The sequence below is a fragment of the Streptomyces sp. NPDC021012 genome (genome assembly GCF_044333355.1).
Taxonomy (GTDB): domain Bacteria; phylum Actinomycetota; class Actinomycetes; order Streptomycetales; family Streptomycetaceae; genus Streptomyces.
Genome location: NZ_JBIRQU010000020.1, coordinates 57,479 through 112,767, shown reverse-complemented (window position 1 = coordinate 112,767; position 55,289 = coordinate 57,479). Strand labels below are relative to the sequence as shown.

Sequence of the window (55,289 nt, the reverse complement as noted above, 5' to 3'; positions counted from 1 at the left end):
CCCGCGGAGCGGGATAGGACCCGGCAAGCCGGGTCCTAGAGAACGCAGCGCGCAAGCGCGCTGCGTATTCCCGCGCAAGCGCGGGAATAGAATTCCGCAAGCGGAATTCTTGAAGTTGGTTAATTCGCGCAAGCGCGAATTGTGAACACCCGCGCAAGCGCGGGTGTCGAGGCTGGCGGTAGGGGAGGGTGTCCGGGTGCGGGCTTGTGCGGGTGTGGGGAAACTGCCCGGTATCTTGATGAATCGTCAGCCTGACGGGGTGTCGGCACTATCGCAGTGAAGGGCTCCGCTGCGCTCCGCCCGAACCCCCTACCCCACCCTTGAAGTCACGCTGAAACCTTGAGAGGCACCCCACCAAGGGCGTGGGTGACTCAACGATACGGGACGCTATATGACGGCGCATCACCTCAAGGGCAGAAGCCGTATCGAGAATGATGCATCACAACTACAAGCTGTGTAGCAACTGGATCCTCACCCCACCACCCCCGATCCTCCTGAAAAGACACCTGCACATCCACAACCAGCCCACCCGAAAAACCCTCAGCCACAGAACAGAAACCCCCGACAACAGAACGCCAAAACCCCACAGGCGGAGACACAGGAGCTGTACGGCCCCCAGGGCCGCACAGCGAAACCACCCCCTGGCATCAACCACGCCTCCCTGCTTGTAACTGTCACGGCCTGCACCACCCGAGACTCAGCAACGCTCATGCTGTCCACCACCCGCACCACTCCCACCCAGCCGCACGCGAAGCAAGCCCAGCCACACCCCCGACACCCAGACACCACAGAAAGCCACCCACAAACCCCACACAGCCGCAGACCTGTTGGGGCCCCGAAACACCCGGGGAAGGCCCTGAGGGGCCGACAGGGGCCCCTACGCGGACGCAGCGAGCGACACGCACCAAGTGGCGGCAACAAACCGAGACAACCGGACTGCCGGCGCGCCCTCAGCCGTCCATGGTTGATGCCGTCACTAGCAAAGAGAAGTACCCCAAGCCCGAACCCGGGGGCACCCTCGCGCGCGTGCGTCTTAAGGAAAAGAGGGCCCTCACGAAAAACATGCCCTGACCTGGGGTTTTACGGAACGCGATGTGTCAGCGCTGACACATCGACCTGCGGAAATGTGTCCGTGGTGCCACAGCGACACCCGTATTTGCCAACTCTGCTTGTACAAACGCGAAACGCTGCTGCTGAGGGATGGATCCAAGGAGCGCCAGGAGGACGCCCGCCGCTGCACCGGCCTGCTGGCAGCTGAGAGCAGATCCCACGGCGTGGCGGTGCTTGAGAACGGAGCGGAGAGCCGGTATCACGCGCGCGCGCTCTAGAAAGAAGAGTCGCATGTTTCCGCAGGTCAGAGCTTTGTGGGCCGAAAGATATGTCAGCCCTGGACTGACATATCTCGGTCGGGGTGTCAGCCGGTCCTGACTCAACCACATCGTTTCGTGGCACTACTGCCACGAAACTCGGGGCGGTGTGTCAGTCGGCACTCGGCATCGACTCGGAGGGCGAAGGTCAGTCCAGGGCTGACGTACGGGTGACTTTCGTGTCGGTGCTGCCGCGTTTTGGTGGCAGTACTGCCACGGTTCTCCGCTATGGTTCTGGCATCACGATGATCAAGGAGGCGGCGACCCCATGAGCTCAGGGCCCCTGGACGGCAGTGCAGCACCGAAGCTGCCCGGCGCCCCGTCCCGTCGTCGGCGGCGTCCGAAGCCGCCGCCCACTGCCTACAACCGGTCTTCCGGCTCCACCATTGAGCTGCCCGTCGGTCATGCGGCCCAGGTGTTCCCGGTTGGCTCCAGCACGGGGTTCATCGGGGAGGCGTTCTCCATGGACAGTCTGGAGTTCATGCGCTGGGCTGCTGTCCGGTACGACAGCGACCGGTTCGTGCTCGTGGTGCTGTTCCACCTGATGGGCTCGCAGAAGCCCGGCGGGCTGATCGAGGCCAAACACGAGGATGTCGCCGAGGCCCTCGGTTACAGCCGGTCTCACATCAGCCGCGTGTTCAACGTTCTGGAGACCGACGGCGCGCTGCGCCGGGTGCAGCGTGGCCTCTACCAGCTCAACCCGGCCGCGTCGCTCAGGGGCGGGCTCAGAGAGCCGCAGAAGGGCGAGAAGAAGCGGTCCAGGGCGGGTACGGGCGACAGGGTGGAGCAGCTGGACCTGTTGCGCGAGATCATGGAGGACCCGGACGCACCTGAAGCGTTCCGGGCGATGGCCGCTCCTGGCGCGAAACTGGAAGTCGGCAAGAAGTCGGATGGGGAAGGGAAGGCGTCATGACGTCCGCTGCCGAGGAATGGGTTCCGCGCCGCAACGTGCTGTGGGGCAGCTTCAACGGTCTCGCGTACGTGCCGCGGCTGCCTCCCACCGCGTACACCCTGCTGCTGCACATGATGACCGAGCAGGAGCCGGGCGGCCTGGTCGTCGCCACGCACGACGAACTCGCGGCCGGCCTCGCCATGGAGCGCGGAATGATCAGCCGCGCCATGCCGCACCTGGTCGCCGCCCGGCTCGTCACAGTGGTCCGCCGCGGGCGCTTCCAGCTGCACCCGATGATCGCCGCCTTCAACGACCCCCGCGAGCAGCAGCGAGCCGTCAAAGCCCTGCCCCAGGAGATGCGCCTGGACTCCGGTGACTTCGAGGACGAGTACGAGCGCCGGTTCCAGCTGCACCTGGACGAGAAGGCTCGCAAGGCCGAAGCCAAGGCCAAGAGCAACGTCACCCCCATCGCCAGGACGGCTCGCCTCAAGCGCGTCCGCTGACCGCGACTGGCTTCACCGGTACGGCGCCGCACCCCCCCTTGGTGCGGCGCCGTACGTGTGCCTCGACTTCGGGGTTCGGCCGGGTCGGGGCGGGGCGGGTTTTTCTGGGGTGTTTTTGGGTTTTTAGAATTCGACGTCGATGTAGTCGATGTCGTTGATTTCTACTTCTGAGAGGTCTGTGGCGCGGGTTCCGGCGTTTTGGAAATAGGTTTCTTTGAGGCCTTCGGCGATGATTTGGCGCATCTGCTGGTCGGTGGCGCCTTGGTTGTCGGCGTCGAAGAGGCGGCGGGCGTAGGGAGGGGGGAGGTGGACGGTGAGGCGGCGGAAGCGGCCGTCGTCGGTGGTGCCGATGGCGGCGGTGTAGCCGAAGCGGGCGCGGGTTTCGACGGTGATGCCGGTGGTGGTGGCGGCTTGGTTGCGTCGGCGTTTGCGGACTTGGGGCTGCCAGCGGGCTCGTACGGCTGCGTCGATGCGGGCGGCGATGTCCTTGGGGGGGTGTTTTCTCGTTCCGCGCCGGTAGCGGTTCACGGAGTCGGCGGTGACGCCGATCTCCTGGGCCACCGCCTTTGCGGTGCCCAGGTGTTTGATCAGGAAGTTCACCCGGGCCTGGAGGCTCTTGGGCGGTTGCTTGGTGAAGTGCTCCTGGTCGGCGCGTTGCAGGGCGTCGTCGATGTCTCCCACGGTGTGTCAGCTGCTTTCTTCGAGGGGCGGGTGGGGGGTGGCCATGGGCTACTCGCCGTCGTCGAAGACGGCGTCGTGGCCGTCGCCCTTGATGTGGCGGGCGGGGTTGTAGCCCTGTTCCATCAGGTCGACCGCCCACAGCAGGGGCTGGACGCCTTCGAGTTTGGCGAGGCCGGGAGTGGGGCCGAGGCGGAAGCCGCCGGGGATCGGCTTGCCGGATGCGGCGTAGGGCAGGAAGTCCAGCGGGCTCGCGCTCGGTGAGGGGTAGACGACGCAGTCGGAGAGCACGGCGAGGGGGTACATGCCTGTCATGCGGGACATGTTGAGGAGCTTGCGGTGCATGTTGACGCGTGCCTTGCTGATCACGGCGTTGCGGATCCAGGGGGACCACGTCGGGCGTTGCATGGCCGGCCAGGGCTCGCCGTCCTTGTAGCCCTTGCCCTGGGGGCCTTCGAAGAGCTTGCCGATGCCGCCCTTGACCGTGCCCTTGATCGCCGCGAGTACGGCGGCCATGGCCGGGTCGGCTTGCTTGTGCCGTTCCATCGCGGCCAGGAACTCGGCGTCGGTGAGGTCCTTGGTGACGCCCAGGTCGGCGAGGGTGTCGACGTAGGCGTTCTTGAGGCGGTCGTGCCACGGGTCCAGGTACGCGCCGGTCTCGCGGCGCAGGTACGCCTCCAGGATCTCGACGTTGTGGCCGAGTTCCTGGGCGTAGGCGACGGTGTGGGTCTGGTACCAGGCCGGTCCGGTCGGGCGCTCGCCGGTGGGGGTGAACGGGCTGGGCAGGCGGGGGTCCAGCTCGATGTGGCTGAGGTCGACCAGCCAGCAGCCGGGGACCTTCGGGTAGAAGTGGGGGGCCACGAAGTGCTCGGGTTCCGACAGGCCGACCATCAGGCGGGCGGAGGCCGCGAGGAAGGCGGTGTTGAGGTCCAGGCCGACGGCGTAGGGCAGTGCGGCTTCCTCGCCGGTGAGGAGGTCGACGTCGCGGGTCCACTGGTAGGCCTCCTCGTTGAGGAAGCCGCCCTTCCAGCCGGTGGCTGCCACCACGGGGTGTTCGGGGCGGGCTTCCGGGGGTGCCGGAGCCAGTGGTTCGGTGCCGAGGCTGCCCGGGTTGTGGCTGGAGACCCAGTTGCCGGTTTGTTCGTCTCGTACCGGGCGGGTCGGCGGGCGCAGGGCGGTCATCAGTTCCAGGCCGGTGACCGCCGTGCTGCCGCGTGGGGTGGTGACGCGCTGGGCGTATGTGCCCAGGACGCGGGCGATGTCGGCAGGTTCCATGTGGGTGACGCCGGGCCAGGAGCGGGTGTCGAGGGCGTCCCAGGGCAGGATGGCGAGCTGTACGCACTGGCGCTGGGCGCCTTGGGCCTTGCGGTAGACGCGGGCCCAGGGGCCGAAGCCGCGTTGGGTGAGCTGCCACTTCGCCTTGGTGATCTGCTTGACGACCGGATGGTCCTCCGCGAGGCGCAGGCCCCGGCGGTCTTCCAGGTGTTCGGGCAGTCCGAACTTCACGGCCGCGGAGGCGGTGAGGACGATCAGCGGGTCGGAGTCCTTGCCGTTGCGGTGCAGCTTCGGCGCGCCGAGCCCGGACTCGGCCAGGGTCCATTCCACCAGTTCCACGATCGTGGTCGCCGGGCAGTCCAGCACGATGCCGTCGACACCGTATGCGGAGCCGTCGCCGTCCAGGACGGCCAGCGGGCCGTGCGGGAAGCGCGGGTCGAGGACGGGCGCGGTGGTCTTCCTCGCCGCTGGGCGCCGCGACGGTGTCTCCGGGCGAGCGGCGGGCGCGGCGGCGGGTGCGGGTGCGGCGGTGGGTGCTTGTGCCTGCGGGGTGGGCGCGGCCGGTGTCTGCGGCTCCGGCGTGGGTTCGGGGGCGGGGGAGGACGTGGCGGGTGGGGCGGCGGGGCCGTGGGCGGGGAACTTTGCCGCCCAGCCGTTCAGGAGCCGCTGGTAGGCCGAGAGGCGTGGCTCCTTCGGCTCGCTCCTGCCGTTCTCCCAGTTCTTGATGCTCTGCGTCGAGGTCTTCAGTGCGACCGCGAGGCGGGCCTGGGTGATGCCGGCGGCCTCGCGCAGCCGGGCGCGTTCGGCCGGGGGCGGGAGCTGTGGCTCCTCTTCCAGGAGTGCGTCCACGGACGCGAACAGCTCTTCTTCGGATGCCATGTCACTACCTCCAGCCTGGACGATAGCAGACTTTATCCCTTGATTTTACTCGAATATTTAACCCGCACAGAGGTCTTCGGTGTGGGCGTCGCGCTCGGCGGGTTATCACGGCGTGATAGGTCCGCCGCGTGATGGGTCCTCGGCGTCCGGAGGCGGGTCTGGACGGGTGAGGGGTTATCACGGCGTGATAACCCGGGGAGAGTTCGTAAGTTTGCTAACGCGTCAATGGCGGAAATTGATCTAGTTCGTTAGTAGAGTGACGTCCATGACGTCACCTGACACGGGCGGCGACCGGGAGAAGGTCGTCACCAAACTCACCAGCACCCTTCGGCAGGACCTCAAGGTTCGTGCCGCGCTCCACGGCCTCGACATGCAGGACGCCGTCGAAGCGGGCATCACCGCCTGGCGGGCCCTGGGTTCGAACCCTGCGGCCGTCGACACCGGCGGCGCGGAGACCTACTCCACCTTCCTTCCCGCGGGTCTGTGGGACGGCTTCCGCGACGACTGCAAGAACCGCGGGGTCTCGCTCACCCAGGGCATCGCCCAGGCCGTCAGCATCTGGCTCGACACCAACCCTGTTCCCGAGGTCAAGCGTCCCGCGATGGTCCGGCGCATCGTCGTCTGCAACCAGAAGGGCGGGGTCGGCAAGACCGCCATCACGGCCGGCCTCGGCGAAGCACTCGCCGAGGACCCTGCCGCGCTCGTGCCGGTGCGTGTCTCCAAGCACTTCGCCGCGCTGCTCGAAGAAGAGGACCGGCCGGAGGACCCGCTCGCTCTGGAGGACCTCCCCGGTCTCGGTCAGCGGGTCCTCCTCGTCGACTTCGACCCGCAGGGCCACCTCACCCGGCAGCTCGGGCACGAGCTGCTTCCGATGGGGGGCGACTCGCTCACCAACCACATGGCCGGTGACGGCAAGGGGAAGCTGAGCGACCTCGTCGTCACCGTCGACGAAGACCGTTTCGGCGACAGGCTCCACCTCCTGCCCGCCTGCACCGACGCCTTCCTCCTCGACGTCCGCATCGCCTCCGTCCGTGCCAGGGAAGCCGCGCTCGAGCGCGCCCTGCGCTCCGTCGAAGCCGATTACGACGTCGTACTCATCGACTGCCCGCCGAGCCTCGGCATCAGCATGGACGCCGCCCTGTACTTCGGGCGGCGCAGGGACAACGAGGACACCGGGAACTCCGGTGCGCTCATCGTCGTCCAGGCCGAGGACAGCAGTGCCGACGCCTACGGTCTGCTCACCTCCCAGATCGAGGACATGCGGAGCGACCTCGCCCTGGACATGGACTACCTCGGCCTCGTGGTGAACCACTACGACGCCCGCCGCGGTTACATCGCCACCTCGTCGCTCCAGGCGTGGATGGACATCAAGGACCCCCGGGTCGTCGGCGTCGTCGGCGACCTGAAGGAGCAGAAGGAAGCCGTCCGGGCCAAGCGCCCCCTGCTCGCCTACGCCCCCCGGTGCGAGCAGTCCATCGCCATCCGCGCTCTCGCCCGGGAGATCAGCAAGTGAGCAAGGCCAAGAACCTCGGCGTCGGCGCCTCTTTCGCGCAGGCCCGTCCGATCAGTGCCCGCCGCGCCGCGATCGGTGCCGCCACGACCGCACCCACCGCGGGAGTGCCCGACCCCACCGAGCTCCCGCTCGACCTCATCAGCCAGAACCCCGACAACCCGCGCGAGGAACTCCGCGACCTCGAGGGCCTGGCCGACAGCATTCGCGAGATCGGCCTCGTCAACTCCATCACCGTCGCCACCGTCGACGCCTACCTGGCCGAGCGGCCCGAAAGGGTGGCGGAACTCGACGAGGGCACCCGCTACATCGTCGTCGACGGCCATCGCCGCCTCGAAGCCGCCCGCATCGCCGGCGCGAGCACGATCCGTGTCAGCGTCAACAACAAGCTCGTCGCCACCGACGAAGCCCTCCTGGAAGCCGCGTTCGTCGCCAACATCCAGCGCGACGACATGAACCCCATCGAGCAGGCACACGCCCTCAAGAGCCTCGTCCAGTTCTACGGTTCCCAGAACAAGGCCGCCAAGAGGCTCGGCATCGGGCAGTCCACCATCTCCTCCAAGCTGTCCATCCTCGACCTCGCCCCGGCCCTCCAGGCCGACCTCGTCGAAGGACGCCGGACGATCGAGCACGTCCGCAACCTGTCCAAGCTGTCCCCCGAGGAGCAGCGGGCCAAGGCCGACGCGCGGGCCGAGGCCGCCAGCAGGAAGGGCACGGCCACGCGCGACCTATCACGCCGTGATAACCCCGGCGCCGGGACTTCCCGGGTAGACGGAACAGGGACCGACCTATCACGCCGTGATAACCCCAGCGCCGGGACTTCCCGGGCGGACGGAACAGGGACCGACCTATCACGCCGTGATAACCCCAGCGCCGGGACTTCCCGGGCGGACGGAACGGGAGCCGACCTATCACGCCGTGATAACCCCGGCGCCCGGGATGACGTTCCGGGGCAGAGGGACGGCTCGGATCCTCTGGGGGTCGCCGCCTCCGATGCCGGCCAGGGCCTTCAGGTTCCGTGGCACGACGGAGCGGCTCTGATGGACACCGCCTTCGACCGGTTGGACGCGGACCAGCGAAGCGAGTTCATCCTGCGGTACTTCCGGCGCAGTCAGGGAGTCGAGGCCGTCATCGCGGACATGAGGGGGAACCTCCCTCCGCAGGCACGCTCCTCGCTCGCGGCCATCCTCCAGCGGGTCTCCGCCGGTCTTCTGGACGACGCGTAGCAGCCTGGCAAGAAGGCCCCTGCTCTCCGCTTTCACGGCGGTGGGCAGGGGCCTTCGTGCTGTCGTGTCGCCGGGCTGCGAAATCCGCACATATGAAGGTGCCTGACCGGGCCCGGGGTCCATAGCGTGGTGAAAGCGTCACGCAGGAGTCACCGACTGGAACCCGGACAAGGAGCCCCACCCATGTACCTCGCGCACGGAGCGCATGGAGCACAAGGAGCGGCTGGCATGGCTGGTATGGCCGGCATGCCCGGCGCGCATGCGGGCCACAACATGGGAGGGGCGGCCGTCTCGACCCTCGACACGGTGGGTGCCGTCCTGTTCATCGGATGGACCGTGGCGATGTGGCTGGCCGTCGTCGTGCTGGCCTACGCGAACCGAGGGCCGGTCCGGCCGTGGCTCTACAAGACCGCGGTCGGCCTCATCGGTCTCGGCGTGGTCGGGCAGCTCGGCCACTTCCAGGAGCACGTGTCGCAGGCCGGCTACTGGGTGGCGAACCCGTACTCTCCCGCGTGGATGACCCCCTGGGCGATGAGCCTCGCGCGGGGCATGGGGCAGATCGACCCGACCAAGCCCTCGCTGGGCATGGAGATCCTGCACCTCACCGGCAACTTCATCTTCCTCGCGGGCCTCGTCGGCATCGTCCTGATCACCAAGCGGGCGACCGGGCACCTCAAGTCCCGCAAGTGGGCCAAGATGGGCGTCTGGATGCAGGGCATCCACGGCATCGAGCACATCGTGCTGACCGTGTCCGTCGCGCTGGGCGCCAGCCGGGCGATCGGTCTGTCCACGTGGTTCGGCCTGATCGACCCGGGGCCGGCGCTGGTGACGTACCGGGTGTGGTGGCACTTCGTCGCCAACCTGATCGGCACGGGCATCCTCGCCATCTCTCTCTACCACCTGCGCAAGGAGAAGCGCGCGGTCAAGGACGGTTACGCCCCCGAGGCGCAGTCGGAGAAGCCCGCCGACGTCCTGTCCTGCGATCTGCTCCCGGTCTCCGAGGAAGACGGCGTGCGGTCGCCCGCGCTGGCGGGCCGCTCGTAGCGAGCCGCTGAACCGCGATGTGTGGGGGCCGTGTGGTGCACGGCCCCCACGTCCGTCTTCGTCATGAGCGGGCCTCGCTCGTCCCGGACGTCGCGAACGCGGGGACCGGGGCGGCGATCCTGCCGGCCCGGGCGAGGCGCCGCAGGGCGGACAGGAGGCTGTCACCGAGTACGGTGCCGACGACCAGGCTCTCGGCCCGGTTCCGGTCCCCGTCGCAGGAGCGCAGGACCTCCTCGTCGACTGCCGCGATCCTCTCGGCGGCCTCCGCGTAGTCGCCGAGCCGATCGGCGAACCGCTCCTGGCCCAGCTCGCACAGGACGTCCAGCAACTCCACGACCGCGGCGAACTCCGGGCCGTCCACCGGTGCGCTCCACCCCTGGCGCTCGGTGAGGGAGCGGACCGTCGCGACGGTCCGCGGGTCCGCCACGAGCGGGGCGAGCGGTCCGGCGAAGGGACCGCCGGCCGTCATCGTCTCCGGGGCGAAGACCCCGTCGGGATCGTCCAGGGAGGTCACGATGGAGCGGATCCTGGAGACGGTCAGGCCGCCGATGTCCATGAGGGCGCGGATCAGGCGGAGCCTGTGGACGTGGTCCTCGGTGTAGCGGGCCTGGTTGCTGCTGGTGAGCAGGCCGGAGGGAAGCAGTCCCTCGCGGATGTAGTACTTGATCGTGGCGGTGGACACGCCACTGGCACGGCTGAGTTCCGCGATGCGCATGCTGCGTGCTCCTAGAGGTGCGGGGCCGGTCGTGCGCCGGTGGGGGCGGGCTCGGGTCGGGCCTGCTGGGCCTCCGATTCGACGCGGCACCGCCAGCACAGGCCTCGCGGTGCGGGGCGGCCGCACGTTCCGCCGCGGCCCTGGCAGCCGATGCCGATCACAGGGGCGGACTCGGGGTCCGGTACGGCTGCCGGACGCGGACGGAGGCCCGTGTCTCCGGGGAGGTGGGGCCCGTCGCAGTCCGGGCAGCACTCCACGATCCGCACGACGGTCGCCTCGGGACGATCCTCGGGACCAGCCTCTGGATGAGCCTCGGGGGCGCCCTGCAGGCCGGCTTCAGAGGCCGGAGCGGTCGCCGGGGCGGTCTCCGGGGCCGTCTCCGGGGCGGCGGTCTCCCTCCGGGCTTCCGCCCGCTCCCTGCGCGCTTCACGGCACGCCCGGCACTCCTCGCCGGTCGACCAGAGCGTTCCCGATTCGCAGTCGGGGTTGGCGCAGCCCCAGCGGGGGAGTGCGACCCCCAGCAGCCAGCGGCCGGGGTCCCGGATGTCGTCGACGAGGGTCTGGGCGAGGCGGCAGGTGAGGCGGTTCTTCAGGCGCTGGACCTCGGTGCCGTCTTCGAGCTGGCGGCTGATCTCCTGGCCGATGCGCCGCTGCATGTAGGTGTTGATCTCGGGCAGCAGGAACCGGACCGGTGCCAGGACGGTGTGGAGTCGTGCGCTGAAGGTCAGTTCGGGTCCCCGGTAGGCGTTCGCCCCGGTGCCGGGAGGCGTGGAGGAGAAGGTGGGGTTCTCGTTGCCCGCGCGCAGCGCGTGATCACCCGGTGTCTCGACGGGGGGCGGTGTCGAGTCGAGGTTTTCCACAGCTTCATCTACCTGTAGTTCGCCTACGGCGGGTGAGAAAGACTTGTTGTTCTCCTCATGTCGGTCAATCCTCACGTCTTCCTCATACGCGAGCGAACGATCATCAGGTCGGGGACCCGATCGGTCATTGACGCCGGAAGACGGGATGACCTGCTGATCGTGGACGAGGAAGAGGTGGCGTCCCTGGGATCCGGCCCGGCGCTGGACGCTGATCCAGCCGGATTCCGCCAGTTCGTCGACGATGCGGCCCGCCGCGTCGACGGTGAGGGTCTGGCCGGCGCGTCGACCGGAGTGATGGCGCAGGAAGTTGGCGAGAACGCCTTCGCTGAGGGGGATGCCGCGCACGACGGCGTAGGCGATCACGGCGTACGCGCGGAGCAGCCGGGGCCGCAGGTGTTCGCTCGCCGCGACGGGCAGCCAGATGAACGTCTCGGTGGGGCGCAGGGGGCGGACCCGGCGGCGTGCGGTGGTTCCCCAGCCGCCCGGGAGGGAGCGGCGCCTGCTGTCGGGGAGTTCGACCACCCCGTCGGGAGCATGGGAGCGTAGCTGGGCGAGGCCGCGCTGCACGGTCGAGACGGACAGGCCGAGGTACGACGCGAGGGTGGCCAGGCCCGCCGTGCAGCCCTCCGGGCGCAGTCCGAGCGCCTTGACCTTCATGTAAACGCTCAGAGCCGCGTCGCTGTAGTACGGGGATTCGACGAGCCGCATCGGCACCTTCACCCGTCCGCGGCGGATGGGCGTGGGCGCGGAACAGTCAGTCACGGCCTGAGGTTGGCTTGATTCTTTCGGTGACGAAGCGTCATCAACGTGACTTTTCATCTCAGAAAGGTGCTCAGGGGGCTGGAGAATCGCAGAACTTTGGTTCATCATGAGGTGGTCTCCGTTCAGGACGGGTTGTTCTCCGTGCGGGATGGGACGGACTGGTCTTCGTGCGAGGGCGGGTTGTTCTTCGTGTGAGGCGGGTTCATGGGTTCACCTGAGGTGAACCCGGAGCAGGGCCGAGGTGAATCTGGGGTGATCTGAAGTCGCCTGAGGTGATCCGAGGTGATCTCCGTTCTGAATGAAGTGAGCTTCATTCGGGGCTTTTTGGCCTCCGTGCGGGAGGCCTGGTGAAGCCGCTAGGCGGCTTCTGGTTCTGGCGAACCTGATGTTGCGCGTCTCTGGTGTGGCAACCGGAGACGAGCCTTCGCCCGTCGAGTTGGCGCTCGACGGGCGCTGTGAATGACCTTTCTCAGTGGTGGCTCACTGAGTATCGGTCTGCGGGTCCCCGCCTCGGGCGGGAGAGGGCCCCAGAAGGCCGTGCTGTGACTTACATCACGGCCCCCTTCATTCGTTGGTGTGATGGGGCGCGTTCAGAGCGATGACGCATCCGTCAGTTCGGCGCTCGCGCTGAGCGCGAAGGTGCCCCCCTGAAGGGCGTTGACGCGGATGGCCCGGCGGTTGTTGTCCGACGCGGCGGTCTCCACCGGCTCGGCCTCGATCCAGCAGGGCTCGGCGAACTCCACGTAGCGGTTGAACGAGACGTCCATCGAAGTGGGCAGCAGGGCGCCGGCCTTCGAGGGCTGCATGGCGAGTCCCGCCTGCCGCACCGACTCCAGCAGGAGCATGCCCGGGACGTGGTCGAGCGCGTGGTCGAAGAGCACCGGGTGGCTCGTGTCCACGCGGAGCTGCCAGCGCAGGCGGTCCAGGGTCGGAGCGAGCACGATGTCCTGCTTGCGCAGCCGGCCGACCGTGGCCCGCGAGACGGGCTCCGGGGGCTGGGGGGCGCCGGCGAAGACCTCGGCGATCTCGCCGACGCTGCCGCGCAGCCGCCGGTAGAGGGCGGGGGAGTGGCAGCCGAAGCGGGTGCTGACCATGGCCAGCAGGGCGCCGTCGCGGACGACTTCGAGGTGCATGGTCATCATCGCGGGCAGCTGCTTGTGGTAGCGGATGTCCGAGAAGACCGCGTGGATCTCGATGTCCGCCGGCCTGGCCTCGATGCGCATGGCCTGGAGGTTCACCGCGTACTGCAGACGGGACCAGCTGAGCTGGTAGCCGAAGGGGATGCCGTACGCCACGTGCGTCAGCAGGGGGAACGTCTGCCGCACCGTCTCGCAGAGCAGCAGCGGGTCGTACACACCGTGCTCGGACGGGTAGAAGCTGTGGCTGCGCGGCCACTGGGCGCTGACCGTGAACGTGTCGCGCCCCGCTCTTTCCCACCCTGTGAGGAAGACCTCCGACAAAGCCGCTCGATGCACGTACTCCTTGGCGACCGTCGTGGTCAGAGCCTGTCGTGGGACAGCCGGACGGTCCGTGGTGATGAGCATGCCTCTCCCCAATGGCGCGCGGATGGAGACCCTGACCGAGGTAGGGCTATCGGTCGTTCGGGTCGGCTAGTAAAATAAGGGCGTTCGTTTTTTTTGTCGAGAGAGGCAGGTCCGACCCGATGGATGAGCCGAAGCAGGAACGGGCGGTGCAGACACGCGCCGCGATCCTCAGGGCGGCTGCCGAGGTCTTTGATGAGTTCGGCTACACCGGCGCCAGCATCAGCAAGATCATGGAGCGCGCCCAGGTCACGCAGGGAGGCATGTACTTCCACTTCAAGTCCAAGCTGGGACTGGCCCACGCGGTGCTGGCGCACCAGCAGGACTTCGTGCACTTCCCCCCGCAGGGCGCACCGGGACTCCAGCTCCTGATCGACCTGAACTTCTTCCTGGCGCGGGAGCTGCAGACCAACGTGCTCTTCCGGGCCAGCGTCCGGCTCGCCGTCGAGCAGGGCGACTTCGGGCTGCGGGACGACACCGCGTACCAGGAGTGGGTCGACCAGTTCTACGACCTGCTGTGCGCCGCGCGGGAGCGCGGGGAGCTGCTTCCGTACGTGGACGAGCGGGAGTTCGCCAACGTGCTGGTGGGTGCCTACAGCGGTATCCAGGTGTTCTCGAGCATCGCCTCGGGACGGGACGATCTGCAGGAGCGCCTCGCCTCCATGTGGCGCTATCTGCTGCCCGGCCTCGCCACCCCGCAGGCGATCGCGGAACTCCGGATCCCCCGAGACCTCCAGGAGGTCGCCGCATGAGTGCGTTACGCGTGGTGCTGACCGGGTCCACCGGCTTCATCGGATCGACCGTGCTGCGTGAACTGGCCCTGCCCGACGACGGGCAGGGCCACCGCGTTGTCGTGCGGGCGGTGGGCCGCCGGGCGCCGGACGGCGACGTCGCGGCCGACGAGTGGGCCTGCGCCGATCTCGCGGAACCCCGCAGCCTCGCGGGGGTCTGCGAGGGGGCGGACGTGCTGCTGCACCTGGCCGCGCTCGTCGACGCGGACGAGTCCCGGTGCGACGCCGTCAACGTCCGTGGCACCGAGGCCCTGATGGACGAGGCGCGGCGCGCCGGGGTGCGCCGGGTGGTGCACCTGTCGACGGCGGCGGTCTACGGCCTGGGCCCGCACCGGGGGATCGCCGTGGACGGGATCGCGCCCGCCCCGGTGTCCGCCGCGAGCCGGACCCGCCTGGCCGGCGAGGCTCACGCCCTGGCGGCCGGGGCGACCGTGCTGCGGCCCGGTCTCGTGCTCGGCCCCGGCGACCGCTGGGTCGTGCCCGCCCTCGCCGAACTCCTCGGCGCCGTACCGGCGTTGTGGGACGGTGGGCGGGCGATGCTCTCGCTCGTGGACGTACGGGACCTGGCCCGGCTCATCGTGCGGCTCGCGCTGGACGACGCGCCGGCCGGCGGGAGCGTCTGGCATGCCAGCCATCCCGAACCGGTGCGCGCCGCCGATCTGCTCCGGGCCCTGGCGCGCCACGGGATCGTGCCGTCCTCTCCGTGGCCGGAGCTGCCCCTGGAAGCATGCCTGGAGCGGTTGAGGGCGTCGGGGACCCGGCTGAGGGAGCGCCAGTTCCGGCTGTTCGCCGAGGACTTCTGGCAGGACAGCCGGGAGGTCTGGCGCGCCGCCGACTGCCCGCCGGGGCCGGGTCCGCTGGACCGGCTGGCCGAGGCGGCGGACTGGTACCGGTCGGCCCTGGTGGACCGGGTCGCCCGATGAGGGCCCGCCCGGTCCACCGGCGCGCTCAGTCCTGCTCCGCCGGCTCCTCCGCGGTCTTCTCCGCGGTCTTGTCCGCCTCTGTCGCCTGGCGAGGCACCCCGGTGGTCTCCGCGGAGACGCCCACGAGGGCGAGGTGCCAGACGCGTTTGAGCTGGGCGACGGCGCTTTCGAGCGCGGGGTCGGAGCCCATGCGGCGGCGCAGGTACGCCTCGGCCCCGCCGGTGAGGTGCTCCACCAGGATCGTGACGTCCGCGGGCTGCGCGTCGCCCCGAAGTTGGCCATTTTCATACGCTCGCTCGAGCAGGCCCCGTACCGTCGGAAGCCAGGCGTCCGACCATGCCTCGGAGCCCGGCCGTTCGCGGCCGAGACGGATGCCGGCCCGCACCGCGGGCTCCTGCTCCATCAACCGGGTCAGTTCGAGGGTCAGGTCGATCACCATGCGCAGCGGCGACACCGGCTCCTCGGCGAGGCGTTCCAGCGCCGCCACGGTGACCTCGCGGCCCTCCTGCTGCACGGCGTCGGCCAGGTGCACCTTCGACGGGAAGTGGAAGGTCACGGCGCCGATCGACATGCCGGCGACCGAGCTGATCCGCGACAGCGACGTGCCGTCGTACCCGTAGCGGTCGAACTCCTGCGCCGCCGCCTTGACCAGGGCCTGACGCGTACGTACGGCCCTCTCCTGTTTCACCACACCATCTCCCGAAGAGGGCTGTCCCGCAGGCAACTCGCGACCCCTTTCCCTTCCAAGGCTGACGCTCCCTCACTGTGGTGGGCAAGGCGGAGTTGCCCAAGACGTTTCGAGTTTCCGCAGGTCACAGGGGTGCGGCAGGTCCTGCCGCGCTGTGGTGCGGAATCCGACTTGGCAAAGTGCATACGGCGACTCTCCTGAGTCGCAAAAAAAAGAGGACGTTCGCTATTATTTTAGTGTGGTCGGCAGCCGCAGACCGACACAGGGGAGGGAACTAGCCATGGCCGCATACGCTTCGACGACGCACCGTACCTCGGTGCCGGTGTTCGCGAAGAGACTCTTCGAGTGCCTGCCGAGGGTGGACCAGCGCCGCTGGGCCGAGTCCTACGTGCACAGTCTGCTCACCACGCCGGGCAAGAAGTCGGTCAAGCGCCTCGCCGAGACCATCTCGCCCTCGCCGGCGACGTCCCAGTCGCTGCACCAGTTCGTCAACGCCAGCCCGTGGGACTGGATGCCGGTGCGCGCCGAGCTCGCCCGCTGGGCCTCGCAGGAGATGACGCCGCGCGCCTGGGTGATCGGCCAGGCCGTCCTGCGCAAGCGGGGCGAGCACTCCTGTGGTGTGCACCGCCGCTTCCTGGCCTCCACCGGCCGCTCGGTGACGTGCCAGGTCGGCGTCGGCATGTTCCTGTCCTCGTACGACCAGGCCGTTCCGGTCGACTGGCGCCTGCTGCTTCCCGGTTCGTGGACGAAGGACCCCGAGCGCCGCGCCCGCACCCGCATCCCCGCCGAGGTGGGCCCCCGGTCCGTCGAGCAGCACGCCCTGGACCTCGTCGACACCCTGGCCGACACCAGCCGCGGCGTTCCCCTGCCGGTCGTCGCCGACCTGGAGGCCCTCGGCGGCACCAGCGCGACCGCCCTGGTCCACGGACTGGCCCTGCGCGGACGCGACTTCGTGGTCGCCGTCCCCGACAGCCTCCAGGTCGCCGTGGGCCGTCACCTGCGGGTGCAGCGCCCCCAGGGAGGCGACGGCCACGGCCTGGTGCTCGCGGCCCGCAACCTCTTCGAGTTCGGCGCCGGCACGCTGACCCGCGTGGAGAACGTCGCCCCCTGGGACGGGCGCGGCCGGCACACCACGGTCATGTCCAGCTTCGTGCGCCTCCCCCACTCCGGACGGGGCGGCGAGCGGATCCACCGCACCTACCGGCTCTTCGCGGTCCGCCCCGACAACGGACGGCAGCCCATCCAGCTGTGGCTCACCAGCCTCACGCACGCCCGCATGGAGTCGGTGCTCGCCCTGACGCGGACGCTCGCACACGCGGGGGAGTCCGTGCGGGAGATGTCCGAGGACTTCGGCCTCCAGGACTTCGAGGGGCGCTCCTACCCGGGCTGGCACCACCACATGACCCTGGTCTCCGCCGCGTACGCCTACAGCAGCTTCAACCGGCGGCCCGCTCCCACCGGCGGCGGCGAGCGCCTGCTGGTCGCCGCCTGAGCGGTCGGGCGCGTTCCGCGACGACTTCGCCAACTCGGGGTTCCTTCACGCAACCCTCCCCGTCCTAGAGTGAGCGCATGCTGAAGCACACGTACGAGGGGCAGGACTGCAACCTCGCCCGGTCCCTGGAGGTGATCGGCGAGCGCTGGACCCTCCTGATCATCCGTTCGGCGCTGCTCGGCATCACCCGGTTCGACGGGTTCATGTCCCACCTGGACATCGCGCGCAACGTGCTCTCCAGCCGGCTGTCCCGGCTGGTCGAACACGAGATCATGGAGCGCGTCCCCTATCAGGACAAGCCCGTGAGGTACGAGTACCGGCTCACGCCCGTGGGCCGGGACCTGACCCGGGCCGTCATCGCCCTGATGCAGTGGGGGGACCGCAACCTGCCGCAGGAGCTGGGCCCGCCGCGCCGTGCCGACCACATCGGCTGCGACGGCTCCGTCCACGTCGAGCTGCGGTGCAACGACTGCGGGCGCGCCGTGCACGACGAAGAGGTGGACGTCCGCCGCATCCGCTGAGCCCCACGCGGAAGCACCGAGCGAAAGCACCAAGCGGGAGCGCAACGGGGAAGATGCCGCCCCTCGGCCGCTCTGCCGACGATGACAGCCCCCGCCGCCCATCACCGGAGCGGGCTCGTACGAGGAGGCATCTGTGCCCGCACTGGGAGCGCTGCGCAGGCTGATCATGGCCCCGTCCCTGAACGACGTGAGTTTCGCGGGACGAGGGTTCACCGTGGAACCCACCGAACGCACACGGCAGCTGGAAGCCGTGCCGCAGGCCGTCGTCACCGGCTTCGAATGGGGCATCGAGGACAAGGACCTGGCGACGACCGAGCGCCGGCTCGCGCTCGTCGACCCGCTGAACCGGGGATTCGCGTACGAAGGCGCGACCATGGCCTGCGCGATCCGCGACACCATGGGCCCCCAGGGGCACCGCGCCCGTGACCTGCTGCGAGGCGGCGGCAGGCCCCACATCTTCCTCAACTACATCGGCATCGGCTTCGCCATGGCCAAGCTGCCCAGGCCGCTGTGGAAGAAGCTCGTCCCCGACCTGACCGAGCCGGACCTCTATCCGGCGATGAGCTGGCTGTGCGTGGACGGCTACGGCTTCGACCGGGCCTACTTCGACACCGACACCTGGGTCGGCGGGCAGCGCCTGGACGCCCCGTACGACTGGGACGGCGACCCGTCCTACTGGCAGCGGGCCTTCGACCAGGGCGTCGGCCGCGCGCTGTGGTTCATCCACGGGGGCCACGTCGGCAACGTCTCCGCCGCCGTACGGGCGTTCGCCGGCGACCGGCGCGCGGACCTGTGGAGCGGCGTCGGACTCGCCTCCACCTTCGCGGGCGGCAGCACGGCCGCGGACCTGGACGCGCTGCGCGTGGAGGCGGGCGACCACGCCGGTCACCTGGCGCAGGGCTCGGTCTTCGCGGCCAAGGCCCGGCACCACGCGGGGTTCGTCCCGGAGCACAGCAGCGCCGCCGTGCACGCGTTCACCGGACGCACCGTCGAGGCCGTGGCCCGCCTCGCCGACGACTGCGCCGCGTCGGCCCCCGAGGCCGGCGTCGGACCCGCCTACGAGGTCTGGCGTGCCAAAGTGCGCACGCAGCTCGCCCTCGCGACCGTTTGAGCACATCGGGAGTAGACGCCCCTCCCGGGCCCCTGGCTAGATTCGATTCGCTGGAGGATTTCAGGGATTCGAGAGGGGCGGTTTACTGCCGTGTCCAGTGCTTTTGGTGCGCTCCGCCGCAGGTTGCTCACGCCTCCTGTTTCCGAGACGACCATGGAAGTACGTGGCTTCCATGTGAAGAACGCGGAAGCGAAAAAGAGGCTTGAATACATCGGAGAGGTATTTCTCCTGGGATACGCCTACGCCGTGGAGGCGGGTTCGCCCGCCGAGGCCGAGGAACTCCTGGAGACCGTTCCGAGGGACATGCGAGGCTTCGCCTACGAGGGCGCCGGCATGGGCGCGGCGGTGTACGACTCGCTGCCGGGGCACAGCGGGCGCCTGGACGGGCTGCTGGCCGGCCGTGGCCGCGACCACGACTACATGATCTACGTCGGCGTCGGCTGGGCCATGGCCCGGCTGCCGAAGTTCCTGTGGCCCGACATCTCGGCCACCGACCCGCTGCTGCGCTGGCTGGCGCTGGACGGATACGGCTTCCACCAGGCGTACTTCAAGACCGACGCGTACGTGCGGACGCCGGAGATCCAGCACCCCTTCCGCTGGAACGGCGGGCACAACCACTACACGCTCAACGCGGTCGACCAGGGCATCGGCCGCGCGCTCTGGTTCGTCGGCGGCACCGACCCCGACGTCGTGACCTCACTCATCCGCGCCTATCCCGAGCGCCGCCACAGCGACCTCTACGCGGGTGCGGGCCTCGCCTGCTCCTACGCGGGCGGCGTGACCGAGGACGAGCTCGCACGCTTCGCCGAGGGCGCCGGCGAGCACCGCTGGGCGCTCGCCCAGGGATCCGCCTTCGCCACCGAAGCCCGCGTCAAGGCGGGCACGGTCATCGATCACACCCACCTCGCAGCCCGTGTCGTGTGCGGCACGACGGCCGAGCGGGCTTCCCAGGTGTGCCGGGACACCCGGCCCCAGGCGCTTCCCGGGGGCGCGTCCCCGGCCTACGAGACCTGGCGGCGCGACATCGCCGCGGAACTCGCCTCCCTCTCGCTCATTTCGAAAGGTGCCGACCAGTGACGGTCACAAAGAACTGGCTCCGCAGGAATTCACCGGGAATCGTCGCGCTCGCCCTGATGGTGGGCACGTTCTACGCCGTCCGGCTGCCCGAGTCCTCGGCCGCTGACATCGACAGGCTGGCGAAGGACTTCGCATTCGAGCCGATGTCCATCGCCATGCCCGCCGGATTCGAGAAGCAGGAAGTCCGGAAGGTCAACAAGGCGTATCAGCACATCGAGGGCTGGGTCTCCTCGGTCGGTGCCGGCATCGCCGTCAACGACCTCGACGGCGACGGTCTGGACAACGACCTCTGTGTGAACGACGTGCGGATCGACCAGGCCGTGGTCACCCCGGCACCGACGCGCAAGGACAAGTACGCGCCGTTCGCGCTGAACCCGGCGCCGCTCGGCACCAGCAAGACGATGGCGCCGATGGGCTGCATGCCCGGCGACTACAACGAGGACGGCCGCATGGACCTCCTCGTCTACTACTGGGGCCGCACCCCGGTCATCTTCGTGAACAAGGGGGAGAAGGGGAAGCCGCTGACCGCCGCCTCCTTCACGCCCACGGAGCTGCTGCCCGGCAAGCCCGGCGCGGCGTACACCGGCCCGCTGTGGAACTCCAACGCCGCCGCCGTCGCCGACTTCGACGGCGACGGCCACGACGACATCTACATCGGCAACTACTTCCCGGACAGCCCGGTGCTCGACCCGTCCAAGGACGGCGACGTCACCATGAACGCCTCGCTGTCGCACGCCCAGAACGGCGGCGGCGGGCACATCTTCCGGTGGACGAAGAACGGCTACGAGAAGACCGACGACGCCATCCCGCAGGGCCTGAACAAGGGCTGGTCGCTCGGTGCCTCCGCCGCCGACCTCGACGGCGACCACCTGCCCGAGCTGTTCCTCGCCCACGACTTCGGCACCTCGGCGCTGCTGTACAACACCTCCACCCCGGGCAAGATCCGGTTCTCCCAGGTCAAGGCCGTCCACAGCGGTACGGTCCCCAAGTCCAAGGAACTGGGCCGCAGCTCCTTCAAGGGCATGGGCGTCGACTTCGGCGACCTGAACCACGACGGCATCTACGACATGTTCGTCAGCAACATCACGACCTCCTTCGGCATCCAGGAGTCGAACTTCGCCTACATCAGCCAGGCCTCCAGCAAGGAGGAGCTGGCCGGCCGGTTCAAGAAGGGCGAGGCCCCGTACAAGGACGAGTCCTCCGACCTGCGCCTGGCCTGGTCCGGCTGGGGCTGGGACGTGAAGATGGGCGACTTCGACAACAACGGAGACCTGGAGATCACCCAGGCCCTCGGCTTCGTCAAGGGCAAGAACAACCGCTGGCCGCAGCTGCAGGAGCTCGCCACGGCCAACGACGCCCTCGTCCCCAACCCCGCGTGGTGGCCGAACGTCAGGCACGGTGACGACCTCGCCGGCAGCCAGCGCATGCGCTTCTTCGCCAAGGACGCCGAGACCGGCGAGTACGTCAACCTCTCCGTCGCCCTCGGCCTCGGCGAGCCCATCCCGACCCGCGGCCTCGCCACCGGCGACGCCGACGGCGACGGCCGCCTCGACCTGGCGGTCGCCCGCCAGTGGGGCGAGCCGATCTTCTTCCACAACGTCAGCAAGAACGCCGGCTCCTACCTGGGCCTCAAGCTCACCCACCCGGACGGCTCGCCCGTGGTCGGCGCGGAGGTCTGCGTCGAACTGCCCGACGGCTCCAAGCGCGTCACCCGCCTCGACGGCGGCGGCGGCCACTCCGGCAAGCGCAGCACCGACGTCCACATCGGGCTGGGCAGGGGCGTGAGCGGTCCGCTCAACGCCATGGTCACCTGGCGCGACCGCGCCGGTGAGGTCCACGAGCAGAAGCTGAAGCTCACGCCGGGCTGGCACAGCCTCGAGCTGGGCACCCAGGCCAAGGAGAAGTGACGATGTCCGCACAGAAGACCGCCGCACCACGCCACAACCCGAAGGTCACGACGGCACTGCGCCGCTTCGCGATCTCCATCTCCGTGCTCAACGTTTTCGGATACAGCGTCCTCGGCTTCGAGCAGCCCTGGACCTGGCCGCTCATCGCCCTGGCGACCGGCTACACCCTGGAGATCGTCCTCGAGGTGCTCGGCGCCCGCGCCGAGGGCCGCGCGCCGCGCTTCCTCGGCGGCGGGGCCAAGGGCGTGATGGAGTTCCTCCTCCCCGCCCACATCACCTCGCTCGCCGTGAACATGCTGTCGTACGTCAACGACCTCGTGTGGGTCATGGTGTTCGGCGTCATCGTCGCCGTCGGCACCAAGTGGGTGCTGCGCGCCCCCGTGAAGGGCCGCATGCGGCACTTCATGAACCCGTCGAACTTCGGCATCGCCGTCATCCTGGTGCTCTTCCCGTGGGCCTCGATCGCCCCTCCGTACCAGTTCACCGAGTACATCGACGGTGGCTTCGACTGGCTGGTGCCGGCGATCATCCTCACCCTCGGCACGATGCTCAACGCCAAGCTCACCGAGCGCATGTGGCTGATCCTCGCCTGGGTCGGCGGCTTCGCCCTCCAGGCCATCGTCCGCGGCCTGCTGTTCGACACCTCCATCCCCGCGGGCCTCGCGATGATGTCCGGCGTGGCGTTCGTGCTCTTCACGAACTACATGATCACGGACCCCGGCACCACGCCCTCCTCGAAGTGGGGCCAGATCGCCTTCGGCGGCAGCGTCGCCGCCATGTACGGCGTGCTGACCGCGATGAGCATCGCCTACGGCCTGTTCTTCGCCACCGCCCTCGTCTGCGGCATCCGCGGCGCCTTCCTGTGGACCGCGGACGTCGTGTCCAAGAAGCGCGCCGAGGAGGCCCTCGCGCTGGCCGCCGTCACCCAGGCCGTCGCCCGGGCCGACGCCGCCGAGGCCGCCGCGTGCGCCTGCCCCGAGGGCGCCTGCGCCTGCCCCGCCCCGGCCACCGCCGCCGCGTGCGCCTGCCCCGAAGGCGCCTGCGCCTGCCCGGCCCCGGCGACCGCCGAGGCCGCCGGATGCGCCTGCCCCGAGGGCGCCTGCGCCTGCCCCGCCCCGGCCACCGCCGAGGCCGAGACCAAGAAGATTCCGGTGGCAGCATGACCAGGATCGCCATCGTCGGCATGGCCTGCCGCTATCCCGACGCCACGAACCCCGGAGAGCTGTGGGACAACGCCGTCGCCGGACGGCGCGCGTTCCGCCGGCTCCCCGACGTCCGGATGAACCTGGACGACTACTGGGACGCCGACCCGGCGACCCCCGACACCTTCTACGCCCGCAACGCCGCCGTCATCGAGGGCTACGCGTTCGACCGGATCGCCCACAAGATCGCGGGCAGCACCTTCAGGTCGACCGACCTCACGCACTGGCTCGCCCTGGACACCGCGGGCCGCGCGCTCGCCGACGCCGGATTCCCCGGCGGCGAGGGCCTGCCGCGCGAGCGCACCGGCGTCGTCGTCGGCAACACCCTCACCGGCGAGTTCTCCCGCGCCAACGTGATGCGCCTGCGCTGGCCCTACGTACGACGCGTGATGGCCGCCGCCCTCAAGTCCGAGGAAGGCTGGGACGAGGACCGCATCGGCGAGTTCCTCGCCGACGTCGAGGCCTCGTACAAGGAGCCGTTCCCGGCGATCGACGAGGACACCCTGGCGGGCGGCCTCGCGAACACCATCGCCGGCCGGATCTGCAACCACTTCGACCTCAACGGCGGCGGCTACACGGTCGACGGCGCCTGCTCCTCCTCCCTGCTGTCGGTCACCACCGCCGGCACCGGGCTGCTCAACGGCGACATCGACGTCGCCGTCGCCGGCGGTGTGGACCTGTCGATCGACCCGTTCGAGATCATCGGCTTCGCCAAGACCGGGGCCCTCGCCAAGGGCGAGATGAAGCTCTACGACCGCGGCTCCAACGGCTTCTGGCCGGGCGAGGGCTGCGGCATGATCGTCATGATGCGCGAGGAGGACGCCCTCGCGGCGGGCCACCGCATCTACGCGACCATCGCGGGCTGGGGCGTCTCCTCCGACGGCCAGGGCGGCATCACCCGCCCCGAGGTCAGCGGCTACCAGCTCGCGCTCAAGCGGGCGTACGAGAAGGCCGGTTTCGGCATCGAGACCGTCGGCCTCTTCGAAGGCCACGGAACCGGCACCGCCGTCGGCGACCGCACCGAGCTCACCGCCCTCATGGGCGCGCGCCGCGAGGCCGACCCGGACGCCGCCCCCGCGGCCATCACGTCCATCAAGGGCATGATCGGCCACACCAAGGCCGCCGCCGGCGTCGCCGGTCTGATCAAGGCGGCCATGGCCGTCAACCACCACACCCTGCCGCCGGCCATCGGCACCACCGACCCGCACGAGCTGCTCACCGACGAGAAGGCCAACCTCAAGGCCCTCCGCAAGGCCGAGGCATGGCCCGAGGGCACCCCCCGCCGGGCCGGCATCACCGCCATGGGCTTCGGAGGCATCAACACCCACGTCGTCCTCGACGAGCCCGCCGGCCGACGGCGCACGGGCGCCGGGCGGCACTCCGCCACCCTCGCGCACGCGCTGCAGGACGCCGAACTCCTCGTCGTCGACGGCGACTCCCCGAAGGCGCTGCGCGCCCGGCTCACCGAGGTCGCCGCCTTCGTCGCGAAGGTCTCCTACGGCCAGGTCGCCGACCTCGCCGCCACCCTCCAGCGCGAACTGCGCGGCCTGCCGCACCGCGCGGCCGTCGTCGCCTCCTCCCCGGAGGACGCCGAGCGCCGCCTGACGCACCTGGCCGACCTGCTGGAGTCCGGCGAGACCGCGTACACCGCCGCCGACGGCCGCAGCTTCCTGGGCCGGGCCGCCGGCCGCGCCCGCGTCGGCTTCCTCTTCCCCGGCCAGGGCTCCGGCCACGGCACCGGGGGAGGGGCGCTGCGCCGCCGCTTCCCCGAAGCCGCGGAGGTCTTCGACCGGGCCGCGCTGCCGACCACCGGCGACATGGTCGCCACGGACGTCGCGCAGCCGCGCATCGCGACCGGCTCCGCCGCGGGCCTGCGGGTCCTCGACGCACTGCGCCTGGAGGCGTCCGTCGCCGTCGGGCACAGCCTCGGCGAGCTCTCCGCCCTGCACTGGGCCGGAGCGTTCGACGAGGAGACGCTGCTGGAGGCGGCACGGGTGCGCGGCCGCGCCATGGCCGAGCACAGCGCCTCGGGCACGATGGCCTCGCTCGGCGCCAAGCCCGAGCGGGTCGAGGAGCTCATCACGGGCCTCGACGCCGTCATCGCCGGCTACAACGGCCCCGAGCAGACGGTGGTCGCCGGTTCGACCGAGGACATCGAGGAGGTGCAGCGCCGGGCCGACCGGTCCGAGATCACCTGCACCCGCCTGAACGTCTCGCACGCCTTCCACTCGCCGCTCGTCGCGGACTCCGCGGCGTCCTTCGGCGCCTGGCTCGCCACCGCGGACCGGGGCACCGTGGGCGGACGGGTCGTCTCCACCGTCACCGGCGAGGAACTGACCCCCGACACGGACCTGGCCGCACTGCTCAGCGAGCAGATCACCGGCCCCGTCCGCTTCACCCAGGCGGTGAGCGAGGCGGCCCGCGACGTCGACCTGTTCGTGGAGGTCGGCCCGGGCCGGGTCCTCAGCGGCCTCGCCAAGGCCACCACCGGCGTCCCGGTCGTCGCGCTGAACACCGACGACGAGTCGCTGCGCAGCGTCCTGCAGGTCGCCGGCGCCGCGTTCGTCGCGGGCGCGCACGTCGCCCTGGAGCGGCTCTTCCAGGACCGGCTCATCCGCCCCCTGGAAGTGGGCCAGGAGTTCTCCTTCCTCGCCAGCCCCTGCGAGCAGGCCCCGCGCGACGTGCCGCCGGCCGAGCGCCGGCCGCGTCCCGCCGCCGAGGCTCCGGCCGCGCCCCCGCGCGCGAAGCGGGTGCCGAAGGCCGAACAGGCGCCGACGCCCGAGGCGGCCACGGCCGTCGAGGCGGAGCCCACCGCCGAGCCGGCCGGTGAGGACGGCCCCGACGTGCTCGACGTGCTGCGCACCCTCGTCGCCGAACGGGCCGAGCTGCCCGCCGAACTCGTCGACCCCGACAGCCGGCTCCTCGACGACCTCCACATGAGCTCCATCACCGTCGGCCAGATCGTCAACCAGGCGGCGTCCCGCCTCGGGATCGCCGCGGCCCAGGTGCCGACCAACTTCGCCACCGCCACGCTCGCCGAACTGGCCGAGGCCCTGGACACCCTGATCAGCACCGGTGGCGTGGAGGAGCCCTCCGCTCCCGTCATCGCCGGCGCGGCTCCCTGGGCCAGGCCGTTCGCCGTGGACCTCGACGAGGTCGCCCGGCCGTACGCCGTGACCGACGGCGCCGACGGAGCCTGGGAGCTGTTCGGCACCGAGAACCACCCGTACGCCGAGCGGCTCCGCGGGGAACTGGCGACGGCCGGCCTCGGCGCGGGCGTGCTGGCGGTCCTCGCCAAGGGCTGCCCGCAGCAGGAAGTGGACCGCGTGCTGGCCGCCGCCAAGAGCGCGCTGGCCGGTGACCGCGGACGCCGCTTCGTCCTGGTCCAGGACGGCCGCGGCGCGGCGGGCCTGGCCAAGACCCTCCACCTGGAGGCGCCGCACCTGCGCACCACCGTCGTCCACACCCCGGTGACGGAGGACGTGGTGGAGCGGGTCGTGGCCGAGGTCGCGGCGACCACCCGGTTCGCCGAGGTCCACTACGACGAGGCCGGAGTACGGCGCGTGCCGACGCTGCGGGCGCTGCCCGTCCAGCCGGAGCGCACCGACGTGCCGCTCGGCGCCGACGACGTCCTGCTGGTGACCGGCGGCGGCAAGGGCATCTCCGCGGAGTGCGCCCTGGCCGTGGCCCAGAAGACCGGCGCGAAGCTGGCCGTCCTCGGCCGCTCCGACCCGGCCCAGGACCGCGAACTGGACGAGAACCTCGGCCGGATGCGCGACAGCGGCGTCCGCGTGCACTACGCGCGCGCCGACGTCACCGTCCCCGAGCAGGTCGCGGCCGCCGTCGCGGAACTGCGCGAGGCGCTCGGCCCGATCACCGGCCTGCTGCACGGCGCCGGACTCAACCGGCCGGGCGCGCTGACCGGTCTCACCGCGGAGGACTTCGCCCGCACCTTCGGCCCCAAGGTCGACGGTCTGCGCACGGTCCTCGACGCGGTGGGCGCCGGCGAGCTCAAGCTCCTGGTCAGCTTCGGCAGCATCATCGGCCGGGCGGGACTGCGCGGCGAGGCCCACTACGCCACCGCCAACGAGTGGCTGGCCGACCTCACCGAGGAAGTTGCCCGCACCCACCCGAACGTCCGCGCGCGCTGCATGGAGTGGTCCGTGTGGTCCGGCGTCGGCATGGGCGAGAAGCTCTCCGTCGTCGAGTCGCTGTCCCGCGAGGGCATCACCCCGGTCTCCCCGGACCAGGGCGTGGAGATCCTGCTGCGCCTGATCGAGGACCCGGACGCGCCCGTCGTCACCGTCATCAGCGGGCGCACGGAAGGCATCGACACGGTCCGCCGCGACCTGCCCACGCTGCCGATGCTGCGGTTCACCGGCAACCCGCTGGTGCGCTACCACGGCGTCGAGCTGGTCACCGAGGTCGAGCTGAACGCCGGCACCGACCCGTACCTGGCCGACCACCTGCTCGACGGCAACCTGCTGCTGCCCGCCGTCATCGGCATGGAGGCCATGACCCAGGTCGCCTCCGCCGTCACCGGCCGCACCGGGGTGGCCCCCGTCATCGAGGGCGCGAAGTTCCTGCGGCCCATCGTGGTGCCGCCCAACGGCAGCACCCGCATCCGGATCGCGGCGACCGTCACCGCCACCGACACCGTCGACGTGGCCATCCACGCCGAGGACACCGGCTTCGTCGCCGAGCACTTCCGGGCCCGGCTGATCTTCTCCGGCGCCCAGGCGTCGGACGGCCCCCCGGTCCAGGTGCCCGAGGACACCCCGGTCGTCCCGCTGGACCCGGCCGCCGACCTGTACGGCAGCGTCCTGTTCCAGGGCGCCCGCTTCCAGCGGCTGCGTCGCTTCCACCGGGCCGCGGCCCGGCACGTGGACGCCGAGGTCGCCGTCCAGCGGCGGCCCGAGGGCTGGTTCGCCGGCTTCCTGCCGGGCGAACTGCTGCTCGCCGACCCGGGCATGCGCGACGCGCTCATGCACGGCAACCAGGTGTGCGTCCCGGACGCCACGCTGCTGCCCTCGGGCGTGGAGCGGATCCACACCCTCGGCTCCGGCGACCACGTCCCCGAGCAGCTGCGCTACACCGCGGTCGAGCGCAGCCGCGACGGCGACACGTACGTGTACGACATCGCGGTCCGCGACGAGGCCGGCACCGTCGTCGAACGCTGGGACGGCCTGACCCTGCATGCCGTGCGCAAGACCGACGGGTCCGGCCCCTGGGTCGCCCCGCTGCTCGGCCCGTACCTGGAGCGCTCCCTCGAGGACGTCGTCGGCAACCGCATCGCGGTCGCCGTCGAGCCCCACGGGGACGCCCCCGCCGGCTCGGTCGCCCAGCGGCGCGGCTTCACGGCCGACGCGGCCGCCCGGGCGCTCGGCAGCCCGGTCGCGGTCCGGCACCGCCCGGACGGACGACCCGAGCTGGAGCCCAGCCGGCACATGTCGATGTCGGCGGCGCACGGCCTGGGGGTCACCCTCAGCGCCGTCTCCGACACCGAGGTCGCCTGCGACATCGAGGCGGTCAGCATGCGCTCCGCCCACGAGTGGCGCGGGCTGCTCGGCGACCACGCGCCCGTCGCGGAGCTGGTCGCCAAGGAGACGGGGGAGGCGCCGGACACCGCCGCCACCCGGGTGTGGGGTGCCGTGGAGTGCCTGCGGAAGGCCGGCATCATGGCCGGCGCGCCGCTCACGGTGCTGCCGCGCCGCAAGGACGCCTGGGTGGTCTTCGCCGCCGGCGACCTGCGGATCGCGACCTTCGTGACCGCACTGCGCGACGCCCTGGAGCCCGCCGTCTTCGCGTTCCTCACCCACGAAACGCCTCTCGCCGAAGGGCGGTCCTAGACCATGGCGGACGACTACTTCGAGTACCGGCACACCGTCGGCTTCGAGGAGACCAACCTCGTCGGCAACGTGTACTACGTGAACTACCTGCGCTGGCAGGGCCGGTGCCGGGAGCTGTTCCTGCAGCAGAAGGCGCCGGACGTGCTGGCCGAGGTGCAGGACGACCTCAAGCTGTTCACGCTGAAGGTGGACTGCGAGTTCTTCGCCGAGATCACCGCGTTCGACGAGCTGTCCATCCGGATGCGCCTCTCGGAACTGGGACAGACGCAGCTGGAGTTCACCTTCGACTACGTCAAGGTGACCGGTGGGGCCGAGGTGCTGATCGCCCGCGGCCGGCAGCGGATCGCGTGCATGCGCGGCCCGAACACCAACACCGTGCCCTCCCGGATCCCCGAGGGCCTGGCGCGCGCCCTGGAGCCGTACGCCACCCACGGGCCGGCCCTGGCCGGGCGGACGGCATGAGCACCCTGGCCGCCGCGCCGCCGCGGGACGCCGTCACCGGCGATCCCGCGGCGCTGCGGCGGGCCTTCGGGGCCTTCGCCACCGGGGTGACGGTCGTGACCGTCGGCGGAGCCTCGCCGCGCGGCATGACCGCCAACTCCTTCACCTCGGTCTCGCTGGACCCGGCCCTCGTGCTCCTGTGCGTGGGCAAGGACGCGGTGATGAACCGCGTCCTCGCCGAGGCCGACACCTTCGCGGTGTCGGTCCTCGGCGCCGGCCAGGAGCAGGTGGCCCGGCACTTCGCCGACCGGTCCCGGCCGCCGGGCGCCGCCCAGTTCGACGCCGTCGACTGGCTGCCCGGCGAGGCCTCCGCCGCCCCCCTGATCGCGGGGGCCGCGGCCCACTTCGAGTGCGCCCGGTGGCGCACCTACGACGGCGGCGACCACACGATCCACCTCGGCCGCGTGCTCGCCCTGGACGCCCTGCCGGACCGCGAGCCGCTGGTCTTCCACGGAGGCCGCTTCCGCAGCCTCGCCCCGGCACCGAGAGGAGGCCGCCCATGAGTGTCCACCCGCCGGGTCCGCCCGTATGGGCCCTGCCCGGTCTGCTGCGCAAGCTGGCGGTCGACCGGCTCGGCATGATGCGGGACGCCGCCGAACTCTCCGACGCCGTACGCGTCTCCATGGGCCCGAAGAAGCTGTACATCTTCAACCGGCCCGACTACGCCAAGCACGTGCTGGCCGACAACGCCGCCAACTACCACAAGGGCATCGGCCTGGTGGAGTCCCGCAAGGTCCTCGGCGACGGCCTCCTGACCAGCGAGGGCCACCTGTGGCGCGCCCAGCGCCGCAACGTGCAGCCCGCGTTCAAGCCGGGCCGGATCGCCGCCCAGGCGGGCGCCGTGGCGGAGGAGTCCGGCCGGCTGCTCGACCTGCTGAGGCGGCGCGCCGGGGACACGCCCGTCGACGTCCTGCAGGAGGTCACCGGGCTCACCCTCGGCGTGCTGGGCCGGACCCTCATGGACACCTCCCTGGAGGGGCACGGCGGCATCGAGCACGCCTTCGAGGCCGTGCAGGACCAGGCCATGTTCGACATGGTCACGCAGGGCCTGGTGCCGACCTGGGTGCCCTTCGGCACCCAGCGGCGGTTCCGCGCGGCGCGCCGGGAGCTGACCCGGATCGTCGACGCGCTGGTGACCGACCGCGCCGCCCGCATGCGCGACGGGGACGGGGCCGACGACGCGTTCGCCCGGATGATCCTCGCCGCCCGCCTGCGCGAGGACCCGGCACAGGCCCGCCGCCTCCTCCAGGAGGAGCTGGTCACCCTGCTCCTCGCTGGTCACGAGACCACGGCGAGCACGCTCGGCTGGACCCTGCTGCTGCTCGCGCGCCACCCGCACGTCCGCGACCTGGTACGCGAGGAGAGCCGCGCCGTGCTGGCCGGAGGCCGCCTTCCGGAGGCCGACGACCTGCACAAGCTGACGTACACGACGCAGGTCGTCCAGGAGGCGATGCGGCTGTACCCGCCGGTGTGGATCCTGCCCCGGATCGCCCAGGCGCCCGACGAGGTCGGCGGGTTCACCGTGCCGGCCAAGGCCGACGTGCTGGTGTGCCCCTACACGCTGCACCGCCACCCGGACCTGTGGGACGACCCCGAGCGCTTCGACCCGGGCCGCTTCGACCCGTCGCGGGTCGCGAACCGGCCCCGGTACGCGTACATCCCCTTCGGCGCGGGACCGCGGTTCTGCGTCGGCAGCAACCTCGGGATGATGGAGGCGGTGTTCGTCACCGCGCTCCTCACCAGGGACCTCGACCTGGACGTGGTGCCGGGGCACGAGGGGGTCGCCGAGCCGATGATGTCGCTGCGGATGCGCGGCGGGCTGCCGATGAGCATCCGTACGGCGGACTGATCGCCGCCCCACCGCATCTCTGCACGACCGCCCCACCGCACGACCGCACGAAGCAGGCCGGCCACGGGTTTCCTCCCGTGGCCGGCCTGCTTCGTGTCTTCTCGTGGTCGTGCGGACCGTCAGCCGGCCAGGCGCTCCAGGGCGTTGGTGCGCAGGTCGAGCAGGGCCAGGAGGATCGGCGGGTCCAGTTCGTCCAGCGGGCGCAGGGTGATCTCCGCGGGCAGCAGCAGGGTGTCGGCGTGCGCGGTCACCGGTCCGTAACTGCCGACGGAGACGGCGTCCTCGGCGCCGACGCCGGCGGCCAGGTGCTCGTAGCCGTACGGAACGGAGTGGACGAGCACGTGCCAGGTGCCGGCCGGGATGTTGCGCAGCTCGAAGGTGCCGGGACCGTCCAGGACGGTGCAGCGCACCGGCTGGCCCTGCGGGACCGGGGTCGGGAAAAGCCCGAGGAAGCAGTTGCCGGGGGCGCGGTCCTCGGGAAAGGTGACCCGGCCGCGCAGGGTGCTGCGGGTGAGGACCTGGTTTCCCGTGGAGTCCGTGTCGATGGCGGAGGTGAATCCGCCGAGGTCCCGGAACATGCTCGGGGAAACACCGACGCAGGACTTGAAACGCGAGCTGAAGGTGCCGACGCTGCTGTATCCGACCTGGCTGCTGATATCGGCGACGCTGAATCGCGTGTCGACCAGAAGGCGCTTCGCCTCCTGAAGTCGCAGCGCGGACAGAAAACGCCCGGGTGAGGTTCCGGTTACATCACGGAACGCGCGAGTGAAATGAAATTTGCTGAACATTGCGGTACGCGCCATGTCATCGATCGTCAGATCCTGACCGAGATTTGCGCGCATGTCTTGGATCACCCTGCGGACGGCACGCTCGATGGCGGTGGAGGTCACCGATTCTCCCTGTCGTTGTTGACGATGCCCTGATGCCGTCAGCGGGAACGCGTGACGGGCCGTGGTGGGGTGGTGGCGGGCGCCATGTCGGTCAGGCGCCGACTGCTCAGGTCCTCGGCGAACCTGCGCCAGGTCTGGGAGCACTGCAGGGCGAGTTCGGCCACGGTGGCGGTGCAATGCGGCGGGACGGTCTCCAGCTGCTGGCGCCAGGAGTCGTCCACCAGGAAGTGCGTGTGCAGCCAGCGCAGGAAGTGCCGGCCCGACTCGGAGTGGCGCAGCGAGGGGTCGCCGGAGAGCTTGCGCAGCGTCTCCAGCGACGTCCGGGTCCGGCCGGTGCCCTGCGGGCCGGGGCCCTGGGGACCGGGCTGCCGGGGCGCGGTGTGCGGCGCGGGCAGGTCCGGGGACTCGACGGCCGGCGGGGGAGCGACGGGTCCGGCGGGTGCGTGGCCGGAGACCGGGAGCGGGGGTTCGGAGGCGGGGGCCGGGACGCGCCGCCCGGGCACGGGGGCCTCGCCGCGCAGCAGGCGCTGCCGCACGTCGTGGGCGGTGCCGAGGGACAGTCCGGTCTCCTTGACGATGGCCCGCAGCGGCAGGTCGGGGCGGCTGGCCATGAGCTGTGCGGCGTGCAGCCGTTCGGCGGTGCGGTCCAGCGGGTGGGGCTTGCCGTCGCTGCCGATCCTGGTGTTCGACCGCGCCGCGTCCTCGGTTGAACGGCGGCGCACCGCCGCGACCGTCTTGGCGTCCAGGCCGGTGTAGCCGGCCACGGCGCGGTCGGAGAGGTCGGTGTGCGAGCGCAGGATGCGGGCGGCCGCGGCCTTGCGGTCGGTGAGCGGCAGGGGCAGGCCGTGGCCGGTGTTGGCGGACACGGCGCGCAGGAACACGTCCTGCTCGGGGCCGTCGAAGTAGTGCGCCTCGATGGTGTCCATGCCCTTGAGCAGGGCGGCGGCGACCCGGTGGGCCCCGTCGATGACGCGCATGGTCGGGCGGTGGACGAGTATCGGCGGCAGGGACGCGTACATCTCGGCGAGCCGCTGCACGTGGGTCTCGTCCAGTCCGTCCAAACGCGGGGAATCCGCCGGAAGGAGGGCCTCGATACGGACCAGATGAGTCAGGTTCATGGGCAGCGTCAGGCGCCTGTCCGTGCTTTCCAACTCCCCTCCCCCGGGTCGGATACGGCCATCCAGCGTGTTCCGCTTCCCCGTTGCGGAATAGAACCGAGAACCAGGAAATCCGACACGCATCAAAAAATATAACGGGCCTTTGGTTTCTTTGCAGGGTTGTGGCGGAGCCCGATTCGACTTCGGCAGTTTCATCGTGCAACTCGCTGTTCGGTGAACGCCGTTCTGGTTGGTTGTTTGAAACAACTTGGCAGCTCTACGTTCTTCTCACGACAGCACGACGACAACACGAAGTCCCGACAGAACGAGCGGAGGATGAGGTGCCTGTAGTGAGAAGGGTCCGGAGGATCCCCGAACGGCGGGTCGACATCGGCCCCGAGACGACCATCACCCTCGAGGCCTACGCGGACACCATCGTCCCCGGAGAGAAGCGCTGGCCCGGAGACCGGGCGATCGCCGGAGTCAGCACCGGCGGCGGCGCGGTCACCGCCGGAGCCCTCGACCTCCTGCGCTGGGACGCCACCGGCATCCACGACGGCCTCGACGACCTGGCGAACCTGGTCAACGGCCACGCCAAGGCCTACGCCGAGAAGAACGGCCTCGCCCTCGACACCGAGGTCCCGCCGTTCGTCTCCCTCGACTACGACGACCGCGTCAACCTCATCGTGGAGCTGACCACTCCGGGCCACCCGGAGAAGGACTTCTGGGTCCTGCTCTCCCTCTTCTGCAACATGGCCTACGACTCCGCCGCCCACCTGCACACCGACGAGGCCCTCGCGGACGGCCACCCGGGCCTGACGGCCATGGGCATCACCGCGCCCGACGCCGACGGCCTGTGGCGCTTCCAGGACTTCGGCTACGGCCGACAGCTCGCCAACCTCCACCCCGACACGACCCCCACCGGGAGCCCAGCATGAGCACCTCGATCGAGAAGACCGACGTCCTGGTCATCGGCAGCGGCTTCGGCGGAGCGATCACCGCCTACCACCTGGCCGCCGGCGGCGCGAAGGTCACCGTCCTGGAGCGCGGCCCCTGGCTGAAGCCCGAGGACTTCGAGCACGACTACAAGCTCGGCTCCTCCTACACCCGCATCTTCGACTTCGTCGTCGGCGACGGCATGAGCGTGCTGGGCGGCAACTGCGTCGGCGGCGGCAGCGTCGTCTACTTCGCGGCCATGCCCCGGGCCCCCAAGTTCGTCTTCGAGCGGCACGGCAGCATCGGCCGCCGGATGTGGCCCGAGTCGATCAGCCGCGAGAGCCTGGACCCCTGGTACGAGCGCGTCGAGGAGTCCCTGTCGGTCACCAAGCCGGACTGGAACGAGGCCTCCTACGCGGGCGGCCTGTGGGCCGCCGCCTGTGACCACGCCGGGCGCACCGCCAACCCGCTCGCCGCCTCGGTCGACAACTCCAAGTGCGTCAACTGCAACTTCATGATGGCCGGCTGCCGCTTCGAGGCGAAGCAGTCCCTCACCGTCAACTACCTGCCCGGCGCGCTCGCCCACGGCGCGGAGATCCGCCCGCTGCACGAGGTGCAGTACCTGTCGCGGACCCCCGAGGGCGACTACCGCGTCCACTACAACATCGTCGACGACGAGGACTACCGTCTGCAGACCGGCTCCGGCGTCATCGAGGCCAAGATCGTCGTACTGGCGGCGGGCGCCGGCGCCACCCCGGTCATCCTCCAGCGCAGCGAGGACCACCTCGGCAAGATGCCGCACGCGGTCGGCCGCTACTTCTCCGGCAACGGCGAGCGCCTCAACACGGCCATCCTCAACGAGGAGAAGGTCGCCGAACTGCTCGGCCTGTCCCGCGGCGAGGGCGAGCTCCCGTACGGAGCCAACGCGATCGGCAAGGGCCCGACCGTGGCCAGCTGGGACAAGCTCGACGCCGACCTGCCCGAGTACTCCCGCTACTCCCTGGAGCAGCTCTACTTCCCGCCGGGCCTCGGCACCATCCTCGCCCAGGCGCCCGACGCCAAGGGGCCGACGACCTGGTTCGGCAAGGAGAAGAAGGAGATCCTCAAGAACTGGAAGTCCTGGCTGACGATCTTCTGCATGACGGAGGACGACAACGAGGGCGTCTTCGGCCCGCCGCCGGCGACCGGCAACTCCATGCGCATCTCCCAGCAGCTGCTCGGCCGCGGCAACCTGTCGTACAAGCCGACGAAGAACACCTGGCACGGCTGGAACCAGGCCGACGCCGACGTGAAGGAGATCCTGGAGAAGGACGGCCTCGCCAAGGTGATGCCGTGGACCAACGACCTGGTCGGCGCCTACACCGTCCACCCGCTGGCCTCCTGCCGCATGGGCGACGACCCCGAGACCTCGGCGCTCGACGACACCAACGAACTGCGCGGCCACTCCGGCATCTTCGTCACCGACGGCTCCGCCGTCCCCGGCGCCCTGACCGTCAACCCGGCGATGACCATCGCCGCGCTCGCCGAGCGCGCCGTCCCGCACATCGTGGCCGCCGCCCGGGCCAAGGGCATCGACGTCACCTACGGCGCCCCGGCCCCCACCGGCTACAAGGCCCGCGCCACGGTCGACCTGCCGCTGCTGCGCAAGAAGCCGCTCGCGAAGGTCTGATCCGATCCACGACTTCGCACGACCAGTGAGTTGCATCAAAAAACTCAGCAACTCCAGTGAGTTGCATCAAGAAACCCAGAAGTGCCCCCCTTCATCAGCTTCCTCAGGAGTGAAACGGACATGAGCAACCTCAACGACGTGCTGAAGGCCCTCTCCGCCGACATCGACGAGGTCGAGAACCTGGTACGGGACCTCGACGACGCCGACTGGGCCAAGCCCACCCCGGCCCCCGGCTGGAGCATCGCCGACCAGGTCGCCCACCTGACCTTCATCTTCCGGCTCGCCAAGACCGCGGCCGCCGACCCCGACACCTTCAAGGGCATCGCCGCCCAGGCAGCCGGGAACTTCGACGGGGCCGTCAACGCCGCCCTGAAGCAGTTCAACGGCTTCCCGCCGAAGGAGCTGCTCGCCCGGTTCCGCGCCGAGGGCGACGCCTCGGTCGAGGCGCTGGCCGTCGTACCGGAGAACTCGGTGGTGCCGTGGCTGGTCAACCCGCTGCCGCCGGCCGTCCTCGCCTCCGCCGGAATCATGGAGCTCTTCGGACACGGCCAGGACATCGCCGACGCCCTCGGCGTCCGCCGCGAGCCCACCGAGCGGCTGCGCCACCTCGTGTTCTTCGCCTTCCTCACCCGGGACTTCGGCTACCTCTCCCGCGGCCTGACCCCGCCCGCCGAGCCCTTCCGCATCGAGGTGACCGCCCCCAACGGCGAGATCTGGGCGTACGGCCCCGAGGACGCGGCGAACAAGGTCACCGGCCCCGCCCAGGACTTCTGCCTCCTGGTCACCCGCCGCCGCCACCGCGACGACCTCGCCCTCGTCGCCACCGGCGAGGAGGCGGACCGCTGGCTCGACATCGCCCAGGCCTACCGCGGCCCCGCGGGCGAGGGCCGCACCCCCGGCCAGTTCGCGGACCAGTGCTGCGACTGACCCGCCCGGCGCGCTCCCCGCGCCGGGCGGCGGCCCCCGCCGCCCGCCTCGTCCCCGCCCCCCTCCCCGCCCCCTCGCCCGTCCGAGGCCGAAGCCCACCAGGAGCGACCCATGGCCCCCCGCCCCCTCCTCCGCCGCGTCACCGTCATCGGCTGCGGACTGATCGGCACCTCCCTCGCGCTCGACCTCACCCGCGCCGGCGTCGACGTCTCCCTCGCCGACCTGGACCCCCGCGCCGTGGAGCGCGCGGTCGCCCGGGGCGCGGGCACCCCGCTCGACACCACCGCCCCGCCCGCCGACCTCGTCGTCGTCGCCGTACCGCCGTCGGCCGTCGTCGACACCGTGTACGAGGCGCAGGCGACCGGCCTCGGCCGCGCCTACACCGACGTGGCCGGCGCCAAGGGACGCATCACCGAGGAGGCCGAGCTGCGCGGCTGCGACCTCCACGGCTACGTCCCCGGCCACCCGATGGCCGGACGGGAGTCCTCCGGCCCCGACGCCGCCGAGCCGGGCCTGTTCGCCGGCCGGCCCTGGATCCTCTGCCCCGGTCCCACCTCCGTCCCCGAGGCCGTGGCGGCCGTCGAGGAACTGATCGCCCTGGTCGGCGCACGCCCCCGCACCCTCACCCCCACCGCCCACGACGAGGCCGTCGCCACCGTCTCCCACACCCCGCACCTGGTGGCCGCCGCGCTCGCGGCGCAGCTCGCGAACACCGCCCCCGAGGTCCTCTCCCTGGCCGCCGGCGGACTTGCCGACACCACCCGGATCGCCGCCGGCGACCCCGGCCTGTGGAGCGACATCATCGGCCACAACGCCTCCGCCGTGGCCGACGCGCTCGACCGGGTCGCCGCCGACCTCGCCCTGCTGTCCCGGGAGCTGAGGGAGGACGACCAGGCCGGATCGGTCACCGTCGGCTCGCTGCTGCTGCGCGGAAACCTCGGCCGGCAGGCCCTCGTGGCCGCAGCGGGGTCGCGCAATCCAGGAGATGCCCCCTCCCGCGCCCGGGTGTGATGCTGCCACCGCATCGCCCGGTGGGCGACCCGCGTCAGCCCGAGGCATGAGGGAGAGCAGCGCATGAGCACGGATGTGGCCACGGCCGCGGAGACGGTCAGGTCGATCTGGACCGCGATCCTGGGGGACACCCCCGAGAGCGGATCCGAGGTCACGTTCTTCGAGGCCGGCGGTGAGTCGATCTCCGCCACCCGCCTCGTGGCCCGGATCGAGGAGGAGCTCGGCGTCGAGATCGAGGTCGGCGACATCTTCGAGGAGGACCCGACCCTGGAGGGACTCGTCGCCATCGTCACGGCCAAGACCGGCGCCCGGGCCACGTCATGACCCCTGGTCTCCGGCGGATCGCGCCCGGCACCGACCTCGACGAGGCCGTGGAGATCCTGGAGCGCGACGGGGCCCTGATCGTCGAGGACCTCGCCGACCCGGCCACCATGGCCGCCCTGTGGGAGGACCTGGGCCCGGCCCTGGAGGCCCGCGACTACAGCGGCGACTGGTACAACGGGACCCGCACCCGGCGGGTCTCCTCCATCTTCGCCCGTACGCACCGGCTCACCCCGGTCGTCACCCACCCGCTGTTCCTGGGCAGCGCCCGCCGGATCATGCAGCGGCCGGTACACGTCTGGATCGGCAGGTCCCGCACCGCCCTGGTGCCCACCGTCCAGATCAGCGGCACCCAGGCCATCCAGATCCACCGGGGCCAGGGCCGCCAGCCGCTGCACCGGGACGACTCGCTCCACCTGCGCCGCCACCCCGGCCCCACCAGCCGGGTCCAGCTCATGCTGGCCATGAGCGACTTCACCGCCGAGAACGGCGGCACCCTGGTGATCCCCGGCAGCCACCACTGGGACGACGAGCGGCCGCCGCGCGCCGAAGAGGCGATCCCCACCGAGATGAAGGCCGGCTCCGGCCTCATCTGGCTCGGCGGGGTGTACCACGGCGGCGGCGCCAACACCACCGACACCCCGCGCACCGGCCTGACCATCGCGCTGGACCTCGGCAACCTCCGCCAGGAGGAGAACCAGTACCTGGCGGTGCCGAAGGAGTCCGTCCTCGCCTACCCCGAGGAGGTGCGCCGGCTGCTCGGCTACGACCGCTGCCCGCCCGGCCTCGGCTGGTACGAGATGGACGACCCCTACACCGTCCTGGAGGACGAGGCCCCCGCGCAGGTCCCGGTGCCCGCCCCGTAACGCCCCTTCGGCATCCGCCGGCCGGTCACGCACCGGCCGGCTCCTCTCTTCACGCGGCCGGCGCCGGACGACGTGCCCCGGGCCGCCCCACACCGAACTTCAACGTCACCGCGGGAGAAACCCATGACGCAGCGCTGCCCCGTCGCCCACACCCTGGACACCACCGGCCAGGACATCCACGCGGAGGCCGCGGGCCTGCGCGCCCAGGGCCCCGCCGTCCGGGTGGAGCTGCCCGGCGGCGTGCACGCCTGGTCCGTCAACGACTACGCGACCATCCGCAAGATCCTCTCCGACCCCCGCGTCACCAAGAGCGCCCGCAACCACTGGCCCGACTTCATCGAGGGCCGCATCCGCCCCGACTGGGAGATGATCAGCTGGGTCGCCATGGACAACATGGTCACCGCCTACGGCAAGGACCACATCCGGCTGCGGCGCCTGGTCGGCGGAGCCTTCTCGCCGCGCCGCACCCAGGCCGTCAAGCCCCTCATCGAGGGCCTCACGAACCACCTGCTCGACGCGCTGGAGGCCGCCGGACCCGGCGAGGTCGTCGACCTGCGCGAGCGGTTCGCCTACCCGCTGCCCGCCATGTTCGTCGCCGAACTCATCGGCATGGGCGAGGAGCAGCGCGCCGCGACCGCCAAGGTCATCGACATGATGGTGGACACCACCGTCACCCCCGAGCAGGCCCAGGCGGTGCTGCTCAACTGGCGCGGCGCCATGGAGGAGCTCGTCGCCCAGAAGCGCGCCAACCCCGGCGAGGACATCACCAGCGACCTCATCGCCGCCCGCGACGAGGACGGCTCGCGCCTCTCCGAGGCCGAGCTGTGCGACACCATCTTCGCCATCCTCGGCGCCGGCTCCGAGACCACCATCAACTTCTTCGACAACGCCATCACCGCCCTGCTCAGCCACCCCGAGCAGCTCCGGCTCGTGCTGTCGGGCGAGGCCTCCTGGGACGACGTCATCGACGAGACGCTGCGCGTCGAGTCGCCGCTGGCGCACCTGCCGCTGCGCTACGCCGTCGAGGACATCGAGCTGGACGGGGTGACCATCCCCCAGGGCGACCCGATCCTCGTCAACTACAGCGCCGTCGGCCGCGACCCGCAGCTGCACGGCGACAGCGCCGACGCCTTCGACATCACCCGCGGGGACAAGGAGCACCTGTCCTTCGGCCACGGCCCCCACTACTGCCTGGGCGCCGGCGTCGCCCGCCTGGTCGCCACCGTGGGCCTGTCCTCGCTCTTCGCCCGCTTCCCCGACCTGTCGCTCGCGGTCCCCGCCGAGGAGCTGCAGCCGCTGCCGACGTTCATCATGAACGGCCACCGCTCCCTCCCGGTCCGTCTGACCGCCCCGGTCCCGGCCGCCGCCGGTGCCCGCTGACGCACCCACGGAAAGCGCCCCCCGGATCGGATCCGGGGGGCGCTTCTTCGTGCGGGCCGCGGCGGCGACGGGTGGGTGGGACGCCGCCGCGGTGGCTCAGTTGTCGCGCGGGCTGTTCTGGTAGGCCGCGAGCAGCCACTCGCCGTCCTGCTTGGCGGTCACCCAGGTGGCGCGCACCGCGCGGGCGTCGGCCACCTCGGTCTCGCCCGGGGCGAGCACGCCGCCCTGCGTGACGACGATGGCGACGTCCTCGCGGAGGAACTTCAGCGCCAGCGGAGTGCCGACGACCTGAGTGCCCTTGTACGGGCCCTGGAAGGCGCCGGACATGAAGGCCTCGATCTCCTCGCGCCCACCGCGGTAGACGCCGGGCAGGATCATCGTGCCGTCCTCGGTGAAGACCTGGGCGAAGGCGGCGGCGTCGTGCCGGGCCCAGGCCTCGACGATCCGGCCGGGCAGCGCGGCGACGGCCGCCCGGTCCGCGTCGGAGACGGTGCCGGCGGGCGCGGCCGAGGGTGCTGCGGTCATGCTCGTTCCCCTTGTGTGCGGTGTCCGGTACGGATCAGATGTAGAGGCTGTTGGGTTCGAGGCCGCACAGGACCCGCCCGTACAGCTCGGTGTTGGTGTCGGGGTGCATCAGGGCGTGCAGGCTGACGGCCTGGATGTCCCGGGTGACGCGCTGGATGGCGGCCGTGGTGTAGATGGACGAGCCGCCGCTGGCCGTGGCGAGGATGTCGACGGCCTCCTTGGCGAGCTTGACGACCGCGCCCATGTCGGCGCGGGCGCGCACCCGCTCCTCCAGGGTCCACTCGGAGCCCTCGGCGGACTTGCCGTCGACGAGGTCGGCCAGGCGGTAGGCGTGGAACTCGGCCTGGTCGATCTTGAGGGTGGCCTCGGCCACCTGGAGGTGGGTCAGCGGGGCCTCGGCCTGGCTGGCGTAGTTCGTGTACGTGATCTTGCGCTCCGGCAGCCGCTCCAGGAAGGCCTCCTTGGCGGCGCGCGCCATGCCGAGGATCGCGCCGACGGACGACGCGGAGGCGACCGGCAGCAGCGGGGCGCGGTAGATCGGGGCGTCGGCGTTGGCCTGCGAGGCGCCGCCCCGGCCCTGGAGGACGACGGGCAGCGGCAGCACGCGGTCGGCCGGCACGAAGACGTTGTCGGCGACGGTGGAGACGCTGCCGGTGCCCTTGAGGCCGGAGGTGTGCCAGTCGTCGACGATCTGGAGGTCGGAGAGCGGGACGAGGGCCATCACCGGCATCGGCTCGCTGTCCGGGGCGATCTGGACGGCGACGACGACCTGCCACTGGGCGTGCAGCGCGCCGCTGATGAAGCCCCACTTGCCGTTGACCACGACGCCGCCCTCGGTGGGGGTGGCCATGGCGCTCGGGCTCAGGGTGCCGCAGACGCGGACGTCGGGCGTCGAGAACACCTCGTCCTGGACGTGGTCCGGGAACAGCCCGGCCATCCAGGTGGGGATCCAGTAGACCGAAGCGGTCCAGCCGGTGGAGCCGTCGGCGCGGCCGATCTCGGCCGCCACGTCGATCAGCGTGCGGGTGTCGGCCTCGTAGCCGCCGAAGCGGGCGGGCGTGCGCAGCTTGAAGACGCCGGCGTCGGCGAGGGCCGCGATCGAGTCCTCGTGGACCCGGCGGTTCTCCTCCGTCCAGGCCGCCTTTTCGCGCAGCTGCGGCACGAGTTCGGAGACTCGACGAACAATCTGTTCCCGCGTGGGAACATCGGTCGTCGCAAGCACCATTTCCTCCCGGAGACGTTCATTCTCGGAAGGCCGGAAATGGCCGTCCGTGACAACGGGACGACCTTCCCAGCGGGCGCCGATCAGCTGCATCTTCAGGATTGCTGGACAGCTGCCGCCCTGTCCTTCCCGCACACCACAAGAAGCCCTGACCAGGTGCGGGCTGCCACGATGAGGCCCGCATTGCATGTCTTCGAAAGCGCCTCGTGGAAGAGGGAAGAAATCCGATGACCGACCGTCAGGATGTCCCCGCCGGTACCGCCGAGGGGCGGCGCCGCACCCGCCCGCTGACGGGTGACGAATACATCGAGAGTCTGCGGGACGGCCGGGAGATATACCTCTACGGCGAGCGCGTCAAGGACGTCACCACCCACCCCGCCTTCCGCAATCCGATCCGCATGACGGCGCGGATGTACGAGGCGCTGCACGACCCGGCCCAGCGCGGCATCCTCACCCGGCCGACCGACACCGGCTCCGACGGCTGGACCCACAGCTTCTTCACCACCCCGCGCAGCGTCGACGACCTCGTCGCCGACCAGCGGGCGATCGCCGCGTGGGCGCGCCTCGGCTACGGCTGGATGGGGCGCAGCCCCGACTACAAGGCCTCGTTCCTCGGCACCCTCGGCGCCAACGCCGACTACTACGCGCCCTACGAGGAGAACGCCCGCCGCTGGTACGCGGAGTCGCAGGAGAAGGTGCTCTTCTGGAACCACGCCATCGTGCACCCCCCGGTCGACCGCGACCGGGCGCCCGACGAGGTGGAGGACGTCTTCATCCACGTGGAGAAGGAGACCGACAACGGTCTGATCGTCAGCGGCGCGAAGGTGGTGGCCACCGGCTCGGCGCTGTCCCACTACAACTTCATCGCCCACTTCGGGCTGCCCGTGAAGAAGCGCGAGTTCGCGCTGGTGGCCACCGTGCCCATGGACGCGCCGGGCATGAAGCTGATCTGCCGGCCCTCGTACACGGCGAACGCGGCCGCCACGGGCAGCCCGTTCGACTACCCGCTGTCCTCCCGGCTCGACGAGAACGACACCATCCTCGTCCTCGACAAGGTCCTCATCCCCTGGGAGAACGTCTTCGTCTACGGGCACCTGGGCAAGGTGCAGATGTTCCCCGGCCGCTCCGGCTTCGTCGAGCGCTTCACCTTCCACGGCTGCACCCGCCTCGCCGTCAAGCTGGAGTTCCTCGCCGGTCTGCTCATCAAGGCGCTGGAGATCACCGGCACGAAGGACTTCCGCGGCGTGCAGAGCCGCGTCGGCGAGGTGCTCGCCTGGCGGAACCTCTTCTGGGGCCTGTCGGACGCGGCCGCCCGCAACCCGGTGGAGTGGAAGAACGGCGCCCTGCTGCCCAACCCCCAGTACGGCATGGCCTACCGCTGGTTCATGCAGATGGGCTATCCGCGGATCAAGGAGATCATCCAGCAGGACGTCGCCAGCGGCCTGATCTACGTGAACTCCTCCGCCGAGGACTTCAAGAACCCGGACGTCCGCCCCTACCTCGACAAGTTCCTGCGCGGCTCCGGCGGCAAGGAGGCCGTGGACCGCGTCAAGGTGATGAAGCTGCTGTGGGACGCGGTCGGCACCGAGTTCGGCGGCCGCCACGAGCTCTACGAGCGCAACTACGCCGGCAACCACGAGAACACCCGGGTGGAGCTGCTGTTCTCGCAGACCGCCTCCGGTCACGTCGACAGCTACAAGGCCTTCGTGGACGAGTGCCTGAACGAGTACGACCTGGACGGCTGGACCGTGCCCGACCTCGCCTCCTTCGACGACCTGCGCTCCACGGTCCGCGGCGCCCTGCACGACGGCTGAGCCGGAACCCGCGCGCCACGGCACTCCGCCCGCGTCCTTCCCTTCCGGGGAAGACGCGGGCGGAGTGCCGTGGCGCGGAGAGGCCCGTCAGGAGGCCAGCCGCAGCGGCGCGTCGGGGGCCGAGAGCGTGCGGCGCAGCACCGTCACGAACGAGGCGGCGAACTCCCGCATCGTGCGCTCCTCGAACAGGTTCGTGTTGTAGCCGAGGTGGCCGAGCATCTCGCCGGAGAGCGGGTCGATGTCCAGCTGGAACATCACCCCGTCCGGGATGTCGGTGGAGACGTCCTGGGACAGCTCCCGGCGGCGGATCTCGGAGATCGTCAGATCACCCGTCTCCACCCCCTCGAGGGCGGGGAACTGGAAGACCTGGAAGGCGACGACGGCGAGGTCGTCCGCGGCGAACGCGGCCGCCGACGCCGGGGCCTCGGCCACCACCTGGCCGAACGGCAGGGGGTTCGAGTACGCCTTCAGGCAGGTGGCGCGGGTGCGGGAGACTACCTCGCGGAACGTGGCCGCGCCCGCGAGGTCCGTGCGCAGCGGCACGAAGTTGAAGAACGCGCCGACGGTGTTCTCGAAGCGGGCCGGGCCACGGCCCGCCGCCATCGTCGGCACGGCGATGTCGGTGGCGCCGACCCGCTCGTTGAGGAAGACCTTGTACGCGGCGAGCAGCACCATGAAGGCCGAACCGCGGGTCTCCTTCGCCAGCTCCAACGCGGCCGAGGTCAGTTCCCCACCGACGACGAAGCGGTGCACGGCCGTCGTCTTCGGCACCCCGTCGGACTTGCGGTGGTCGCTCGGCACACCGGTGATGGCACCGCCGTCGAGCTGCTCGCGCCAGTAGCCGCGCGCCTTGACCTCGGCGGTCGGCGCGTAGCGCTCCCGCTCCCAGGCGGCGAACTCGCCGAACGCGGTCGGCTCGGGCAGCTCCGCGGTCTCGAACCCGCGGCGCCGGGCGTACAGCACCCCGAGGTCGCGGATGATCAGCTGCATGGACACCTCGTCGGCCGCCGTGTGGTGGACGACCAGGACGAGCACGGCGTCGTCCTCGGCGAACCTGCCGAGCACGGCCCGCAGCAGCGGCAGGTCGGTGCCGTAGCGGCCGCCCTCCAGCTCGATGAGCAGTTCCTCGGCACGGCGGTCGCGCCGCGCCGGGTTCGGCTCGGGGATCTCCCGCACGGACAGGGAGACCGGCGCGGCCGGCGCGATCTCCTGGCGCTGCTCGCCCGGGGTGCGCACGACCGTCGTGCGCAGCGCCTCGTGGCGGGCGACGACGTCGTTCAGCGCCTCCTGCAGCGCCTCCGCGTCGATCTTCCCGCTGAGCCGCCAGCCGCCGACGATGTTGTAGAGGGGCCCGAAGGGACCCTCCTCGTCGCCCTGGTCGAACATGCACAGGAACTCTTGGTTGAAGGAGAGCGGATAACTCATCGGTTCGTCCCAGTCTCGTGGGTGGGGAGGGGGGCGGGAGGGATCAGACGAGCACGGTGCCGGTCTGCTCGGCCGCCTGGAGGAACTCGCCACGGGAGAGCGCGGCGGCGACGAGCTCGATGTCGTCGGACATGTAGCGGTCCTTGTCGAGGGTGGGCACCAGCGAGCGGATCTGCTCGTAGGCCGCGCGGCCGACCGGGCTGAGCTTGTCGGCGCGGCCGGAGAGGTCCACGGCCTGGGCGGCGGCGAGGAACTCGACGGCGAGGATGCGGGTGTTGTTCGACAGGACGCGGCGCGCGTTGCGGGCGGCGATCAGGCCCATGCTGACGACGTCCTGGTTGTCGCCGTTGGACGGGACGGACTGGGTGGAGGCCGGGCCGATCGTGCGGTTCTCGGCGACCAGGGCGGTGGCCGGGTACTGGGCGCCGGCGAAGCCGCTGCTGAGGCCCGGCTCGCCCGCCACGAGGAACTCCGGCAGGCCGTCGCTGAGGTGGCGGTTGAGCAGGCGGTTGGTGCGGCGCTCGGAGAAGACGCCGAGCTGGGTCAGGGCGAGGACCACGAAGTCCATCGCGAAGGCGATCGGCTGGCCGTGGAAGTTCGCGCCGTGGAACACCTCCTTGCCGTCGAAGAACAGCGGGTTGTCGTTGGAGGAGTTCAGCTCGGTCTCGAGCTTCTGCACCGCGTGGTACAGGGTGTCGCGGACGGCGCCGACGACCTGCGGGATGGCTCGCAGCGTGTACGCCTTCTGCAGGTAGACCTCGGTGCGCGAGACGTCGCCGTCGCCGCGCTGCGCCTCGGCCTCCTGGCGCAGCTCGGCGTGGTCGACGACCAGGCCGCTGCCGCGCAGCAGGGCGCGCATGTTGGCGGCGGTGTCGATCTGGCCCTGGTGCGGGCGGGCGATGTCGTGGCCCTCGGCCTGGAACGGGCTGGTGGAGCCGCGCAGCGCCTCCAGGACCAGCGCGGTGACGATCTCGGCCTGGCGCACCTGCTCCAGGGCGCGGCCCACGACCAGCGAGCCGAGGCCGGTCATCGCGGAGGTGCCGTTGATGAGGGCGAGGCCCTCCTTGAAGCGGAGCTGGAGGGGCTCGATGCCCTTCTCGCGCAGCACCTGGCCGGTCGGGACCCGCTTGCCGTCCTGGAGGACGTACCCCTCGCCGATCAGCGTGCTCGCGATGTGCGAGAGCGGGGCGAGGTCACCACTGGCGCCCAGCGAGCCGATCTCCGGGATGGCCGGGGTGATGCCCTGGTTGAGGTAGAGGGCGAGGCGCTCGAGGAGCTCGGGGCGGACCGCCGAGTAGCCCTTGGACAGGGCGTTGAGGCGGGCGGCGACGATGGCGCGCGCCTCGTCCTGCGCGAAGACCGGGCCGACGCCGGCGCTGTGGCTGCGGACCAGGTTGGTCTGGAGCTCGGTCTCCTTGGACGGGTCGACGAGCATGTAGATCATCTCGCCGTACCCGGTGGTGACACCGTAGACAGGGGCGCCGTCGTTGATGATCTTCTCGAACTGCGCGCGGCTCTTCGCGGCCTTGTCCAGCGACTGGGGGGCCACCTGGACCGGGGCGAGGTCCTCGGCGACCCGGCGGACCGCCGGGATGTCCAGGTTCTCGCCGTCGAAGCTGACGCTCGACCCGTCGGAGTCGACCGAGAAGTCGGTTTCGAGCATGGTCACGACATTCACCCCATCATGGATTGGATACGTGCATCAGTTGGGAAACGGGCGGTTGTTCGGAGGGCGGCGTCGCGTTCAGCGCGTGACTGTCGCGCGGTCCGCCAGTGCGCGCCGGTCGACCTTTCCGCCGCTGTTGTGCGGGAGGCGGTCGATCGTCACGAAGGTCACGGCGGGCAGGGCGGGACCGAACCAGCGGCGCAGCGTGGCACGCCAGGCCGCCGGAGAGCCGACGGGCGCCTCCGGGCCCTCGTGCGGCACCACGTAGGCCACCAGGCCCGCGATCAGGCCGTCGTCGGCGGCGCGGGTGACCACGGCGCAGGAGCGCACCGAGGGATCGGCCGCGAGCGCCGCCTCCAGGTCGGTCAGCTCCAGGCGGGTGCCGTGGATCTTGATCCGCTCGTCGCCGCGGCCCCGGAACTCCAGCAGGCCGTCGAAGCGCCTGCGACCGAGGTCCCCGCCGCGGTAGCAGCCGGAGTCCGGGACACCGGCCCCGTCGGGGCCGGCGGCCACAGGGCGGAACGCCCCGTCGGGCCCGCCGGCGCCGAGGTAGCCGGGCGTGACGTGCGGTCCGCACACCACGATGCGGCCGGTGACCCCCGCCGGGCAGGGCCGGTCCTCCTCGTCGAGGACGAGGACCTGGCGGCCGGGGATCGGCCGCCCGATCGGGACGGTGCCGGCGCCCGCCGGGGCGTCGACCTCGTGCCAGGTGGCGAGCACCGTCTCGGTGGCGCCGTACAGATTGACCACGCGGGTCCCGGGGAGCGCGGCGCGCAGCGCGTCGGCGAGCTCCCCGCCGAGCGCCTCGCCCGCCAGCAGGAGGCATCCCAGCGAGGACGGCGCCCCGCCGGTGGCCCGCAGCGCGGCGAGCAGCTCCCGGGCGAAGCTCGGCACGGTCTGGAAGTGGGTGATCCGCTCGGACTCCAGCCACGCCGCCAGCTTCTCCGGGTTGGCCCGCAGCCGGGCGGGAACCGGGCACAGCGTGGCGCCGGTGGTGAGCGCCGCGAAGACCTCGACCAGGCCGGCGTCGTAGCCGGGCTGCGCCCACTGGGCGACCCGGGAGCCCGGGCCGATGCCGAACTCGGCGGCGAACCAGGCGACGAACTGGCCGAAGGTGCGGTGGGTCTGCGGGATGCCCTTGGGCGTTCCCGTCGAGCCGGAGGTGTAGGCGACGTACGCCCAGCGGTCCTGCCCGTCCGCGGCGGGATCCGCCGGGACCGGGCCGGGTGGGAGGGACGGCAGGTCGTCGAGGTCGAGGACCCGGCCGCCGACCTCGGCACGGAACCAGGTCGGCAGGGCCGCCCCGGTCTCCTCGCCGGCGACGACCAGGACCTCGGGCCGCAGGCCGGCGAGCACGGCCTTGACGCGTTCGCCGGAGTCCTTGGGGGCGAGGCCCACCGCGTGGGCGCCCGCGTCGAGGACGCCGAGCAGCGCGGCGGCCTGTCCCGCCCCGTTCGGCAGGCGCAGTGCCACGGCCGAGCCCTCGCCCACGCCGAGCGCGCGCAGCGCGTCGGTGATCCGGGCGGCCCGTGCGGTCAGTTCGCGGTACGGGACGGGGTCGCCGTCGCCGTCCAGCGCCGGCACGTCCCCGAAGGCCCGGGCGATCGCGTGCACCCGGGCGTTGACCGGCGGCCCCGCCTCGGGCGCGGCACCGGTGAGGTCGGCGGCGCGCACCGCTGCGCGCACCTGCTCACCGGTCTCCAGCGGAAGGGTGCCGACGGGCGCGTCGGGGGCGGCGAGGGCCGCGTCGAGCAGGGTCCGCAGCTGGCCGAGCAGACCGGTCGCGGCCGCCGTGTCGCGGGGGACCGGGCGGTGTTCGAGCAGGCCCCGGGACGGACCGGCGGGACCGGCCGTCACCGTCAGGACGGGGTCGGCGCCGTCGGGCAGCGCACCGCCCGCCCTCAGCCGGCGCACCCGTGCCCCGGCCAGCCGCAGTACGGGTTCGTCGGCGCCCTCCACGGCGAACGCGCCGCTCAGGGGCGTCTCGTGAGGGGCCTGCGGCGCGGCGGCGATCCGGCGCACCACGGCCCGGAAGGACGGTGCCGAGGACAGGTCGGCGATCAGGGCCGTACGGTCGCCGTCCGGGGTGCGGACGGCGAGAAGCGGGCGGTCGGTGCCGTGGTGGCGTCCGACCAGGCAGGCGTAGGCGGCCAGCAGCACGTCCGTGGGTCCGGCGCCCTCTTCGGCGGCCAGCGCCGAGACGGCCCCGGCCGTCCCCGCGTCGAGGGTGGACTCCACCGTCGCCGGGTCGGCCCCGACGCGCTCCGCGTACGCCGCGCCGAGGGCGTCGGCGAGCGGGGCGAGACGGTGGCCCGCGGCCGTGAACGCCCGGTTCACGGCCAGGACCAGCAGCTGCCCACCGGCGACGGGCCGGCCGACGGCCAGCCGCGCGGCCGGTCCGGCGCCCGCGGGGAAGACCAGGAACCCCGGGTCGGCCCACAGGCGTTCGGCGGCCTCCCACGGGCCCGGGTCCGCGAGGTCCCCGAGGACGGTGAACGAGCCCCCCTCGACGTCGGTCGCCCCGTGGTGCGCCGCGGCCTCGACCCAGGCGGCGCGCAGCGCCGCCTCGTCGAGACCGCCGGTCACCGCGTAGGCCCGGATCAGCTGGGCCGTCTCGGTCACACCCACTCCCCTCGTCCTCGCCGACCGTGCTACTTGGCCGAGACGAGCTCGTCGTCGCGGGACGGGACGGACACCGGGCGCGTGGACCCCGGCCGGACGGGAGACGCGCCGGCCTTGCGGCCCGTGAGCTTCTCCGTGACCGTGCCGCGCACCACGTTCCACAGCACACGGGCGAGGAACGCCGGGCGCATCATGGCCTCCGGCTTGTCGACGAGACCGGCACCACGCATGTAGGCGGCGGTGACCTTGCCGTCGTGGACGGCCGCGGTCTGCACCAGCTTGAGGAACTTCTGCGCGGCCTTGACCTGCTTGGTGCGCTCGCCCTGGACCCCGGGGAAGGTGAGGTCGACGGCGTTGGTCATCTCCCACGGCGGGTCGATGACGTCACGGGCCAGGTCCCGGAAGTACTGCGCCGGGATCGGCGTGGCACCGGAGTGCAGGTGGTCGCGCAGGGTCAGGGCACAGAGCGCGGCGGCCGTCATGCCCTGGGCGTAGACCGGGTTGAAGGTGGTGACCGCGTCACCGGCGACCAGCAGGCCGAGCGGGAAGCGGTCCATGTCCTCGTAGCGGCGGCGCAGCGTCGTCGGGAAGCGGAAGGCGACCGGCTCGTCCAGCGGAACGGCGCGCTGGAGCGCCTCGTAGATGTCCGGCACCGCCAGCGACTTCACCCACTGGTACAGGCCCTCCTGGTCGGTGGGCGGGTGGTCGCCGAGCAGGCCGTACGTGGTGAGCTCCACGCGGTCGCCGTCGGTCTTGGTGAAGATCGCGCCGCGGGGCAGCTCGGGGGAGGCGACCGGGTTGATCGACAGGTCGCCGTCGTAGGGGTCGTCCAGCAGCTTGTAGTGCTGGGTGACGTAGCCGAGGCCGATCTTCTTGCGCTCCTCGACCACACGCGGGTAGCCGAGCTCCTCCAGCCAGACCGGGGTGCGCGAACCGCGGCCGGTCGCGTCGACCACCAGGTCGGCCTCGATGACCTGCTCGCCGCCCTCCTCGACGAGGCTCTGCACGCGGACGCCGGTGACGCGGCTCTTGTCCGCCGTGGTCACCAGGCCCAGGATGTCGTGCTGCTCGCGGAAGGAGACGTTGGACAGGGCGGCGGTGCGCCGGCGGATGTGCTTCTCCAGCATGGGGCGGCTGGCGGCCACACAGGTCAGGCCCGCCACCTCCGGCTTGAGCCGCCGGCCGTTGAAGTACCACCGCACGTGGCCGGCCAGGTCGCCGGTCGGGACGCCGTCGGCGAAGATCTCCTCGGTGATCCCGGGGTACATCTCCTCCATGGCGAGCTGGCCGCGGGCCAGCAGGCCGTTGATGTGCCGGCTCTGGGGGCAGTGCTTGCGCGGCCCCTCCACCCCGACCAGGACGTCGCGGTCCACAATGAGCACATCGTCGTAGGCATCGGCGAGCACTCGGGCCGCGAACAGCCCCGCGATGCTGCCGCCGAGTACCACCGCGCGCGTACCGGTCTTGTCGCCCGACACGGGTACCTCCTCGAAATTTCCCGGTATGAGGGTGGGATGTTGATCTGGACGGAAAACGGATGATCGGTTCCGGACAGGGGCCGATCGTCGCGCCCCGACAGGGTGGGGCGCATCTCCTGGAGTGCTGCGCGCGCCGCTCAGTGCGCGGCGGCGACGCCGAAACGGGTCCGCGTGAGCTCGCGGTTGGCCATGGTGAACAGGAAGACCGAGATGCCCGCGTGACTCTGCTGCATCGACATGTCGCGCCACACGCGCTCCATGCGCTCACCGTCGCGTACGGCACTGGATCCGGCGGTCGGGAAGAGGTACCTCTCGACGGCCCGCCAGCTCATCCGCACCGCCTCACGGCACAGCGTGGCGACCTTCAGCTCGCGCTCCGGGGTGACCTCGCCCCTGGCGGCGATCTCGTCCCACTCGCGCACGGCGCCCAGCAGGCCCGCCTCGGCGGCATGCACCAGGCCGGCCGCCTCGCCGTACCAGTACTGGAAGTCGGGGTCCTCGGTGCGCGGCACGATGGGCGGGAACAGCGTCTGCCGTGACCGCATCAGCTCCTCGTACGCGTCGAGAGCGCCCTTGGCCATGCCGACGGCGAGCGCCGCGTCCTCGAGGATCATGAAGCTCAGCGGCCCGCCGCCGTACATCGGGTTCCCGTGCAGCGCCCGGCCCGGCGTCCCGTCCGAGACGTCGACCTGGCTCAGGTGGGTGTCCAGCGTCAGGTGCTCCGGGATCAGGCCGTCCTCGATCCGCAGACTGTGCGAGCCGCTGCCGCGCAGGCCCAGCTGGGCCCCCCAGTCGTCGAGCCGGGTGAACGTCTCGCGCGGGGCGATGAACAGCAGCGGACGGACCTCGCCCGTGCCGTCGTCGACCAGGGTGTGCCCGAGGAAGTGCGTGGCATAGGGGGAGCCGGAGCAGTAGCGCCAGGTGCCGTTGATCCGCCAGCGCCCGTCGTCCGTGCGCTCGCCCGTACCGCTGGGGGCGACCGTCGACGGGCACAGGAAGTCGCCACCGGCGAAGATCTCGGCCTGCGCCCGCTCGTCGAACAGGGTCGCCACCGCGTGCGCGTGCGCCGCGCCCAGGCAGTACATCCAGCCCGTCGACGGACAGCCCCGGCTCAGCGCCACCACCACGCGCATGAAGGTCTCGACGCCGAACTCGTAGCCGCCGTACCGCCGCGGCACGAGGATCCGGTACAGGCCCGCCCGGCGGAACTCCTCGTGGGTGTCCTCGGCGTAGAAACCGCGCCGCTCCGTCTCGGCCTGGCGGCCGATCAGACCGCGGGCGAGCTCCTCGGCCCGGGCCACGATCGCTTCGGGCGTCAGGCCGGGCTCGGGCACCGGCACCTCGGCGGTCCGTTCAGGGGCACTCGCGGTCACTGTCATTGCTGCGCGGATTCCTTACGCCTGGGACGAAAGCCGCCTCGGTGAAGCCGGCCCCCGCGCCTGCGGCACCGGACCGGCCCTGGCCCACGGCCATGGAGCTCGCAGCGTCGCACCCGTCGCTCGGGACGGGCATCTCTTCGATTGCGCAGCACCCCGGCGAGGCACCCTTCCGCCCACCCGGCGGCCCGACCGCCGGAGGAGAGCACGGCAGGAGATGCCCGCCGCCTCGGCCCGGTGAGACCCTCGGGCGGCGGCCTGCCGCCCGGCCCGGCCGTGCCGGGCCGGTCCTTCCGAGGCGACCGCGACGGACCCTCACACCCACGTCCCTGGAGTCCCGTTGAGAACCGCGCACCGCTCCTGCCCCGTCTGCGACGCCGTCTGCGGCCTGAAGGTCGAACTCGACGAGGCCGGTCACGTCACCGGCGTGCGCGGCGACACCGACGACCCGTTCTCCCGCGGCTACATATGCCCCAAGGGCGCGAGCCTCGGCCGCATCGACGAGGACCCCGACCGGCTGCGCGTCCCGATGATCCGCACCGGCGACCAGTGGCGCGAGGCCACCTGGGACGAGGCGTTCCGGGCCGTGGAGCAGGGCCTCATGGGCGTCGTCGAGAAGCACGGGCGCCAGGCCCTCGCCGCGTACTTCGGCAACCCCACCTTCCACACCATGGGCGGCATCTTCTACCGCGGCCCGCTCTCGATGTCGCTCGGCACCACCAACCTGTACAGCGCCAGCACCATCGACCAGATGCCCAAGCACGTCGCCGTCGGCCTGCTCTTCGGCAACGCCACGGCCATCTCCGTACCCGACCTCGACCGCACCGACCACCTCATGGTCATCGGCGCCAACCCGGCCGAGTCCCACGGCTCGCTGTGCGCCGCCCCCGACTTCCCCGGCCGGCTCAAGGCGATACGCGCCCGCGGCGGCCGGATCGTCGTCGTCGACCCCCGCCGCACCCGCACCGCCGACCTCGCCGACGAACACGTCTTCGTCCGCCCCGGCACCGACGCCCTGCTGCTCTTCGCGATGGTCCACACCCTGCTCGCCGAGGACCTCGCCACTGTGCGCCTCGACGTGGAGGGCCTCGACGAGCTGCGCGCCCACGCCGCCCCGTTCGCCCCCGAGGCCGTCGCGGGGCCCACCGGCGTGCCCGCCGAGACGATCCGGCGCCTCGCCCGCGACCTCGCCGCCGCGCCCACCGCCGCCGTCTACACCCGGATGGGCACCAGCACCGCCGACTTCGGCACCCTCACCCAGTACCTGGTGGACGTCCTCAACATCCTCACCGGCAACCTCGACCGGCCCGGCGGCGTGATGTTCCCCAAGCCCGCCACCCTCGAAGTGCCCTGGGGCCCGCGGCCCTTCACCTTCGGCCGCTGGCACAGCCGGGTGCGCGGCCTGCCCGAGGCCTGCGGCGACCTGCCCGTCGCCACCCTGGCGGACGAGATCGAGACCCCCGGCGAAGGCCAGGTCAAGGCACTGGTGTGCGTGGCCGGCAACCTCGTCCTGTCCGCCCCCAACGGGCCCCGCCTCGGAAAGGCCTTCGACGAGCTCGACTTCATGGTCTGCGTCGACCCCTACCTGAACGAGACCACCCGGCACGCCGACGTCATCCTGCCGCCGCCGCGCATGATGCAGATGCCGCACTACGACCTGCTGCTGCTCACCGTCACCGTGCGCAACTACACCCGGTTCTCGCCGCCGGTCCTGCCGCTCGAACCCGGACAGCTCTCCGAGGCCGAGATCATGGCCCGGCTGTGCCTCATCGCCTCCGGGCAGGGCGCCGACGCCGACCCGTCCCTCGTCGACGAGATGGTCCTCGGCCAGCTCCTCGGCGCCGGCACCCAGATTCCCGGCTCCCCCTTCCACGGCATGGAGCTCGCCGACGCGCGGGCCCTGCTGGACGGCGACAGCGGCCCCGAGCTCATGCTCGACGCGATGCTCCGCCTCGGCCCCTACGGCCTGTCCCTCGCCGAGCTGCGCAAGCACCCCAGCGGCATCGACCTCGGCCCGCTCAAGCCCCGCATCGACGAGGTGCTCAGCACCGAATCCGGGCAGGTCCGGCTCGCCCCGGCCGAGCTCGCCGACGAGATCGGCCGCCTCGGCGAGCGGCTCGCCGCACCGACCCCCGCGATGCTGCTCATCGGACGGCGCCAGCTGCGCTCCAACAACAGCTGGCTGCACAACGTGCCCACGCTCATGGGCGGCAGCAACCGCTGCACCCTGCACGTCCACCCCGAGGACATCACCCGCCTGGGCCTCGACACCCACGCCCGGATCACCTCCGCCACCGGCGACCTCGTCGTCGCGGTCGAGGCCAACGACCGGATCATGCCCGGCGTCGTGAGCCTGCCGCACGGCTGGGGACACGCCGGATCCACCCAGCGCACCGCGGCCCGGTACCCCGGCGTCAACGCCAACGCCCTCACCGACGACTCCACCATCGACGCCCTGTCCGGCAACGCCGTCTTCAACGGCGCCCCGGTCGTCGTCGAGCCCGCCGCCGCCCCGCCCGGCGAAGAGCCCGCCCCGCGGCGGACGCAGCTTCCCGTCGTCACGGTCTGACCCGCGCGGCGCGTCCGCCCCGACCCCCCCCTTCACTGGAGGACCCATGCACTCCGGAGCCCCGGACGACGTCGTCGTCATCGAGGCCTGGCTGTCCGAGTTCCCGTTCCCCGACTTCCTGGAGCCGATCCGGGAGCGGGCCCGGGAGTTCGAGAAGGCCCACCCCGGCTACCGCATCGACATCCGCGGCCACTCCTACGAGGAGCTGCCCGAGGCCGTCGCCCAGGCGGCCGCCGAAGGCCGGGCGCCCGCGCTCGCCACCTACTACGCCGGAGCCTCGCAGCTCGCCCGCGACGCCCGCACCCAGGACGGCCGGCCGCTGTTCGTCTCCG

At 71.3% G+C, this 55,289-nt stretch carries 42 protein-coding genes (1 of these 42 cut by a window edge); 27 read left to right on the top strand and 15 right to left on the bottom strand.

The annotated features are described in order from the left end of the window. Positions 1-1,635 precede the first annotated feature (1,635 nt). Positions 1,636-2,280, top strand: a complete 645-nt coding sequence (locus ACH4TP_RS37600) for a helix-turn-helix domain-containing protein (RefSeq protein ID WP_398440367.1) — start codon at positions 1,636-1,638, stop codon at positions 2,278-2,280. Beyond that, on the top strand, positions 2,277-2,762 hold the full coding sequence (locus tag ACH4TP_RS37595) for a hypothetical protein (RefSeq protein ID WP_389238106.1): 486 nt from the start codon (positions 2,277-2,279) through the stop codon (positions 2,760-2,762). The genes ACH4TP_RS37600 and ACH4TP_RS37595 overlap by 4 nt, the downstream gene beginning before the upstream one ends. A gap of 123 nt (positions 2,763-2,885) precedes the next feature. Here the strand turns inward: ACH4TP_RS37595 and tpg are convergent, their stop codons facing one another. Continuing rightward, the gene (tpg, locus tag ACH4TP_RS37590; RefSeq protein WP_398191874.1) at positions 2,886-3,443 is read right to left on the bottom strand and encodes a telomere-protecting terminal protein Tpg; all 558 of its coding nucleotides are present in this window, start codon (positions 3,441-3,443) and stop codon (positions 2,886-2,888) included. Positions 3,444-3,491: 48 nt separating this feature from the next. Continuing rightward, positions 3,492-5,594 carry a telomere-associated protein Tap gene (gene tap / locus ACH4TP_RS37585; RefSeq protein ID WP_398440366.1) on the bottom strand — a complete coding sequence of 701 codons (2,103 nt, stop codon included), beginning with the start codon at positions 5,592-5,594 and terminating at the stop codon, positions 3,492-3,494. A 265-nt stretch (positions 5,595-5,859) separates the two neighbouring features. Here tap and ACH4TP_RS37580 point away from each other — a divergent pair, with 265 nt between their 5' ends. The 3 genes from ACH4TP_RS37580 (at position 5,860) to ACH4TP_RS37570 (ending at position 9,374) form a co-directional block, all read left to right on the top strand. Continuing rightward, the gene (locus ACH4TP_RS37580) at positions 5,860-7,107 is read left to right on the top strand and encodes a ParA family protein (RefSeq protein WP_389238100.1); all 1,248 of its coding nucleotides are present in this window, start codon (positions 5,860-5,862) and stop codon (positions 7,105-7,107) included. Then, positions 7,104-8,330 carry a ParB/RepB/Spo0J family partition protein gene (locus tag ACH4TP_RS37575; protein WP_398440365.1) on the top strand — a complete coding sequence of 409 codons (1,227 nt, stop codon included), beginning with the start codon at positions 7,104-7,106 and terminating at the stop codon, positions 8,328-8,330. Before ACH4TP_RS37580 ends, ACH4TP_RS37575 begins: the two co-directional genes overlap by 4 nt. A gap of 237 nt (positions 8,331-8,567) precedes the next feature. Then, positions 8,568-9,374 (top strand): DUF6008 family protein, encoded by an 807-nt coding sequence (locus ACH4TP_RS37570; RefSeq protein ID WP_389238116.1) that lies wholly within the window; start codon positions 8,568-8,570, stop codon positions 9,372-9,374. 61 nt (positions 9,375-9,435) lie between these two features. On the opposite strand, the gene ACH4TP_RS37565 is transcribed toward ACH4TP_RS37570, so the two are convergent. The 3 genes from ACH4TP_RS37565 to ACH4TP_RS37555 all read right to left on the bottom strand — a co-directional run bounded on the left by ACH4TP_RS37565 (position 9,436) and on the right by ACH4TP_RS37555 (position 13,255). Continuing rightward, positions 9,436-10,089, bottom strand: coding sequence for a MerR family transcriptional regulator (locus ACH4TP_RS37565; protein WP_398440364.1), 654 nt, complete (start codon positions 10,087-10,089; stop codon positions 9,436-9,438). Positions 10,090-10,100: 11 nt separating this feature from the next. Further along, a complete protein-coding gene (locus ACH4TP_RS37560) occupies positions 10,101-11,711 on the bottom strand; it encodes a hypothetical protein (RefSeq protein WP_398440363.1) in 1,611 nt (536 codons plus the stop codon). A 590-nt stretch (positions 11,712-12,301) separates the two neighbouring features. Further along, positions 12,302-13,255: a ScbA/BarX family gamma-butyrolactone biosynthesis protein gene (locus ACH4TP_RS37555; protein WP_389238092.1), complete on the bottom strand. Its 954-nt coding sequence runs from the start codon at positions 13,253-13,255 to the stop codon at positions 12,302-12,304. Between the two features lie 119 nt (positions 13,256-13,374). On the opposite strand from ACH4TP_RS37555, the gene ACH4TP_RS37550 reads away from it, so the two are divergent. Further along, positions 13,375-14,004 carry a ScbR family autoregulator-binding transcription factor gene (locus ACH4TP_RS37550; RefSeq protein WP_389238090.1) on the top strand — a complete coding sequence of 210 codons (630 nt, stop codon included), beginning with the start codon at positions 13,375-13,377 and terminating at the stop codon, positions 14,002-14,004. Further along, positions 14,001-14,966 carry an NAD-dependent epimerase/dehydratase family protein gene (locus ACH4TP_RS37545; protein ID WP_398440362.1) on the top strand — a complete coding sequence of 322 codons (966 nt, stop codon included), beginning with the start codon at positions 14,001-14,003 and terminating at the stop codon, positions 14,964-14,966. Before ACH4TP_RS37550 ends, ACH4TP_RS37545 begins: the two co-directional genes overlap by 4 nt. A 25-nt stretch (positions 14,967-14,991) precedes the next feature. On the opposite strand, the gene ACH4TP_RS37540 is transcribed toward ACH4TP_RS37545, so the two are convergent. Next, on the bottom strand, positions 14,992-15,657 hold the full coding sequence (locus ACH4TP_RS37540) for a TetR family transcriptional regulator (protein ID WP_398440361.1): 666 nt from the start codon (positions 15,655-15,657) through the stop codon (positions 14,992-14,994). 277 nt (positions 15,658-15,934) lie between these two features. Here ACH4TP_RS37540 and ACH4TP_RS37535 point away from each other — a divergent pair, with 277 nt between their 5' ends. From ACH4TP_RS37535 to ACH4TP_RS37490, 10 genes are all read left to right on the top strand, one after another. Continuing rightward, positions 15,935-17,146 (top strand): IS701 family transposase, encoded by a 1,212-nt coding sequence (locus ACH4TP_RS37535; RefSeq protein ID WP_389238086.1) that lies wholly within the window; start codon positions 15,935-15,937, stop codon positions 17,144-17,146. Between the two features lie 77 nt (positions 17,147-17,223). Continuing rightward, complete coding sequence (locus tag ACH4TP_RS37530) at positions 17,224-17,667, top strand: winged helix-turn-helix transcriptional regulator (protein ID WP_389238084.1); 444 nt, start codon at positions 17,224-17,226, stop codon at positions 17,665-17,667. Positions 17,668-17,800: 133 nt separating this feature from the next. Then, positions 17,801-18,778 carry a DUF1702 family protein gene (locus ACH4TP_RS37525; RefSeq protein ID WP_398440360.1) on the top strand — a complete coding sequence of 326 codons (978 nt, stop codon included), beginning with the start codon at positions 17,801-17,803 and terminating at the stop codon, positions 18,776-18,778. Positions 18,779-18,868: 90 nt separating this feature from the next. After that, entirely contained in the window at positions 18,869-19,855 is a 987-nt protein-coding gene (locus ACH4TP_RS37520) for a DUF1702 family protein (RefSeq protein ID WP_389238080.1), read from the top strand. A 56-nt stretch (positions 19,856-19,911) separates the two neighbouring features. After that, the gene (locus ACH4TP_RS37515; protein ID WP_389238112.1) at positions 19,912-21,762 is read left to right on the top strand and encodes a CRTAC1 family protein; all 1,851 of its coding nucleotides are present in this window, start codon (positions 19,912-19,914) and stop codon (positions 21,760-21,762) included. Positions 21,763-21,764: 2 nt separating this feature from the next. Further along, positions 21,765-22,925 (top strand): enediyne biosynthesis protein, encoded by a 1,161-nt coding sequence (locus ACH4TP_RS37510; protein ID WP_398440359.1) that lies wholly within the window; start codon positions 21,765-21,767, stop codon positions 22,923-22,925. Then, positions 22,922-28,813, top strand: a complete 5,892-nt coding sequence (locus tag ACH4TP_RS37505) for a type I polyketide synthase (RefSeq protein ID WP_398440358.1) — start codon at positions 22,922-22,924, stop codon at positions 28,811-28,813. The genes ACH4TP_RS37510 and ACH4TP_RS37505 overlap by 4 nt, the downstream gene beginning before the upstream one ends. Positions 28,814-28,816: 3 nt before the next feature. Continuing rightward, positions 28,817-29,275, top strand: coding sequence for an acyl-CoA thioesterase (locus ACH4TP_RS37500; RefSeq protein ID WP_389238074.1), 459 nt, complete (start codon positions 28,817-28,819; stop codon positions 29,273-29,275). Further along, complete coding sequence (locus ACH4TP_RS37495) at positions 29,272-29,817, top strand: flavin reductase family protein (protein WP_389238072.1); 546 nt, start codon at positions 29,272-29,274, stop codon at positions 29,815-29,817. The genes ACH4TP_RS37500 and ACH4TP_RS37495 overlap by 4 nt, the downstream gene beginning before the upstream one ends. Next, on the top strand, positions 29,814-31,163 hold the full coding sequence (locus ACH4TP_RS37490; RefSeq protein WP_398191911.1) for a cytochrome P450: 1,350 nt from the start codon (positions 29,814-29,816) through the stop codon (positions 31,161-31,163). Before ACH4TP_RS37495 ends, ACH4TP_RS37490 begins: the two co-directional genes overlap by 4 nt. A gap of 119 nt (positions 31,164-31,282) precedes the next feature. Here ACH4TP_RS37490 and ACH4TP_RS37485 read toward each other — a convergent pair whose 3' ends face one another. Together ACH4TP_RS37485 and ACH4TP_RS37480 are read right to left on the bottom strand one after the other, a co-directional pair. Further along, on the bottom strand, positions 31,283-32,053 hold the full coding sequence (locus ACH4TP_RS37485) for a helix-turn-helix domain-containing protein (RefSeq protein WP_398191914.1): 771 nt from the start codon (positions 32,051-32,053) through the stop codon (positions 31,283-31,285). A gap of 38 nt (positions 32,054-32,091) precedes the next feature. After that, positions 32,092-33,171: a ParB/RepB/Spo0J family partition protein gene (locus ACH4TP_RS37480; protein ID WP_398440357.1), complete on the bottom strand. Its 1,080-nt coding sequence runs from the start codon at positions 33,169-33,171 to the stop codon at positions 32,092-32,094. Positions 33,172-33,500: 329 nt separating this feature from the next. Between ACH4TP_RS37480 and ACH4TP_RS37475 the strand changes: the two genes are divergently transcribed. The 7 genes from ACH4TP_RS37475 to ACH4TP_RS37445 all read left to right on the top strand — a co-directional run bounded on the left by ACH4TP_RS37475 (position 33,501) and on the right by ACH4TP_RS37445 (position 40,260). Further along, positions 33,501-34,088: a DUF5987 family protein gene (locus ACH4TP_RS37475; RefSeq protein ID WP_389238064.1), complete on the top strand. Its 588-nt coding sequence runs from the start codon at positions 33,501-33,503 to the stop codon at positions 34,086-34,088. Next, complete coding sequence (locus ACH4TP_RS37470; protein WP_389238062.1) at positions 34,085-35,755, top strand: FAD-dependent oxidoreductase; 1,671 nt, start codon at positions 34,085-34,087, stop codon at positions 35,753-35,755. Before ACH4TP_RS37475 ends, ACH4TP_RS37470 begins: the two co-directional genes overlap by 4 nt. Before the next feature lie 120 nt (positions 35,756-35,875). After that, positions 35,876-36,682, top strand: a complete 807-nt coding sequence (locus ACH4TP_RS37465) for a TIGR03084 family metal-binding protein (RefSeq protein ID WP_398440356.1) — start codon at positions 35,876-35,878, stop codon at positions 36,680-36,682. Positions 36,683-36,793: 111 nt separating this feature from the next. Further along, positions 36,794-37,693, top strand: coding sequence for a prephenate dehydrogenase (locus ACH4TP_RS37460; RefSeq protein WP_398440355.1), 900 nt, complete (start codon positions 36,794-36,796; stop codon positions 37,691-37,693). A 63-nt stretch (positions 37,694-37,756) separates the two neighbouring features. Continuing rightward, positions 37,757-38,017: an acyl carrier protein gene (locus ACH4TP_RS37455; RefSeq protein ID WP_398191924.1), complete on the top strand. Its 261-nt coding sequence runs from the start codon at positions 37,757-37,759 to the stop codon at positions 38,015-38,017. Then, positions 38,014-38,880 (top strand): phytanoyl-CoA dioxygenase family protein, encoded by an 867-nt coding sequence (locus ACH4TP_RS37450; RefSeq protein WP_389238054.1) that lies wholly within the window; start codon positions 38,014-38,016, stop codon positions 38,878-38,880. Before ACH4TP_RS37455 ends, ACH4TP_RS37450 begins: the two co-directional genes overlap by 4 nt. Before the next feature lie 123 nt (positions 38,881-39,003). After that, a complete protein-coding gene (locus ACH4TP_RS37445) occupies positions 39,004-40,260 on the top strand; it encodes a cytochrome P450 (protein ID WP_398191927.1) in 1,257 nt (418 codons plus the stop codon). A gap of 96 nt (positions 40,261-40,356) precedes the next feature. Here ACH4TP_RS37445 and ACH4TP_RS37440 read toward each other — a convergent pair whose 3' ends face one another. Together ACH4TP_RS37440 and ACH4TP_RS37435 are read right to left on the bottom strand one after the other, a co-directional pair. Beyond that, complete coding sequence (locus ACH4TP_RS37440; RefSeq protein ID WP_389238050.1) at positions 40,357-40,785, bottom strand: SgcJ/EcaC family oxidoreductase; 429 nt, start codon at positions 40,783-40,785, stop codon at positions 40,357-40,359. A 34-nt stretch (positions 40,786-40,819) separates the two neighbouring features. Next, a complete protein-coding gene (locus ACH4TP_RS37435) occupies positions 40,820-42,010 on the bottom strand; it encodes an acyl-CoA dehydrogenase family protein (RefSeq protein ID WP_389238048.1) in 1,191 nt (396 codons plus the stop codon). 224 nt (positions 42,011-42,234) lie between these two features. On the opposite strand from ACH4TP_RS37435, the gene ACH4TP_RS37430 reads away from it, so the two are divergent. Continuing rightward, positions 42,235-43,821: a 4-hydroxyphenylacetate 3-hydroxylase family protein gene (locus ACH4TP_RS37430; RefSeq protein WP_389238046.1), complete on the top strand. Its 1,587-nt coding sequence runs from the start codon at positions 42,235-42,237 to the stop codon at positions 43,819-43,821. A gap of 87 nt (positions 43,822-43,908) precedes the next feature. On the opposite strand, the gene ACH4TP_RS37425 is transcribed toward ACH4TP_RS37430, so the two are convergent. The 5 genes from ACH4TP_RS37425 to ACH4TP_RS37405 all read right to left on the bottom strand — a co-directional run bounded on the left by ACH4TP_RS37425 (position 43,909) and on the right by ACH4TP_RS37405 (position 52,391). After that, positions 43,909-45,246 (bottom strand): condensation domain-containing protein, encoded by a 1,338-nt coding sequence (locus tag ACH4TP_RS37425; protein ID WP_398440354.1) that lies wholly within the window; start codon positions 45,244-45,246, stop codon positions 43,909-43,911. A gap of 43 nt (positions 45,247-45,289) precedes the next feature. Then, positions 45,290-46,909 (bottom strand): tyrosine 2,3-aminomutase, encoded by a 1,620-nt coding sequence (gene cmdF / locus ACH4TP_RS37420; protein WP_389238110.1) that lies wholly within the window; start codon positions 46,907-46,909, stop codon positions 45,290-45,292. Positions 46,910-46,990: 81 nt separating this feature from the next. Next, the gene (locus ACH4TP_RS37415) at positions 46,991-49,534 is read right to left on the bottom strand and encodes an AMP-binding protein (protein WP_398440352.1); all 2,544 of its coding nucleotides are present in this window, start codon (positions 49,532-49,534) and stop codon (positions 46,991-46,993) included. Between the two features lie 29 nt (positions 49,535-49,563). Then, on the bottom strand, positions 49,564-51,012 hold the full coding sequence (locus tag ACH4TP_RS37410) for an FAD-dependent oxidoreductase (RefSeq protein ID WP_389238041.1): 1,449 nt from the start codon (positions 51,010-51,012) through the stop codon (positions 49,564-49,566). Positions 51,013-51,149: 137 nt separating this feature from the next. After that, positions 51,150-52,391 (bottom strand): acyl-CoA dehydrogenase family protein, encoded by a 1,242-nt coding sequence (locus ACH4TP_RS37405; RefSeq protein WP_389238039.1) that lies wholly within the window; start codon positions 52,389-52,391, stop codon positions 51,150-51,152. Between the two features lie 337 nt (positions 52,392-52,728). Here ACH4TP_RS37405 and ACH4TP_RS37400 point away from each other — a divergent pair, with 337 nt between their 5' ends. Together ACH4TP_RS37400 and ACH4TP_RS37395 are read left to right on the top strand one after the other, a co-directional pair. Then, positions 52,729-54,957: a molybdopterin-dependent oxidoreductase gene (locus ACH4TP_RS37400; RefSeq protein WP_398440351.1), complete on the top strand. Its 2,229-nt coding sequence runs from the start codon at positions 52,729-52,731 to the stop codon at positions 54,955-54,957. A gap of 46 nt (positions 54,958-55,003) precedes the next feature. Further along, positions 55,004-55,289, top strand: partial view of an extracellular solute-binding protein gene (locus tag ACH4TP_RS37395; RefSeq protein ID WP_389238035.1) — the 5' end (the start) only. The gene runs 1,061 nt beyond the window's last position; the window shows 286 of its 1,347 coding nt (coding positions 1-286); it begins with the start codon at positions 55,004-55,006; the stop codon falls past the right edge of the window.

Bases quoted from the DNA above. Each gene is read 5' to 3' on its own strand.
- ACH4TP_RS37600 (WP_398440367.1), top strand. From the start codon at position 1,636: ATGAGCTCAGGGCCCCTGGACGGCAGTGCAGCACCGAAGCTGCCCGGC.
- ACH4TP_RS37595 (WP_389238106.1), top strand. From the start codon at position 2,277: ATGACGTCCGCTGCCGAGGAATGGGTTCCGCGCCGCAACGTGCTGTGG.
- tap (WP_398440366.1), bottom strand. From the start codon at position 5,594: ATGGCATCCGAAGAAGAGCTGTTCGCGTCCGTGGACGCACTCCTGGAA.
- ACH4TP_RS37580 (WP_389238100.1), top strand. From the start codon at position 5,860: ATGACGTCACCTGACACGGGCGGCGACCGGGAGAAGGTCGTCACCAAA.
- ACH4TP_RS37570 (WP_389238116.1), top strand. From the start codon at position 8,568: ATGGCCGGCATGCCCGGCGCGCATGCGGGCCACAACATGGGAGGGGCG.
- ACH4TP_RS37565 (WP_398440364.1), bottom strand. From the start codon at position 10,089: ATGCGCATCGCGGAACTCAGCCGTGCCAGTGGCGTGTCCACCGCCACG.
- ACH4TP_RS37555 (WP_389238092.1), bottom strand. From the start codon at position 13,255: ATGCTCATCACCACGGACCGTCCGGCTGTCCCACGACAGGCTCTGACC.
- ACH4TP_RS37550 (WP_389238090.1), top strand. From the start codon at position 13,375: ATGGATGAGCCGAAGCAGGAACGGGCGGTGCAGACACGCGCCGCGATC.
- ACH4TP_RS37545 (WP_398440362.1), top strand. From the start codon at position 14,001: ATGAGTGCGTTACGCGTGGTGCTGACCGGGTCCACCGGCTTCATCGGA.
- ACH4TP_RS37535 (WP_389238086.1), top strand. From the start codon at position 15,935: ATGGCCGCATACGCTTCGACGACGCACCGTACCTCGGTGCCGGTGTTC.
- ACH4TP_RS37530 (WP_389238084.1), top strand. From the start codon at position 17,224: ATGCTGAAGCACACGTACGAGGGGCAGGACTGCAACCTCGCCCGGTCC.
- ACH4TP_RS37515 (WP_389238112.1), top strand. From the start codon at position 19,912: ATGGTGGGCACGTTCTACGCCGTCCGGCTGCCCGAGTCCTCGGCCGCT.
- ACH4TP_RS37510 (WP_398440359.1), top strand. From the start codon at position 21,765: ATGTCCGCACAGAAGACCGCCGCACCACGCCACAACCCGAAGGTCACG.
- ACH4TP_RS37505 (WP_398440358.1), top strand. From the start codon at position 22,922: ATGACCAGGATCGCCATCGTCGGCATGGCCTGCCGCTATCCCGACGCC.
- ACH4TP_RS37500 (WP_389238074.1), top strand. From the start codon at position 28,817: ATGGCGGACGACTACTTCGAGTACCGGCACACCGTCGGCTTCGAGGAG.
- ACH4TP_RS37495 (WP_389238072.1), top strand. From the start codon at position 29,272: ATGAGCACCCTGGCCGCCGCGCCGCCGCGGGACGCCGTCACCGGCGAT.
- ACH4TP_RS37490 (WP_398191911.1), top strand. From the start codon at position 29,814: ATGAGTGTCCACCCGCCGGGTCCGCCCGTATGGGCCCTGCCCGGTCTG.
- ACH4TP_RS37480 (WP_398440357.1), bottom strand. From the start codon at position 33,171: ATGAACCTGACTCATCTGGTCCGTATCGAGGCCCTCCTTCCGGCGGAT.
- ACH4TP_RS37470 (WP_389238062.1), top strand. From the start codon at position 34,085: ATGAGCACCTCGATCGAGAAGACCGACGTCCTGGTCATCGGCAGCGGC.
- ACH4TP_RS37465 (WP_398440356.1), top strand. From the start codon at position 35,876: ATGAGCAACCTCAACGACGTGCTGAAGGCCCTCTCCGCCGACATCGAC.
- ACH4TP_RS37460 (WP_398440355.1), top strand. From the start codon at position 36,794: ATGGCCCCCCGCCCCCTCCTCCGCCGCGTCACCGTCATCGGCTGCGGA.
- ACH4TP_RS37455 (WP_398191924.1), top strand. From the start codon at position 37,757: ATGAGCACGGATGTGGCCACGGCCGCGGAGACGGTCAGGTCGATCTGG.
- ACH4TP_RS37450 (WP_389238054.1), top strand. From the start codon at position 38,014: ATGACCCCTGGTCTCCGGCGGATCGCGCCCGGCACCGACCTCGACGAG.
- ACH4TP_RS37445 (WP_398191927.1), top strand. From the start codon at position 39,004: ATGACGCAGCGCTGCCCCGTCGCCCACACCCTGGACACCACCGGCCAG.
- ACH4TP_RS37440 (WP_389238050.1), bottom strand. From the start codon at position 40,785: ATGACCGCAGCACCCTCGGCCGCGCCCGCCGGCACCGTCTCCGACGCG.
- ACH4TP_RS37435 (WP_389238048.1), bottom strand. From the start codon at position 42,010: ATGGTGCTTGCGACGACCGATGTTCCCACGCGGGAACAGATTGTTCGT.
- ACH4TP_RS37430 (WP_389238046.1), top strand. From the start codon at position 42,235: ATGACCGACCGTCAGGATGTCCCCGCCGGTACCGCCGAGGGGCGGCGC.
- ACH4TP_RS37425 (WP_398440354.1), bottom strand. From the start codon at position 45,246: ATGAGTTATCCGCTCTCCTTCAACCAAGAGTTCCTGTGCATGTTCGAC.
- cmdF (WP_389238110.1), bottom strand. From the start codon at position 46,909: ATGCTCGAAACCGACTTCTCGGTCGACTCCGACGGGTCGAGCGTCAGC.
- ACH4TP_RS37405 (WP_389238039.1), bottom strand. From the start codon at position 52,391: ATGACAGTGACCGCGAGTGCCCCTGAACGGACCGCCGAGGTGCCGGTG.